Annotated in this window: 55 protein-coding genes, 1 tRNA gene and 2 pseudogenes (2 of these 58 running past the window's edge); 30 read left to right on the top strand and 28 right to left on the bottom strand. The window is 45.1% G+C overall.

Annotated features, from left to right (window positions below; all coding sequences use genetic code 11):
• A protein-coding gene (locus tag IAQ59_RS05500) for an amidohydrolase family protein (RefSeq protein WP_209329773.1) crosses the window boundary here: on the top strand, nt 1-879 show its 3' portion. Its footprint begins 555 nt before the window's first position; 879 of the gene's 1,434 nt are visible here — the last part of the coding sequence; its start codon lies off the left edge, out of view; it ends in the stop codon at nt 877-879.
• On the top strand, nt 879-1,922 hold the full coding sequence (locus tag IAQ59_RS05495) for a serine hydrolase domain-containing protein (RefSeq protein ID WP_209329772.1): 1,044 nt from the start codon (nt 879-881) through the stop codon (nt 1,920-1,922). The genes IAQ59_RS05500 and IAQ59_RS05495 overlap by 1 nt, the downstream gene beginning before the upstream one ends.
• A gap of 328 nt (nt 1,923-2,250) precedes the next feature.
• On the opposite strand, the gene IAQ59_RS05490 is transcribed toward IAQ59_RS05495, so the two are convergent.
• The 7 genes from IAQ59_RS05490 to IAQ59_RS05460 all read right to left on the bottom strand — a co-directional run bounded on the left by IAQ59_RS05490 (nt 2,251) and on the right by IAQ59_RS05460 (nt 8,369).
• Nucleotides 2,251-3,120 (bottom strand): SDR family oxidoreductase, encoded by an 870-nt coding sequence (locus tag IAQ59_RS05490; protein ID WP_209329771.1) that lies wholly within the window; start codon nt 3,118-3,120, stop codon nt 2,251-2,253.
• Entirely contained in the window at nt 3,105-3,395 is a 291-nt protein-coding gene (locus tag IAQ59_RS05485; protein WP_209329770.1) for a hypothetical protein, read from the bottom strand. The genes IAQ59_RS05490 and IAQ59_RS05485 overlap by 16 nt, the downstream gene beginning before the upstream one ends.
• A 103-nt stretch (nt 3,396-3,498) precedes the next feature.
• Nucleotides 3,499-4,059 carry a hypothetical protein gene (locus IAQ59_RS05480; protein WP_209329769.1) on the bottom strand — a complete coding sequence of 187 codons (561 nt, stop codon included), beginning with the start codon at nt 4,057-4,059 and terminating at the stop codon, nt 3,499-3,501.
• Between the two features lie 141 nt (nt 4,060-4,200).
• Nucleotides 4,201-4,416, bottom strand: a complete 216-nt coding sequence (locus IAQ59_RS05475) for a hypothetical protein (protein ID WP_209329768.1) — start codon at nt 4,414-4,416, stop codon at nt 4,201-4,203.
• A gap of 214 nt (nt 4,417-4,630) precedes the next feature.
• Complete coding sequence (locus IAQ59_RS05470) at nt 4,631-5,257, bottom strand: CatB-related O-acetyltransferase (protein WP_209329767.1); 627 nt, start codon at nt 5,255-5,257, stop codon at nt 4,631-4,633.
• Nucleotides 5,258-5,354: 97 nt separating this feature from the next.
• A complete protein-coding gene (locus IAQ59_RS05465; RefSeq protein WP_209329766.1) occupies nt 5,355-6,581 on the bottom strand; it encodes an MFS transporter in 1,227 nt (408 codons plus the stop codon).
• Nucleotides 6,582-6,587: 6 nt separating this feature from the next.
• A complete protein-coding gene (locus IAQ59_RS05460; RefSeq protein WP_209329765.1) occupies nt 6,588-8,369 on the bottom strand; it encodes a tetratricopeptide repeat protein in 1,782 nt (593 codons plus the stop codon).
• A gap of 315 nt (nt 8,370-8,684) precedes the next feature.
• Between IAQ59_RS05460 and IAQ59_RS05455 the strand changes: the two genes are divergently transcribed.
• Entirely contained in the window at nt 8,685-9,335 is a 651-nt protein-coding gene (locus IAQ59_RS05455; RefSeq protein ID WP_209329764.1) for a hypothetical protein, read from the top strand.
• Between the two features lie 227 nt (nt 9,336-9,562).
• Here the strand turns inward: IAQ59_RS05455 and IAQ59_RS05450 are convergent, their stop codons facing one another.
• The gene (locus IAQ59_RS05450) at nt 9,563-9,856 is read right to left on the bottom strand and encodes a Bor family protein (protein ID WP_209329763.1); all 294 of its coding nucleotides are present in this window, start codon (nt 9,854-9,856) and stop codon (nt 9,563-9,565) included.
• A 30-nt stretch (nt 9,857-9,886) separates the two neighbouring features.
• Nucleotides 9,887-10,579 carry a DUF4386 domain-containing protein gene (locus IAQ59_RS05445; RefSeq protein ID WP_209329762.1) on the bottom strand — a complete coding sequence of 231 codons (693 nt, stop codon included), beginning with the start codon at nt 10,577-10,579 and terminating at the stop codon, nt 9,887-9,889.
• A 164-nt stretch (nt 10,580-10,743) separates the two neighbouring features.
• Between IAQ59_RS05445 and IAQ59_RS05440 the strand changes: the two genes are divergently transcribed.
• On the top strand, nt 10,744-11,703 hold the full coding sequence (locus IAQ59_RS05440; RefSeq protein WP_209329761.1) for an NAD(P)-dependent alcohol dehydrogenase: 960 nt from the start codon (nt 10,744-10,746) through the stop codon (nt 11,701-11,703).
• 1 nt (nt 11,704) lies between these two features.
• Here the strand turns inward: IAQ59_RS05440 and IAQ59_RS05435 are convergent, their stop codons facing one another.
• Both IAQ59_RS05435 and IAQ59_RS05430 read right to left on the bottom strand, forming a co-directional pair.
• A complete protein-coding gene (locus tag IAQ59_RS05435) occupies nt 11,705-12,277 on the bottom strand; it encodes a Crp/Fnr family transcriptional regulator (protein ID WP_209329760.1) in 573 nt (190 codons plus the stop codon).
• A 64-nt stretch (nt 12,278-12,341) separates the two neighbouring features.
• Nucleotides 12,342-12,920, bottom strand: a complete 579-nt coding sequence (locus IAQ59_RS05430) for a Crp/Fnr family transcriptional regulator (protein ID WP_209329759.1) — start codon at nt 12,918-12,920, stop codon at nt 12,342-12,344.
• Nucleotides 12,921-13,203: 283 nt separating this feature from the next.
• Between IAQ59_RS05430 and IAQ59_RS05425 the strand changes: the two are divergent.
• The 6 genes and pseudogenes from IAQ59_RS05425 to IAQ59_RS05400 form a co-directional block, all read left to right on the top strand.
• Nucleotides 13,204-13,329: pseudogene (locus IAQ59_RS05425) on the top strand (DMT family transporter); the annotation flags it as partial.
• 7 nt (nt 13,330-13,336) lie between these two features.
• Nucleotides 13,337-14,047, top strand: a complete 711-nt coding sequence (locus IAQ59_RS05420; RefSeq protein ID WP_209329758.1) for a GNAT family N-acetyltransferase — start codon at nt 13,337-13,339, stop codon at nt 14,045-14,047.
• Nucleotides 14,048-14,060: 13 nt separating this feature from the next.
• On the top strand, nt 14,061-14,693 hold the full coding sequence (locus IAQ59_RS05415; RefSeq protein WP_209329757.1) for an NAD(P)H-dependent oxidoreductase: 633 nt from the start codon (nt 14,061-14,063) through the stop codon (nt 14,691-14,693).
• 392 nt (nt 14,694-15,085) lie between these two features.
• The gene (locus IAQ59_RS05410) at nt 15,086-15,703 is read left to right on the top strand and encodes a hypothetical protein (RefSeq protein WP_209329756.1); all 618 of its coding nucleotides are present in this window, start codon (nt 15,086-15,088) and stop codon (nt 15,701-15,703) included.
• 274 nt (nt 15,704-15,977) lie between these two features.
• On the top strand, nt 15,978-16,409 hold the full coding sequence (locus tag IAQ59_RS05405; protein ID WP_209329755.1) for an SRPBCC domain-containing protein: 432 nt from the start codon (nt 15,978-15,980) through the stop codon (nt 16,407-16,409).
• 68 nt (nt 16,410-16,477) lie between these two features.
• On the top strand, nt 16,478-16,999 hold the full coding sequence (locus IAQ59_RS05400) for a GNAT family N-acetyltransferase (RefSeq protein WP_209329754.1): 522 nt from the start codon (nt 16,478-16,480) through the stop codon (nt 16,997-16,999).
• 9 nt (nt 17,000-17,008) lie between these two features.
• Here the strand turns inward: IAQ59_RS05400 and IAQ59_RS05395 are convergent, their stop codons facing one another.
• From IAQ59_RS05395 to IAQ59_RS05375, 5 genes are all read right to left on the bottom strand, one after another.
• A complete protein-coding gene (locus tag IAQ59_RS05395; RefSeq protein ID WP_209329753.1) occupies nt 17,009-17,449 on the bottom strand; it encodes a GNAT family N-acetyltransferase in 441 nt (146 codons plus the stop codon).
• 88 nt (nt 17,450-17,537) lie between these two features.
• Nucleotides 17,538-19,226 carry a serine hydrolase domain-containing protein gene (locus IAQ59_RS05390; protein WP_209329752.1) on the bottom strand — a complete coding sequence of 563 codons (1,689 nt, stop codon included), beginning with the start codon at nt 19,224-19,226 and terminating at the stop codon, nt 17,538-17,540.
• A gap of 12 nt (nt 19,227-19,238) precedes the next feature.
• Nucleotides 19,239-19,970: a CPBP family intramembrane glutamic endopeptidase gene (locus tag IAQ59_RS05385; RefSeq protein ID WP_209329751.1), complete on the bottom strand. Its 732-nt coding sequence runs from the start codon at nt 19,968-19,970 to the stop codon at nt 19,239-19,241.
• A 111-nt stretch (nt 19,971-20,081) separates the two neighbouring features.
• Nucleotides 20,082-22,418 (bottom strand): histidine kinase, encoded by a 2,337-nt coding sequence (locus IAQ59_RS05380; protein ID WP_209329750.1) that lies wholly within the window; start codon nt 22,416-22,418, stop codon nt 20,082-20,084.
• A 104-nt stretch (nt 22,419-22,522) separates the two neighbouring features.
• On the bottom strand, nt 22,523-23,365 hold the full coding sequence (locus IAQ59_RS05375; protein WP_209329749.1) for an alpha/beta fold hydrolase: 843 nt from the start codon (nt 23,363-23,365) through the stop codon (nt 22,523-22,525).
• Nucleotides 23,366-23,540: 175 nt separating this feature from the next.
• Here IAQ59_RS05375 and IAQ59_RS05370 point away from each other — a divergent pair, with 175 nt between their 5' ends.
• From IAQ59_RS05370 to IAQ59_RS05360, 3 genes are all read left to right on the top strand, one after another.
• Nucleotides 23,541-24,305, top strand: coding sequence for a LytR/AlgR family response regulator transcription factor (locus IAQ59_RS05370; RefSeq protein ID WP_209329748.1), 765 nt, complete (start codon nt 23,541-23,543; stop codon nt 24,303-24,305).
• 8 nt (nt 24,306-24,313) lie between these two features.
• Nucleotides 24,314-25,483 (top strand): helix-turn-helix domain-containing protein, encoded by a 1,170-nt coding sequence (locus IAQ59_RS05365; protein ID WP_209329747.1) that lies wholly within the window; start codon nt 24,314-24,316, stop codon nt 25,481-25,483.
• Nucleotides 25,484-25,586: 103 nt separating this feature from the next.
• Nucleotides 25,587-26,795, top strand: a complete 1,209-nt coding sequence (locus tag IAQ59_RS05360) for an acyltransferase family protein (RefSeq protein WP_209329746.1) — start codon at nt 25,587-25,589, stop codon at nt 26,793-26,795.
• A 532-nt stretch (nt 26,796-27,327) separates the two neighbouring features.
• Here IAQ59_RS05360 and IAQ59_RS22295 read toward each other — a convergent pair.
• From IAQ59_RS22295 to IAQ59_RS05345, 4 genes and pseudogenes are all read right to left on the bottom strand, one after another.
• Nucleotides 27,328-27,621, bottom strand: a pseudogene (locus tag IAQ59_RS22295) (HepT-like ribonuclease domain-containing protein); the annotation flags it as partial.
• Nucleotides 27,622-27,742: 121 nt separating this feature from the next.
• On the bottom strand, nt 27,743-28,018 hold the full coding sequence (locus IAQ59_RS05350; protein ID WP_342450683.1) for a nucleotidyltransferase family protein: 276 nt from the start codon (nt 28,016-28,018) through the stop codon (nt 27,743-27,745).
• 158 nt (nt 28,019-28,176) lie between these two features.
• Nucleotides 28,177-28,383, bottom strand: a complete 207-nt coding sequence (locus IAQ59_RS22730) for a DUF6577 family protein (RefSeq protein WP_425342600.1) — start codon at nt 28,381-28,383, stop codon at nt 28,177-28,179.
• Between the two features lie 406 nt (nt 28,384-28,789).
• Nucleotides 28,790-28,862, bottom strand: a tRNA-Met gene (locus IAQ59_RS05345).
• Nucleotides 28,863-29,180: 318 nt separating this feature from the next.
• Here IAQ59_RS05345 and era point away from each other — a divergent pair.
• Together era and der are read left to right on the top strand one after the other, a co-directional pair.
• Nucleotides 29,181-30,071, top strand: coding sequence for a GTPase Era (gene era, locus IAQ59_RS05340; protein ID WP_209329745.1), 891 nt, complete (start codon nt 29,181-29,183; stop codon nt 30,069-30,071).
• 13 nt (nt 30,072-30,084) lie between these two features.
• Complete coding sequence (gene der, locus IAQ59_RS05335; RefSeq protein WP_209329744.1) at nt 30,085-31,398, top strand: ribosome biogenesis GTPase Der; 1,314 nt, start codon at nt 30,085-30,087, stop codon at nt 31,396-31,398.
• 58 nt (nt 31,399-31,456) lie between these two features.
• Here der and IAQ59_RS05330 read toward each other — a convergent pair whose 3' ends face one another.
• From IAQ59_RS05330 to IAQ59_RS05315, 4 genes are read right to left on the bottom strand one after another with little or no spacing between them, the layout of a single operon-like run.
• The gene (locus tag IAQ59_RS05330) at nt 31,457-32,617 is read right to left on the bottom strand and encodes a DUF4221 family protein (RefSeq protein WP_209329743.1); all 1,161 of its coding nucleotides are present in this window, start codon (nt 32,615-32,617) and stop codon (nt 31,457-31,459) included.
• Between the two features lie 47 nt (nt 32,618-32,664).
• Entirely contained in the window at nt 32,665-33,306 is a 642-nt protein-coding gene (gene rsmG, locus IAQ59_RS05325; protein ID WP_209329742.1) for a 16S rRNA (guanine(527)-N(7))-methyltransferase RsmG, read from the bottom strand.
• 19 nt (nt 33,307-33,325) lie between these two features.
• Complete coding sequence (locus IAQ59_RS05320) at nt 33,326-33,937, bottom strand: RNA polymerase sigma factor (protein ID WP_209329741.1); 612 nt, start codon at nt 33,935-33,937, stop codon at nt 33,326-33,328.
• Complete coding sequence (locus IAQ59_RS05315) at nt 33,928-35,055, bottom strand: glycosyltransferase (RefSeq protein WP_209329740.1); 1,128 nt, start codon at nt 35,053-35,055, stop codon at nt 33,928-33,930. The genes IAQ59_RS05320 and IAQ59_RS05315 overlap by 10 nt, the downstream gene beginning before the upstream one ends.
• Nucleotides 35,056-35,178: 123 nt before the next feature.
• Here IAQ59_RS05315 and tgt point away from each other — a divergent pair, with 123 nt between their 5' ends.
• From tgt to IAQ59_RS05300, 3 genes are all read left to right on the top strand, one after another.
• Entirely contained in the window at nt 35,179-36,309 is a 1,131-nt protein-coding gene (gene tgt, locus IAQ59_RS05310) for a tRNA guanosine(34) transglycosylase Tgt (protein WP_209329739.1), read from the top strand.
• A 72-nt stretch (nt 36,310-36,381) separates the two neighbouring features.
• A complete protein-coding gene (locus tag IAQ59_RS05305) occupies nt 36,382-37,455 on the top strand; it encodes an LptF/LptG family permease (protein ID WP_209329738.1) in 1,074 nt (357 codons plus the stop codon).
• A gap of 1 nt (nt 37,456) precedes the next feature.
• Complete coding sequence (locus tag IAQ59_RS05300) at nt 37,457-38,377, top strand: DMT family transporter (RefSeq protein WP_209329737.1); 921 nt, start codon at nt 37,457-37,459, stop codon at nt 38,375-38,377.
• 8 nt (nt 38,378-38,385) lie between these two features.
• Here the strand turns inward: IAQ59_RS05300 and ispE are convergent, their stop codons facing one another.
• A complete protein-coding gene (ispE, locus tag IAQ59_RS05295; RefSeq protein ID WP_209329806.1) occupies nt 38,386-39,192 on the bottom strand; it encodes a 4-(cytidine 5'-diphospho)-2-C-methyl-D-erythritol kinase in 807 nt (268 codons plus the stop codon).
• A gap of 561 nt (nt 39,193-39,753) precedes the next feature.
• Here ispE and ilvD point away from each other — a divergent pair.
• The 12 genes from ilvD to IAQ59_RS05235 all read left to right on the top strand — a co-directional run bounded on the left by ilvD (nt 39,754) and on the right by IAQ59_RS05235 (nt 53,961).
• Nucleotides 39,754-41,436, top strand: coding sequence for a dihydroxy-acid dehydratase (ilvD, locus tag IAQ59_RS05290; protein WP_209329736.1), 1,683 nt, complete (start codon nt 39,754-39,756; stop codon nt 41,434-41,436).
• A gap of 5 nt (nt 41,437-41,441) precedes the next feature.
• Nucleotides 41,442-43,136 carry a biosynthetic-type acetolactate synthase large subunit gene (ilvB, locus tag IAQ59_RS05285; RefSeq protein WP_209329735.1) on the top strand — a complete coding sequence of 565 codons (1,695 nt, stop codon included), beginning with the start codon at nt 41,442-41,444 and terminating at the stop codon, nt 43,134-43,136.
• Between the two features lie 14 nt (nt 43,137-43,150).
• Nucleotides 43,151-43,648 (top strand): acetolactate synthase small subunit, encoded by a 498-nt coding sequence (ilvN, locus tag IAQ59_RS05280; RefSeq protein WP_209329734.1) that lies wholly within the window; start codon nt 43,151-43,153, stop codon nt 43,646-43,648.
• 27 nt (nt 43,649-43,675) lie between these two features.
• A complete protein-coding gene (ilvC, locus tag IAQ59_RS05275; protein WP_209329733.1) occupies nt 43,676-44,719 on the top strand; it encodes a ketol-acid reductoisomerase in 1,044 nt (347 codons plus the stop codon).
• Nucleotides 44,720-44,725: 6 nt separating this feature from the next.
• Nucleotides 44,726-46,231, top strand: coding sequence for a 2-isopropylmalate synthase (locus IAQ59_RS05270; protein WP_209329732.1), 1,506 nt, complete (start codon nt 44,726-44,728; stop codon nt 46,229-46,231).
• Between the two features lie 19 nt (nt 46,232-46,250).
• Complete coding sequence (leuC, locus tag IAQ59_RS05265) at nt 46,251-47,657, top strand: 3-isopropylmalate dehydratase large subunit (protein WP_209329731.1); 1,407 nt, start codon at nt 46,251-46,253, stop codon at nt 47,655-47,657.
• 15 nt (nt 47,658-47,672) lie between these two features.
• Nucleotides 47,673-48,266 (top strand): 3-isopropylmalate dehydratase small subunit, encoded by a 594-nt coding sequence (gene leuD / locus IAQ59_RS05260; protein ID WP_209329730.1) that lies wholly within the window; start codon nt 47,673-47,675, stop codon nt 48,264-48,266.
• 69 nt (nt 48,267-48,335) lie between these two features.
• A complete protein-coding gene (locus IAQ59_RS05255; RefSeq protein ID WP_209329729.1) occupies nt 48,336-49,919 on the top strand; it encodes an alpha-isopropylmalate synthase regulatory domain-containing protein in 1,584 nt (527 codons plus the stop codon).
• Nucleotides 49,888-50,955: a 3-isopropylmalate dehydrogenase gene (gene leuB / locus IAQ59_RS05250; protein ID WP_209329728.1), complete on the top strand. Its 1,068-nt coding sequence runs from the start codon at nt 49,888-49,890 to the stop codon at nt 50,953-50,955. Before IAQ59_RS05255 ends, leuB begins: the two co-directional genes overlap by 32 nt.
• A 105-nt stretch (nt 50,956-51,060) precedes the next feature.
• On the top strand, nt 51,061-52,002 hold the full coding sequence (locus tag IAQ59_RS05245; RefSeq protein WP_209329727.1) for an alpha/beta hydrolase: 942 nt from the start codon (nt 51,061-51,063) through the stop codon (nt 52,000-52,002).
• Between the two features lie 192 nt (nt 52,003-52,194).
• Entirely contained in the window at nt 52,195-53,454 is a 1,260-nt protein-coding gene (locus IAQ59_RS05240) for a hypothetical protein (protein WP_209329726.1), read from the top strand.
• Between the two features lie 156 nt (nt 53,455-53,610).
• Entirely contained in the window at nt 53,611-53,961 is a 351-nt protein-coding gene (locus IAQ59_RS05235) for a winged helix-turn-helix domain-containing protein (protein ID WP_209329725.1), read from the top strand.
• A gap of 24 nt (nt 53,962-53,985) precedes the next feature.
• Here IAQ59_RS05235 and IAQ59_RS05230 read toward each other — a convergent pair whose 3' ends face one another.
• The 3 genes in view from IAQ59_RS05230 to IAQ59_RS05220 are tightly spaced (each overlapping or abutting the next) and all read right to left on the bottom strand, a layout consistent with a single transcriptional unit that may run on beyond the window.
• A complete protein-coding gene (locus IAQ59_RS05230; protein ID WP_245189444.1) occupies nt 53,986-54,507 on the bottom strand; it encodes a molybdopterin-dependent oxidoreductase in 522 nt (173 codons plus the stop codon).
• Nucleotides 54,504-55,601, bottom strand: coding sequence for a cytochrome-c peroxidase (locus IAQ59_RS05225; RefSeq protein ID WP_209329724.1), 1,098 nt, complete (start codon nt 55,599-55,601; stop codon nt 54,504-54,506). Before IAQ59_RS05225 ends, IAQ59_RS05230 begins: the two co-directional genes overlap by 4 nt.
• Nucleotides 55,598-57,365, bottom strand: partial view of a TonB-dependent receptor plug domain-containing protein gene (locus IAQ59_RS05220; RefSeq protein WP_209329723.1) — the 3' portion only. Its footprint extends 230 nt past the window's final position; only the last 1,768 of its 1,998 coding nucleotides appear in the window; its start codon lies off the right edge, out of view — the gene reads right to left on this strand; the stop codon is at nt 55,598-55,600. The genes IAQ59_RS05225 and IAQ59_RS05220 overlap by 4 nt, the downstream gene beginning before the upstream one ends.

Below are 57,365 nucleotides of genomic sequence, written 5' to 3'. Positions count from 1 at the left end.
TATCAGGAAAGAGGTTATGATTTTATAAAAACCTACAATGGGCTGACCGAAGATTTGTTTGATGCGGTTTTGGAAAAGGCCAGCGAACTGGACTTCGACGTAGTAGCTCATCCAAGTGCAGAAGTAGCCTATTCCTATCATTTCCGATCGGAAATCATCACGATTGAGCATGCAGAGGACATCGTGCAGCAACCATTGAATTATCAATTGGATACCGCCAAATTGAATGAAGTGGTGAATTTGTACGCCTCCCATCACGCAAGTGCACTTTGTCCGACGCTGACTGTTTATCACAATATTTATCAGCTGATGACCGATGTGAATATTATGAATTCGGAGGACTTGGACTACATGAATCCGCTGATCCGGATGGTAGACTCTCAGGCTCAATATGATCGATGGACCATTGCTCAGGCGAGTGATTCGACCTGGTCCGACAGGATCAAAGCCCAACATGAATTTCATCTTTTGACTATAAAAAAGTTACACGAAAATGGGGCTCTAATAGTAGCCGGAACCGACGCAGGAATCGGTGTGACCCCTGCAGGCTCGTCTATGCATGAGGAATTGGCCTTTTATCAGGAAGCGGGGATGAGTACTTTTGAAGCTTTGGCTACCGCTACGATCAATCCCTCTAAAACACATGATTTTCTCAAAGATCAGGGAAGTATTTCGCCAGGGAAATTGGCCAATTTTATTTTGGCCAAAGAAAATCCGCTGGATGCCATAAGTGCCTTGAAAGATCCTTTAAAGGTATTTATACGAGGTCGAAAAATTGAAAGAGAAACCCTGCTTGAATTCAAAGAAAAAGCCAAGAATCGTCCAAACACGCTGGTTTCTGGACTCCGCTATGCCGAAAATCTACTCATTGAAAAATAATGAAAGCTAAATCCATTTTCCGAATCCTTATGCCTCTTTTTGCTGTGGCTTGTACCATTTATTTCGTTCCCTGGCTGATCCTGCGGGCTTGGCTGGCACCGATTCCTGATACCATTCAGGAGCAAGTCGATATGGCGATGAAATACAAACTCGATGGGATCATCGTCTATGTGGACCAGGGCGAGAAAGAACCCCAATTCTATACTGCCGGTTGGAAAGATCGGGATAAAAAAATCCCAGCAGACCATAACTCACTTTTCAAAATAGCCAGTATCAGCAAACTCTACATCGCAGCTGCAGCCAGCAAAATCGTGGCAAGAGGAGCCCTTGCACTGGATGATACTTTGGCGGAATTGCTTCCTGAGGTCGCCAAACACATCAAAAACTCTGATCAAATAACGCTACGCCTGCTGATCCAGCATCGCTCCGGGATTCCCAACTATTCTGATCAGCCGGATTATCCCTGGGATAAGCCATTTACAGAAAACCGGCAAGCTTTGGAATTGATCTTTGACTTGCCAGCGGACTTTGTTCCCAATGAGAAATACGCCTATTCCAACACGAATTATGTGCTGATCGGTGAAATTTTGGACAAAACCTTGGGCTATTCTCACCATGACTACATCCGACGAGAGATTTTAGAACCTTTGGGTTTGAAGCGAACCTATAGTTTGCTTTCGGAAGTGGATCAAGAAGAAATGATGAGCGGGTATTTTGTCGGCTATCCATTGGATATCAAGGGGAATGACTTTATCCACCCTGGAGGTTCGATGATTTCGACTGTAGAGGAAGTCGGAATTTTTTTTAGGGCGTTGAACGATGGAACCTTGCTGACGGAAAAGGAGCAGGAAATTTACTCTTCCGTATATGTCTACGAGCATACCGGATTGGTTCCTGGCTATCAAAGCATTGCCAAATACCATCCCGATATCGATGCCGTCGTGGTCCAGTTTGTCAATACCAATGGCGGCTACGCATGGAACCTGCACGAGATCATTTATAATCGGGTGCTGAAGATTTTGATAAGGAATCAGGGGAATTAATCAATTCTCAGCTTCTTATTGCTTTCCTCCCAAACGCATTCGAAGTCCTAGATTGCCTCTCAGAAGAATTTCTTCAACAAGAAAAAAAGGAGTAGCTCCTTAGGAAACCTAAAAATGCAAGGGATTTCTGATCGGCTTCTCAATAGTTGGGATAATAAATATAAAGTTTTGATTTACTGATATTTTGTTTGAAAAAGAACGAAAATTAAAAAAAATATTCATTTGATAACTAATCGAAGAACTTGCTGCTTCATAAGCCATTTTTATCCATCAGGACAAATTGAAAATATTTGGCAAAATAAAAACCTATCCTTTTTAAACTGGTCAATTAAATCGTCTCTTGGGTTCGATCACTCTCTTCCCGAAAGAAGGCTTTCAAGCGATTCACTCCATGACGGGGAGCGATATTATCATGAGCCATCATACTCAGAAAAAACTCAATTGGTCCATAAGTCTGTGAACTTGTAAATGTACGCAAGAAGCTCAAAGCAGTCCGGCGCATCCAATCAGGAAGATGGACAATTTTCATACCTTTCCCCAGGGCCTCAAGGGCCAGTTGGCCGATTTCGTTTTGGGTGAAAATATCCGGCCCTCCGACTTCAACTTCGGTTTGAGGGGCAGCAATACTGTCAATAACCACCCGGGCTAAGTCGATTCCGTGAATGGGATTGAGCTTGCATTCTCCATCACCAAACAAATACACCCTGCCTGACTTTGCCATGGCTAAGATGTCCTTCATATCTGAGAAAAAGCCGCTAGGTCTGATGATGGTATACTCCAAGCCAGAGTCTTTCAGGGCATCGACAAAGCACTCTTTGGCGGCGGTGACTTTTAGGTGCCGCATTTGCTCACCGTTCAAAACCGAAACGTAGACGAACTTCCTTGCCTGATAGCGTATGGCAAATTCTAACAGATTCAAATTGGCGCCATAATCCACATCCATGTAGGTCAAACCATCCTTTTGGTGAGTGATTCCGACGGTGGAAATAACCGTGTCTATCGGCTCTTCGATTTTTGGAAAAGTGGTCAACTTTGTGACATCGACCACTTGAAATTTCTTATCAGCCAAGCCCATTTTTTTAAGCTTTTCTTCATTTCGCCCAAAAGCTAAAAAGTTATAGCCTTGGAAATTAAGTTCTTGGGCAATAAACCCTCCCAAATAACCGGTGGCTCCTGCCAGAATTATTTTCCCTTGCATTCTGATTGAGCTTGATTAGTTGACAATTGGATTTTACATGCCTCTGATTGATTTTGGATATCATTGATATTCCTAAATCCCTCGACTTTCCAAGTTTTTTGCAAGCCAAAAACCTTTACTTCTACAGAAATTATATTCTCATCCATTGCTTCTATTCTTTCAGTTTTCTTCCATACATCTTCCAGTTCATGTTTTATTAATGGAATAGCTCCAGAAGTTAGCAAGTGAAAGAAAAACAGGATCAAAATGACGAGGTATCCTATTTGCGTTTTCATTTTTAATTGGATTGAATCGGAGGAGAAATCCAGCAGGGTAAGCCTATGAATTCATCATGGCTTTTCCCTACTGAATTCTTTTAGATTTGATTTTTTTTTTAGACTAGAAGAGGGTGATCCCTACTCCGATAGAGAAATTGGTTGCGTCCAGATTTCCACCTTCATTTCTGGTAACCCGAGCCATGTATAGTCGGCTTTGGATATCCAGCGCCCACTTTTCACGCTGTAGTACTTCGTAACCTGTGGAGATCAAAACTCCCTTTCCCCACTCACTTTTTTTGGAGTCAGCTTCAGATTCGTAAAGTGCTCGCATATCCAAGGATGCACCATAGCCACCACTTATCCACCATTTGTCAGTGGCCCAATATTGAATGGAAGGGATAATTCCTTCAAAGCTTCGGTCTACTCCCTCGGACTCATAGATTTGTCCGACGGTATTGACATAGATGGCGGTTCGGGGAGATACAAACCATCCCATTTTTAGGTTGGGAAGGGATATTCCTCCATGGGTTGCTTTCTCACTCATGCCGTCGGTGAAGTGCAAGACACCTGCACCTATGGAAGCTCCGGCAGTGAAGCCTTTGCGGATGGGTTTATCAGTTTGGGCCTGAATATTCAGAGTGGTGATCAGGCCAACGAAGAAGATAAAGATTAGCTTTTTCATTTTTTTGTGTTGTTTAAGTTTTACTTGTGTTTGTTTTAAATTGATATGACAAATTTGGGCTAAAAGGAAAGGCCAGTCGTCTTGGATTATCATTTGGGACGTTTTGGTGAAATCCCGGACTTTTGCCCTAATGACGTTGGTTTATTCTTCTTTGGAGGATTTGAGCATGAAGTTGACCAGGCTGATTCCTCCGCCTACCGCCATTCCGGTACTGATCCAGAAGGTGATTTGATTGTCAAAGTCCACTCCCAATAATCCGAGTGCGATGATTCCGATGGCAGTGCCGATGGCTACTCCGAGTAGCGTTCCGATAGCGACACCGATTCCTGTTCCGAGGATAATAGCTTTGTTTTTCATAGCGAGTTTATTTATGTTTTTGATGAATGATAGGACAAAGTTGGACAGCAGACGGCCGCCAGTCGTCTTGAATTATGATTCGGGACCTTTTGGTGAAATCCCGGACTTTGGATCGGAGCGATAAAAAAACATTGCTCATCGGGAGTTAAAAAAAGAAAAGCCAAAAGGTGATTTGATTTCCTTTTGGCTTTTGATATTGTGGGTAGCTGCTTCTTTAGGTCCAGAGTAGATCCTCTAATTGTTCTCCGCTGAGCTGCTGCACGTTTTGAGTGATTCGCTTTAGAGGCCAGTCCCACCATTTCAAAGCAAAGAGTTGATCGATTTTTTCTGGAGAAAAGCGCTTGTTGATTTCTTGGGCTGGGTTGCCGCCCACGATGGTGTAGGGGGGCACATTTTTGGTAACCACTGATTTGCTGCCTATGATAGCTCCATCCCCGATTTGGACACCAGGCATGATGGTCGCACCGTATCCAATCCAAACGTCATTCCCGATGACGGTATCTCCTTTTTGAGGGTAGCTTTTTCCTTCCATCGCCTTTTCCCAACCATTTCCAAAAATGGCAAAAGGATAGGAGGAGAGGGATTTTGAAAGGTGATTGGCTCCGTTCATGATGAAGGTCACACCTGAGGCGATCATACAAAACTTCCCAATGATCAATCGGTCCCCGACGAAGTCAAAGAGGTATTTGACATTTTTTTCAAAATTGTGAACATCTTCAAAATCATCGTAATAGGTGTAATCACCCACTTGGATTTGGGGGTTTTTGATCAAATTCTTCAGAAAGCAAAGTCGATCATAGCTGGCTAAAGGAAAGGCTTGGTTTTTATCTGGTCCTATCATGATTTGATTTTTTTGGTTGATTCAAAGGTGGAGGAAAAAGTATAGCCAATCGTCCGGCTTTATGATTTAGGACTTATTCCTGTCTAACTTTTCCAGATTAATTTGATTCTGATTCGGGATTGGCTTTCACCTGATTGCTGACCAAAAAGACCAAACCTGCCGATAATAGCATCAAGATAGCCATCAGCCAGCCGATCTGAGGATAGTTTAGCAAAATGCCGTCCAACCCCTGAAAAATAACCCATCCGGTAATCGCCGCAGCTATGCCTCCCGCCAACTGCTGAATAGAAGTATCAATGGCTAAAAAGGCACCTCGATCAGACTTTTTCGGAACTGCGGTAGCCAAGGCTGTTGCAGAAACCATTCGTGCATTTACCCCAAAAAACAAGCCCACATGTACAAAAATAATCCATTCGAAGCGCTGAATCGCTCCAGCCGTGTACACCACTACGGTAGCTATGGAAAGCAGGGTCCCAATAGCGAATACAGTCCATTTACCGAACCGATCGGCCAACTTTCCAAAAATAGGAGCAGCTACAAGGCTAGTGACTCCAACAGCCCCGTACACAAAGGGGAGTTGGCTGTCCGTTAGCCCTAGATTATTGGTGAGAAAGGCGGCGTTGAAAGTCATGAAAATCACATCCCCACTCACGATCAGGATATTGGCACCATAAACTGTCCAATAAGATGATCTTTTCAAGTTGGAAATAATATGATCCCAAGGAGCGGAAAATTGGGAAGCAGGATTTTCCAATGGTCGAATAAGAAAAACCACAAGTAAAAGCGCTAAAACTCCAAAACTGAAAATCATCCCATAAGCCATTTTCCAAGAAAAAGAACTGGCAATATAAAGGGATAAAGGAAGACCCATTACCAGGCTAGGGGCAAAAGCCATTTGAATCCATCCCATCACTCGGCCCCTTTGTGACAGCGAAAATACATCCGCCACCATAGCGAAGCAAATCGAAGCAATCACTCCTCCGAAAGCTCCTGTGATAATTCGGGATGTTAAGAGCATGGGGAATGACGGAGAAAACGCACAAAGTAAAATTCCTATCAAAAAACCAGTGTAAAATACCAGTAGGAAGGATTTTCTTTCAAACCGATCCGCATAGCCTGAAGCCAGCAGCGCGGAAATTCCAGCACTCAGTGCATAAGCAGAGGCAATCAGTCCAAATTCATCAGTGCTAAGCTGGAGTTGTTCCAATAGTGTACCACTCAAAGCAGGAAGCAGCATGTAATCCAATACGACAGTAAAAAGAAGACCCGCAAGTCCGAGAATGACCATTTTTTGGTAAGAAGTGAATCCTTCCTTTTCAGTCATGAAAAATCAGTTTCGATGGGCTTTGACCCAAGCTTTTGGGGTGAGGCCAGTTGATTTTTTAAAAAAATCATTAAATACCGATTTGGATGTAAACCCACTATCGTATGCCATCCCCAATAAGGTGATGTGTGCATTGGCCTTGTCAATCACTTTTCGTTGGAAAATCGCCAAGCGATGGGAATTGACATAGTCGTTGAAATTTTGACCCAACTTCATATTGATAAGCCAGGAAAGCTTATTTGGGTGTATCTCGATCTGTTCGGCCAAAGATCGTAAAGTCAGATTGGTGTCGGTCACTACTTCTTCTAAGGCCATTTTTGTGCGTAGGCTTTGAAGAAAATGTTCGCATTCCTCCTTGGACATCTGACTGTTTTGGGCGATTACCAATTGCTGATTGGAGGGATGTTGGCGATGGGCTTTATGGTCTTGAAAATTCATCTGACGATAGATTTCCTGAAATCTATCGTCTTCCCGGATATTATCCCAAACCCACCAATATTTTAAGCTGACCATCATGCTTGATTTTTCTTCCAAACCTTTCTGAAGAAAGTATACAGCCTCATCGGGTCGATTCATCAAGCTATATAAAGCCGCAGGGTCGCAGGGATCGATATAGTGACTGTTTTTAAGTTCCTCGAGTACCCCTTCAGTCTCCCCACTGAGTACTTTGGCGGTCATTAGGTCTAGCTTGACCAATCCCTCCCCATTTGTCAGCTCGATGGCTCTGTCAAGTGTCTGAAAAGCTTCATCAAATCTTCCTAAATAACCCAAAACCAATCCTTTCCACCGTAAAGCCTCACTAAAGTTGGGGTCAATCCGTAAGCTTTCTTCAAAAGCGGGAAGTGCCTGCTCAAATCTCCCGGAGAGGTAATAGCACAGCCCCAGCCACCAGTAGCTGATGATGTGCAGCGGGTCCCGGGATTGATTTTCCTTGGCAATGGCAATCGCCAGGTCGTAATCCTTTTGAATGAAAATATAGTAGTTGGTGATAAAGTCGATCTCATTGTTCAGTCCTGCAGCAACAGCCTGATTGTAGGACTCAATAGCCGCTTCCCAATTCCAATCGTGAAACAGCTGCACGTAGGCCATGACCTTGTGCGCGCGCATGTCTTTTGGATTGATCGCCAAAGCTTTTTGAGCATATTCTCTGGATTTCTGAAACCCCTCTTTGGCCGAAATCAGATTGAAGCCTGCATGGTGGAGATAAGTTTCCCCGATAAAGGCATAAGCCTCGGTAAAATCAGGGTCCAGTTCAGTGGCTTTGGTAAACAACACCAGAGCTTCTTTGACATCTGCCAGGTCTTTTCGCTTGAAGTGATGACTGGCTTTCAGAAAAAGGTCGTATGCTTCCGGGTTACTTGTTTTGGAAGAGACGAGGCTATCCTCGATATCCATATGCCCAAAATTCTCCCGGATTCGGTCAGCGACCAAGAGACTGATTTCATCCTGCAAATCGAAGATATCCTCCAAAGTTCGGTCAAAGGTTTCAGACCAAATATGGAATCCATTGTCTGTACGGATGAGTTGTACAGCGATCCGAACGCGGCTGCCGGCTTTTCGGATGCTGCCTTCAATGACTGAGGAGACGCCCAGTTTATTCCCTATGATACGGACGTCGATTTTTTGGCCTTTAAAGGCAAAGGAGGAAGTTCGCGCAATAACTTTTAGGCTTTGGATTTTGCTGAGCGCGTTGATGATTTCCTCCGCCATTCCGTCTGAAAAATACTGGTTTTCCGGGTCTGAACTGAGATTATCAAAAGGAAGTACAGCGATGGACCGTTGATTCATCCAAAGGAAATAAAGCCCAAGAAAAGGTCTTGGAAATGGGAAATAGGTTTTGAATAGCTCTCAAGATAAAACTTCGTGAAGTTTTTGGCAAAAAAAAAGTTGTAAAAGCAGAGAATATACAAATTTCATAGTTTTTTCTAGGTAGGCTCACCATTTCTAAACGCTAATTTTTCGCTTTTGCTTACACTTTTAAAAAAGTCCCGAATCTCACTAAAAGGTCCGCAATTACAATTTGGGACGACTGAATTTCGCTAATAACCCAAATTTGTCCTATCAATTTGAAACAAATACAATCCCTATTTAAACAAGAAAAAAATGAAAAACTTATTAACCTTCATTCTGACAATTGTGACTGTAAGTGCTATTGCTCAAGAAAGCCTGCTGCTAGGCAAAGAAAAAAGTGTAGACTATAAATACAGAGTTAGTCTGCCCGGTATCACTGTCCCTCAGTTTTTTACCAAATCTTGGGATGATTCAACGAATACCCAGCATATCGAAATCCATGTGAAGCGTGATCTTGATAATAAAAATATAATTGGGTTTAAGTTTGCCACTTGGCGTTTATTTCAGCCAATGGGTATTCTTTGGTGGGATGGACTCTTGGATAAAGTAGAGTCCGGAACGGAATTCTATCCCGGGCATGTGAGAGAAACTGGAATTGGAATAAGCTATCAACGTATGCTGTGGAAAGGATTATTTGCCACAGTTGAAGTTTTACCACAGTATAAAACCTATTTAGATGAAGATAACAATAAAATAGGAAATGGCTTTAAACTCTATAATTCCTTTCATATTGGCTATCATTTGGCCTTTGGAAAGAAAAAGCGCTTTTTCGTCGAGCCACAGGTTCATTCGCAGTTTTGGGTTTTTGACACCAATACTCCTGAAGCATTCAAACAAATGGATGATAAATGGAAGAACTACTTCCTTTTTGAACCCAATATTTATCTTGGGGTGAAGTTTTGAATGATAAAAGAACAAGGGTAAGCCTTCTTTTTTTATAATATTTGGGAGTCTATTCAACTATTTGTTCCCAAGATATTTCCACAAATCTGAGTAGACAAATGGCTCCAAATCAGGAAAAGAAGCAATTCAATCATGGAAAAGAAATTTGTTCATGAGTTTACAAGTTTGATAATTAGTAGGTATCCGCAACAAATCTGCGGATACCTTTTTTTTAGATCAAGAGTTTATTACTTCCTCACAATGGTAGTGGTGGGTGCATAGATCCCGAAAGTCAAAACATGGACCAATCCATCCACAAAGGTGTGCTTGGTGGTGACCTCGTAATCTTTGGCACCCCGAGCCATTTTCTCAGGATCGGAAATTTTTAAGGGTGCCAGGCCTTCAATCAGGTAATGGTTTTTCTCTCGGTATTCAATGCCGGTTTGGGAGCCCTGTCCTACTGTGACCGTATAGGAATGGCAGGAACTCAAGAAAAGGGTAGCGGCAAGAACCACTGCAAACGATGAAATGATTTTTTTCATTTTGTTTTTGTTTAATTGTAAATAATTGGTTTAGTTATTTCTGAATCCTTTAATTATTAAGTAAATGCATAAGGTTAATTCTGTGATCACGGCAGTGGCCAATACGAGTATTTCACTTTGTGGCGCGTATTGCGGCAAGAGGATATTGGTAAAAGAATCAATCAGATAGGCAAACCCGGCGATGAATACGATGGCTCCAAGAATTTTGGAAAACCAACCGGATTGATACATCATATAGCCCAATAGGATACAGCTCATTCCAAATGGAATCCCACTAAGTAGATAGCCCATTCGATGTGATTCGATTAGGTAACCTATTTGTTGAGCTACCCATGGTGCATCACTGGTCACGTGAAAAAACTGGAAAAGAGTAGGAATCTGTAAGAGATGGATCAGATTTATTCCGATAATTCCTGCTTGAACCAAGCGGAAAAAGGCCGCCAGATAAGATAGCCTTGGAAAGTTCTGTTGAAATAAAATCAAGAAGAACCAAGCCAAGCCTACATCAGCTAGGACCATTAGCATGTCTGAAGCTACTCCCAGTCTAAGTAGGCTTTGGTTTCCTTGGATGTTTTCCATCGTCTGGATGAGGTCTTCAGGGAGGAATAATACACTTCTTACTCCCATTTCACTGAAGAGTCCGCAAACAATTACCAGCAAGTAAAGTACGCCTGTCAGTCCTAAATGGAGATTTCTGTCGCTTGGATGAAGTTCCTTTTTCATTTTCTAAATTTTCTACAAACCTAGGGCGCTGAAAAAGGCGGCACATTGATCTGGGTTAAGATTTCATGGAGGGTAAAAAAATTCTATTTCAGTTCTTAACCCAGATCAATTTTTAGCAAAGAGGCGGGTTTTACTTTTGAAGCGTAAATCAAAACTAAATGAACATGAAAGCATTTACCTTCAAAAAATATGGTGCTACGGATGTGTTGAATCCTGAAATCCTAGAGAAGCCAAACCCAAAGTCCAATCAGGTTTTGGTGAAAATTCACGCAACTTCCGTGACAGCGGGAGACTGGAGAGTCCGCAGTGCAACTCCTTTTCCTATTCGGTTTCATGCTGGGTTACTGAAGCCAAAGAATACCTTGCTTGGCCATGAGTTTGCCGGAGTAGTTGAAATGGTCGGAGAAGAAGTAGCCGAATTTCGGGTCGGAGACCGAGTGTTTGGAAGCATGGGGATGAAGTCAGGGACCTATGCCGAATACGTAGCAGTCGATGTTGAGTCGGCTTTGGCAAAAATACCCGAAGGATTGGGCTTTGAGGAAGCTGCAGTGGTTCCCATTGGCTTTCTTTCAGCGTATCATTTTCTTCAAAAAGTTAATCTGCAGCCAAAAATGAAGGTACTGATACATGGAGTTTCTGGATCGGTTGGATCTGCCATGCTTCAATTGGCAAAAGCAAAGGATGCTTATGTAGTAGGGGTTTGCAGCTCCAAAAACGCGAGTTGGGTGAGAAAATGGGGAGCTGACCAGGTGATTAGCTATGAGAGAGAGGATTTTGCGCAGCTTCCTGAAAAATTTGATTTGATTATCAATGCAGTCGGAAAAACTTCTTTTCGGGAAATTAAACATTTACTCAAGTCCGAAGGGAGATACTTATCTAATGACGCTGCTTTGGCCGATTATTTGGATTTGCTGACACAAACTCTACGTGGTAAAAAGGAGCAAATTATCGTGGGTATAGCCGAGCAGAAAAAGGAGGATTTGGCGGTAATCCAGTCACTGCTAGAAGCAAAAAAGGTAAAGCCTTATTTGGATCGAGTTTATCGATTTGAAGAAATTCCTGCTGCGCATGCTTATGTTGAAAAGGGGAGAAAGGCAGGGAATGTGGCTATTCAGGTCGCATAGATCAAGCTTTGGCAGCCAACCTTTTTCGGATGCGGCTTAGAGATTCGGGCTTCACTCCCAGATAGGAGGCGAGGATATACTGAGGAACCCGGTTGAGGAGTTCAGGCTGATTTTCCTGCAATTCCAAGTAGCGTTTCTCCGGTGATTTGATCATGTAGTCGGCGAGCATCTGCTGGTTTTTCCCAAACTCTTGCTCAATGGAAATGCGACAAAGTGATTCAAAAGCAGGTACCCGCTTGATTAATTCCTGCTCATTGTCATAGCTGAGAATAGTCAATGTTGTGTCCTCTACACATTCGAAATAGTGATTGGCCGGAGTTTTATTCAGGTAACTGGAAAGGGAAGCAATGGGTTGGCCTTCTTCAAAAAAATGAATGGTCTTTTCTTCTCCATCTATCAGGTAATAGAGGCGAACAAGACCTTTCAGATTGAAATAGGATTCTTTGGCAACCTGACCTTCTTCCAAGAGGATAGTGCCCTTCTTGAAAGTCTTAATAGGGATTAAGGTGTCAATTATCTGGGCTTCTTCCTTTGTCAGAGGAATTTCAAATAGGGTTGAGCTTCTAGTAATCATCTTCCAAGATAGGAATTTTCTAAAAATTTGAACGGATAAATCTAGGATTAAAAACTAAAGGATTTCACCAATCCATTTTCTTTTTCATCCGGCTAAAAAATTCGGGTGTGACGCCTAAATAAGAAGCAATGAGCTTTTGGGGAATTCGGGTTTCGTATTTCTTGAACTTTTCATGAAATGCGCGATATCGATCTTCGGCGGATTGGCTAATTGTTTCTAAAATACGCTCCTGAAAAGCCACAAAAGCACGCTGAGTTACAATTCTGAAAAACCGCTCCAGTTGAGGGATTTGAATATAAAGCTCTTCCAGATCCTCATAGGAAAGCTCCAAAACGGTACTTTCTTCCAACGCCTGAACATTGAAAATGGCTTCCCCTTGGGTAATGAAACTCTTCAAATCGCTGATCCACCAGCCCTCAAAGGCAAATTGGATGATATGATCCAGCCCTTTGGAATTAGTAAAATAGGCCATAACTGATCCTTCAACGACGAAATTGGTCACTTTGCTTTTTCCACCTGCAAAAACCAAGAATTGACCTTTCTTGAATTTGCGAGCGCTGAGTTTGGAAAGGATTAGTGCTTTCTCAGTCTCTGAGAGTGTGATGTATTTCTTTAGACTTTGCCAAAGAAGTTCAGAATTCATCTTGATCTAGGTTAATTGAAAGACTTAATCCAGATCATTCGACAGGGGAAATAATCTGTAGACCTTTGAAAAGTCATTATAAACAAAAAAACTAAAATTATGAAAAAATTAATGTTAATTTCTTATTTCCTGGCTTGTAAGGCAGGATTAAGCCTTGCTCAGGTAATGTCATCTGAGCCGGTCGGGATAAACCCTTGGGAGCCTGATAATGAAATTGGTACCCTTAACTTGATGACCGATCAAAGTCGTCAAAAGGGGTTAAGTCGGATTCGGTCTTAGCGGTCAACTGATTTTTGCAGGATTGGCCAGTCATTTTGGATGGTTTGGATTACCTGTTGAGCCCATTACCCTAAGAAAGATAATGGGAATTGCTCTGATGATATTTTCGGTTTCGCTTATCAAATCTTAGTCAAAGGATGAAAAGTCAAAATATTTTCAATCTCACCGAGCTATGGAAATTGGGCGGGATGAATTCAGGAGAATTGATCTCAAAAAAGGGAGTTTTTGCAAGTAAGGCAAACCGCGGGGATTGGCCTAACAAACTTTGGGTAGATGGGGAGTTGACTTCAGAAAAGTTGGAGATCATTAGCTCAATTGGAAAAGACAAACCTCTTGGACTAGCGGTTTGGGAGGATAGATTTTCGGATGAACTTTTAGCTAAAATTGGCTTTCATCCCACCATAGAATTGATTGGGATGTCGGGTGATATAGCCAATTTCTCTTATTCAGATCAACTGGATATCATTCTGAAAAAGGTCAATACAACTGAAGAAGCCATAGTTTGGTCTAGGGTTTTCTTTGATGCTTTTAGGTATGGGATTCTTGCTCCTACTATTCTAGCCTTGAAAGAAAAAGTTGATTTCTATACCGCTTGGTTAGAAGAAAAACCAATCGGAACTAGTATGATTTTCAAAGATTCAGCAGGAATAGCCGGGATTTATTCCATAGGGATTGCTCCCGCTTTTCGAGGAAAGGGTTTAGCTAATCAATTATTTGAAGCTACACTCTCGGAAGTCAAAAAAATAGGATCTAATAAGGCTATCCTTCAAGCTTCCGCAATGGGCTTGGGCTTATATAGGAAATATGGCTTTCACTCTGATTTTAAGATCAGATTTTATAAACACTAAAAAGGAAAAAAAGATGAAATTGATAGAAACATTGAACTGGCGATATGCCACCAAGAAATTTGACTCACAAAAAAAGATCGATTCTGGCAGCTTGGAACTGCTCAAGGAAGCAGTAAGACTTTCAGTGTCCTCATATGGTCTCCAACTTTATAAGGTATTGATTGTAGAAGACCAGAAAGTTAAGAAACTACTTCGGGAAGCTTCTTGGAATCAGTCCCAAATCACGGATGCATCACATTTATTCGTTTTCTGTAGTTACAACCAACACTTTTCCGAAGGCGTTGACTCGTATATCAATTTATTGCAGGAGGGAGTGGATGAATCTAAGAAACCAGGCATTCAAGCTTATGGACAAAGTATTAAAGAAAGTGTTGACTCGATGAAAGAGTCAGAGAGACAAGCCTGGTCCGAAAAGCAGGCATATTTGGCCATGAATAATCTACTGATTGCAGCGGCAGAACTCAGGTTGGATGCCTGTCCTATGGAAGGTTTTGAACCGGATAAGTATGACCAGATTTTGGGCTTAGGTGATCAGGGACTACATGCTGTATTGGTTGCTCCGGTAGGTTATCGATCGGTAGATGATTCTGCACAGTTTCGGAAGAAAGTTAGGAGAAGTAAAGAGGAGCTATTTGAGATAATTTGAAAGATGTGAAGGACTATGTGAAAATATTGAAACTGATTTCGTATGCCACTCCCCATCTGCCGAGCCGAATTTTTTTGTCGGGCCTTCGGGTAAAGTAGTACACCTAGAAAAGACGTTGGAACAAGTAAATTGCCAAGAGGGTATTCGTCTTTTATTTGAATTCTTGACTTGGAAAAATTGGAATTCAATCTGTTTTTGCCCTCCAGTTGCAATCAGAAATTAGCAAGTCTATCATTTTTGAAATTCATCCATCTTCCAAAATTCAGGTTTCAGTAGGGTTTTTCAGGGGCTGGTCCAGACTTTTTACCCCAGGTGTGTGGGCTGATCTACTTTTGGATCATCATTAACGCACAAAACAAAAACAAACCAATTACACACAAACTACACACACAATGAAAAAGTCAATGTTAACCTTGGTGGCTCTCATGAGCCTTGGACTGATGACCGCTTTTGGGCAGGAATCAATGAAGCAATCGGTAAAGCCTGTGGGCTTTTATGGATCGGTAATCAATGAGTTTATTTTTACAAAAAGCTCTTCCCCGGTAAGAAGCCATTACAGCATCGGTACGGAATTGGGCTTAAGATTTCAGGACAAAGTTTTCTTCGGCCTGTATTATACCAACTCCATCGTCCCGGTGGACCTCTGGAAAGAAACACCTAATAATGCGCTGGATATGAAGCAAGTACACTATGGTCTTTCCGGAAGCTACGTGCAGGATTTTGGTGGTCTTTTCTATGGGAAAGTCGGCTTGAGAGCTGCTTATGCAGACATCAAGCAGGACTATGAAGTCACCAAAGAAAACGGCAACGTGGTAAATAAGGCAGAAAGCCGTACGCATTCGATCGCACTTTCTCCTGACTTAAGAGTTGGAGCCCACCTCAACCGCTGGTTGGATATCGAAGCTGGGGCTACCTACAGAGCCAATGTTCGAAACCAAGAAAAGTGGGGCATCTCTACCGAAGGCTTCAATGGCTGGGGCGGCACACTCTCTGTAAAAGCTAGATTCTAAGTCCATTCACCACCAACCTAGCCGGCTCGTTTGAGCCGGCATTTTTCATCTGTTTATAATTTGTTTTTTAGCGGTCAGATGGAATCTCGCATGGATTATAATCATCCCACTGTGTGACGGGTACGTCATGCTCGATTTCATGTGTCTACAATTGTTTTTCAGTTGCCACATGGAATCTCGCATGGTTGCCCCGATAGCTATCGGGGCATCCCAGTGTGTGACGGGTAAGTCATGCTCGATTTCGTCCAAAATTTTAACCAACCACAATACCGAAATGAAACATATTGAAACCATGATCCGAATCTATGCTCCGGCTGGGAAAGTTTGGCAGATTCTAACCGACTTCGACTCTTATCCATCTTGGAACCCCTTTATCAGATCTGTTAGCGGAGAGCTAAAGGAAGGCCAGCAACTTCAGGTGAAAATCTTACCCCCCAATGATAAAGAAATGAGCTTTTCTCCCATCCTTCTCCGGAATCTACCCGGAAGAGAAATCCGATGGTCAGGTAAATTTCTGATTAAAGGAATATTCGACGGTGAACATTACTTCGGCATTGAAGAAATCGATGAAAATACGACCCTCTTTGTCCATGGGGAATACTTCTCCGGCTTGCTCGTAGGTCTGATGACTACGATGCTAGAGCAGACCAAACTCGGCTTTGACTCCATGAACAAAGCGCTTAAAAAGATCTGTGAATCTGAATGATTCACCCTATCAAAAATTCAACCTCTGCCCCTTTTTGGGGCTTTTTTAGCTTTTTAAAAAAGACCAAAATGAAGATAATGCTAGATAAAGAATTGCATCTGACACCTCTCCATCCCGATCATTCCAAATCCCTTTTTGAGATTTTGACTGCTCATAGAAGCCATTTTTCTCCTTGGTTGCCCTTTGTAAATGAGCTGAAGTATATCGAGCAAACCCAAAAATTTATCCTTGAATCCCAAGCATTAGTTGTTGCAAAAAAAGACTTCTCTTTTGCCATCATCGTGAAGAATCAGGCGAAGGGAATTATTTCAGCTAAAGAGCTGAATTGGGTTTCAAAAAGCACCGAACTGGGCTATTGGCTGGATCCGGAAATTCAAAATCAGGGAATCATGAAAAAGTCCTTGATTCGAATGGTCGAATGGCTGAGTGAGACCTTTGGGTTCCAAACTTTTTGGATCAAATGCGCTCAAGGCAACATTTCCAGTCAGCGAGTAGCCATCAAGGCTGGATTTGAACTGGTTGATCAGGAGAAAAGAACTAATGAAAAAGTGGAGCAGGTTTATTTGATTTTTCGACTTCAAAAATCTTAGGGTTTGATTTTACCAAGGCCTTAACCGGACCATCCGGATGAGCGTTTCTTCTGTTTCTTCATGAATTTTTTCCTCAAAAAAGGAGAACCCCATTTTTTCATAAAATAGGATTCCTGATTGATTTTTGGAAAAAACCTCAACGAACAGCTCCTGAAAACTTTGGCTTGCATGCTTTACCAACTCTTTTCCGATTCCCCTATATTGAAACTCCGGCAAGACAAATAATCCTCCGATTTCATTTTCCAAAAGAGATATAAAAGCCAAACAAGATCCACACTCATTTTTCCAGACCCAGGTTTGGCACAGAGGCAAATAAATTTGGGCGATTTGATTCTCCTCCTTTTGGATAAACTCCGCTGAAAGAAAAGGGTAAGCGGAAGTCGCGCTTTTTCTCCAGATCATTCGGATTTCAGGAAGGTTCTTGGGATGATAAGGTTGGATGGGAGTCATAATTGGACTAGGCGATCATTGGAACAGAAAGTAAAAAATTCCCTCTTGAGCCAAGAGGGAATTAGTCGTTGTTTGAACCAACTTAACATTATGAATTCTTGGTGAAATAGAGGTTCCAGAGTCTTCCCACATCTTTGATGAGGAATCCTTTTACTTTTCCTTTGGCATCGACTTGCCATTCTATCACCCCCAATTCTCGGGTCCGATAGGTATTTCCCTCTATAGGAATCAATTCAATCTCCTGAAATCCAGCATATTGAAGAAGTATCTCAGGAAGAATAAGCATCAGTTTTTCCTCCTTTTCCCTTACTTCGTAGGCTACATCCAAACCTTTATTTTTATACATCCCTATAAGCTGACTAGCAGGTGGGCTCGCTGCTTTCTGTCGGTTGGGATCCAGTTTTTCAGCCGCATCTAACTTTTTCCCCTGAATAAATTGGAGCGTTTGAATTCCATTTTTAAAGGAGAAAGCAACTTGCCCGTCAAATTCACGAATAAAAAACTCCGTCTCTGATCTGGTGATTAACTGAAAAGGAGGTACATCAGGCAAATGGATGAACAACCCAGCTTCTTCCTGCTTGATTTCAAACTGGACTCCATCCCAAAAGCGGTACTCACCGGCATACTTTTGGGTTTCCTCAGCTCGCAATTCAATTTCCTGATGAGCAGGTTGTGACACAGCACTAGCATAACCGGCAGTGAGGTATCTGGCGATAGCATGAGCGATAGCGCCTGGACTTTTTGGGAGCTTATCCGAATTGGAAAGCACACTGATTCCCAGATCAAGTTCAGGAATATAAATGACGTAGGAAGCATAGCCCGGCACTCCTCCTCCGTGAGTCATAGCTTGGAGAGAATTGATTTCTCGTTTTTCCAGGCCAAAACGATACTCCACCAACTTTCCTGTAGATAAGTTATAGTTGCCATCAAACATAGCTTGAACAAAATGGGATTCATTATGATTGGAAAGCATCAAGTACTGCATCCAACGCATCATAGATGGGAGGTTGAGGTAGATATTGGATTCCCCTGTGATGTATGTATTCTCAGGAAATTTCCTTTCAAATCCGGCTTGTCCAGGATGGTAAGGTATGGCCCGATTTGGAATAAGTTTCTTGGGTTTATCCATGACCGTTCCCTGAATACCCAAGGAAGGGAAAAGAGACTTTTCGAAGAAGTCTGCATAGGAAAGGCCGCTTTGGGTTTTAATGACCTGTCCCAAAAAGAAATAACCAGAATTGGAATACAGGAAATCAGTTCCTGGGCTGAAGTTGAGCTTTCTGTAATTGGCATGCAGTCTGAGTTCTTCTTTTTTACCCCAAGGTGATTCCAGAGATTGCCCGGCAAAGACTCTCAGATTATCCGAAGAGGGGATGCCCGAAGTATGGTGTAGCAAATGCATGACCGTGATTTTATCCGAATAGGGAAAATTGTTCAGGTATTGAATCACCGAGGTCTGCAAGTTTACTTTTCCTCTGTTTTCCAAAAACAAGAGGCCGTAAGCAGTAAAATGTTTGGATACCGAAGCTAGATTGAATTGAGTGCTGTCAGTGATAGGGATTTTATTTTCCAAATCGGATAGACCGTAGTAGTGTTCGATTAGGATTTCATTGCCAAAGCTGATTCCTACTGCAAATCCGGGCTCGTCCGAGCTTGGTATTTTTCCTATCAAGGAATCAAGAATAGGGACGCTGATAGGCGGAAGGCTGGAAGAATCTTGGGCCTGAATCAGTTGAACTGTGCTCAGACAAAAGAGAATAAAGAGAAGTTTTTTCATTTTGGGGTTGGTTTAGATAAGGAAGTAAGTGATGAGGTGAAAACCCATGTGTGTCAGGATTGCGAGGACCAATCCATACCGCCAAAAGGCATAGCCAAAGCAGATTCCCGCCCAGAAATTTCCGCCGAGAATGTAAGTGAGTGTCCAAAGGCTGGGAGAATGCACCTCATTAAAGAGGGCAGGCAAATGACCTGTCGCAAAAAGGATGGCTGTAAGAATATTCGCTATCCAAAACTGAATAGTTGAGTTAGGGCGATTGATCTCTTTGAGTATCCAAAGGAGCAAAGTCATCAATCCATAGCGCATCAGGATCTCTTCGGTGATTCCACCATAGAGTAACCGGGTCAAAAATGGTAACCCCGACCCCTCGATAACCTCCTTGTAACCAGAATCAAATCCCCAACTCGTGCCTAAATAGATAATCATTACTCCCAAAGAAGTCACTGCTGTAAGGACCAAAAGTGGGTAAATCAAACCCTGAAGAGTCAGACCCAAGCTTTCACCTTTTTTTCTTTCCAAAATTGGAAGATTGACGCCTGCGGCATCTTTTAGAAGAGTACCAATGATGATACTGACCAACAAAAGAATCATTGGGTTGATCAGCGTGATCCACCTAAGGGTAGAAGGATCTAATTCTATACTCGGAGGTAAAGCCGGAGGAGCAACCAGCAAAAGGGAAGCTATTCCTAATGAACCGAAGCCAAAAAGGCTAAATGCAATTCGAAGGTTGGATGAAGTTCGCATGAGGTAGTAATTCTCAGCGAAACTAGTTGGAGCGAAATCCTTCAGGAATTTTACTTGGATGAGTGCCTGTGTTTTCCGACCGAACCGTTAAAAAATGGCGATGAATCCAGACTAGTTTTCCTCGATCAAAGGAATTCTGGCAACATAAAAATCTCCCTCAGGGCCAAACTGGGGAACAACATCGGAAAGAATGAGGTATCTGTTTTGGATATTTTTCAGACCAAGTCCCGTGGACGGAGTAGGGTTGATTCTGACCTGAAGAGAATTTTTGACAACGAGGTGATCCTCTTCAATTCCGATGAAAATTTTCAACGGTTCATCTTTGGAAATCCGGTTGTGTTTGACGGCATTTTCGATCAAGAGCTGCATGGTTAGCGGAGCGATTAGCATAGCGTGGAACCGATGAGGAATATCAATTTGGACTTGGATTTTGTCCTCGAATCGGATTTGGAGGAGAAAAACAAAAGAATCCACAAAGTCAAGCTCCACCTTCAAAGGCAAGAGAGTATTGTCTTTTTGCTCCAAAAGGTAGCGGTAGGATTTGGCCAGCTGATCGATAAACTTCTCGGACAAGTCAGCGTCCACGTGAACGAGGGAACTCAATACGTTGAGGCTGTTGAATAAAAAATGGGGATTTACTTGATTTTTTAGGGATTCAAACTGAGCCAAGGCCATCCCTTTTTCCATCTCTTCCTTTTGCGAAAGCACCCGGTCTGTAATATCCCGATTGCTCCAGATTCGTCCCGCCAGCTTCTCATCCTGAATCTGAGGTGCAGAGTAGATTTCCAGTACCCTTCCGGTACTCAGATTTAAGGTCATGGTAAAAACAGCTTGGCTATTTTCTTTGAGTGTCTCAAATCCTCGTTCTATTTCTTCTTTATTCTCAACTTTTGGCTCGACTAGTCTACTGACTTCTTCTACACTGAGACCGACAGGATTTTGCTCCAGTTCCCAGAGAGACAAGAAGATGTCATTGGCATAAACTACCTTGTTTTGGAGATTGGCTAAAAGGAAGCCTTCTGCGGAGGAATCAATAATCGCTTGGTTGAAGGATAGCGAAGCCCGGGTAGAGGCTTCCGCCTCCGAGCGGGCTAGAGAAGATGTAAGTATCTCACTGCAAAGCTTGAGGAATCGGATGTCGTCTTCTGACCAGTTTTTGGGTTCAAAAAGCGCATCATACCCAATCATTCCGACCAACTCCTCATTAATTCGAAGAGGAAGTAGAAGAATTCCCACGGTACCATCAGCTTCAAATGCTTTTCTACATTGTTCCGCCTCTGGGGGCATTTCATCGAGCGTTTTAAAGTTCAGAATTTTATCAGCCCGCAATTGATCAAAGGTCCACTGCATGGCCTCAATTGGAATTCCTTTTTGATAGTAAATTGAGGGAATGAGATCCCCTTTTTGGCTACGCCATTCGTGAAGGCAGTGCCAATAATTTTTCTCGGGGCTCAGTTGGTACACGTAGACTCGGTCCACCGAGGAGAATCTCCCCATTTTCTCCAGCATTTCCACGAGGGCTGATTGAAAATCCATCTTGAGAAAAGATCCTGAGATGGAGCTGGTCAATTCGTAAAGTTCTTTTTGTCTTCTGATCAGCTGTTCAGTCTCGTAGCGCTGGGAAATATCCCTACAGGTCACAATCAGCCCTTCGATCATGGGGATTTTTCGCCCGTCGGTAATCTTTACTTCCAGCATTTTTACAGCACCGGCTTTGGTTTTTACCTGAAACTGATCAAAAAACACCTCCCCATCGCCTTTTTTCAAATACACTTCAAATCTGCTTTTTACTTTGAGTTTGTCCTCCTCAACTAGCCAATAAAATGGAGGAAATTCGATCAATTCCGCGATTGTGAAACCCAGCTGCTGCTCTGCTGAGGGACTGGAGTACTTGATTCTCCCTTCCTCATCCCAGACTTGGACAATATCCTCTACGTTTTCGATGAGTTGTTCAAAGTAATTTCCCAGTCTGGCAACGGTTTCTTTTACCTGTTTTTCCCGAAGGGTTTCCAAAAAGTGAATGATATTAAATCCGGTGAATAGCACTGAAAACAGCAAAAATGAAATGAGGGTATTGATGAAAATCTCGTTGTTCCCGGGAAAATCAGATTGATAGAGTAATTGAAAAAAATAGGCTGAAATCAATACCACTAAAAAACTGCAGACCAATCCCAATACTGTCGAGAGAAGTACCCGTTTTAGTGGTCTTTCCAACCAATTGAAAAACTGTTCTCCTACCTGAGTGACCCAGACTGCCGACTTCCATATCAAAAGGACGATAAATACATTGGCGAGAAAATTTTGCAAAAGTTCAAGCGCGTTGAACTCTGCAAAAAGGAATTGGTTAGTCAGAATCACCCCGCCAAATCCGAGGGCAACTACCATCTGAAATTTCCAAGAGTACATGGTCATCTTGGATTGGCTATTGGGAAGATGGAAAATTGACATAGGCTAAGTTTTAAAGTAGAGAGGAAATATAAGGAATTTGATTCTGCCAGAAAACCCATCCCTTCGGCAGGGATGGGTGTTGGTTTGTGGTAGTGGAGGGAGGTTTAGTTGTTCAAAATCCGGGCTTTTATTTCGCCGATGATCAGCTCAGGCTGATCTATATGCAAATAGTGGGAGCTTTGCACCTGAATATGCTTCGAACCTGGAATTAACAACGCGTATTGACCATGAAGTAGGCTTTTCAATTGGATATCCTCCCAAGTTTCTTCTGGGTTTTGCTTTAGTGCTGTGATTACCGTAACTGGTGCTGAGGGAAGCGGTGCAGCTTTGACCTGCTCGGCAGTTTTCAGTGAAGCGATAAACTCCCGCTTACTCCCTTCTTTGAGCCCCATATCCTGAGCGATCTGAGTCAACAGTTGCTCCGGTGTCAATCCACCCAAGTCTACTTCTTTCAGAGCGAGAATTTTATCCTCCAACGTGTAGTCTAGAAGAATCATTCCAGATACCAAGTGTGGGTATTTACCTGCAAAAATCCGTGCATAAAGCCCTCCAATCGAATGGCCAACGAGAAGATAAGGAGGCTTCAACTCACTCTTTTCGAGAAGCTTTCTCAGTTCGATCGCCATATCCAATCCCGTAGAAGGATGTCCTGCTTGAGTGGATTGTCCTACTCCAGCCCGGTCATAAGACAAGGTTTGAAAATCTCCAGCCAGTTCCTTTTGGATTATGTTCCAAGTGCCCAACTCGTCTCCAAGTCCAGAAAGGAAAACAATGGAATGACCATATCTTCCATGGGTTTTGGCATAGAGCTTATATCCATCCATTTCAACCCATTCTAACTTGGACTTGGGAATTCCGGGTTCAGCATCGATTCTGAACGTGCAGGATAGAAGCCCCATGAGCAGGAGCATTGCGGATGGTAGGAAAGAGATTTGTCGGTAGTTCATTGTGGTTTTGTTTGTTTTTGTTGGGTCAAAATTGATCATTGTCCTACAGCCGGGAAACAAAAGGACGATGAATGCCGGATTTTTTCGGCCGAGACCTAAAAAGTGAAGCTCCAAGCCTGGAGAGGTCTAGGATAAATTTTGGGAAATTTCTAATTTACGGATGAATTGTTTGCTTATGAAAGTCGTAATTATTGAAGATGAGCGCCTTGCAGTAGATCGGGTAAAGGGATTTTTGGAAAAATATAACGCTCAGATAGAATTACTTGCAGACCTTCCCTCGGTCAAAAAAGCGGTGGAATGGTTTACATCCAATCCTTTTCCAGATTTGATCCTCTTGGATATCCATCTGGAAGACGGGCAGAGTTTTGGGATCTTTGAGCAGGTAGCGATTGAGTGCCCGGTTATTTTCATTACCGCCTATGACGAATACCTGATCAAGGCATTTAAGCTTAATAGTGTGGATTATTTACTCAAGCCTGTCAATTTTCAGGAGTTGAGCCAGGCTTTGGACAAGTTTAAGAAATACCACACTCCCAAAAAATCCTTCTCTCTGGCAGATATCCAGCAGATTCTTCATCCTTTGGTGGAGCAGAAAACGAATTACAAGGAGCGGTTTCTGGTCAGTTCAGGAAGTAAAATCCAAACCATCCCTGTGGAAGAGGTTGCTTACTTTTTCTCACAGGAGAAAATCACTTTTCTAGTCAATCGACTCGGACAGAAATTTCCGCTTGATCTTTCTCTGGATAAGCTTCAGGAAGTATTGGATCCATCCAAGTTTTTCCGGATTAACCGAAAATTCATCGCCAGCCTGGAAAGTATATCTCAAATCCATAAGTATTCACCTACCCGGTTGAAATTGGCACTTGTGCCCGACCCCAAGCAGGAAGTGTTTGTCAGCATTGAGCGCTATTCCCAATTTAAAGACTGGTTGGATCGGTAAATGAACTCATGATGGAACAGATCACTTTGCCACCGCTCCGCATCGATCTCTTCAGTGTTTTCATTTTCATGGGATTGATGCAGGCTATGTATTTGGGCTTGGTCTATCTCGTTTTCCCTGCGAAGCGGACCCAAACCTCGGTGTTGCAAGGATTGCTGCTCTGGAGTATGGGGGGTTTTCTCTTGGAGATTTTTATGATGTATTCGGGTCGGATTTCCCATGCCTGGTTTTTGGTGGATTTCTCGGAGCCCTTGGGCTTTTTGATAGGTCCGCTGTTTTATGGGGTCATTCTTTGCCTGACTAGGGGAAAACTGCTGGCAAAGTTTTGGACTCATTTCGTTCCTTTTTTCGCCTACACGCTGTACATGATTCCCTTTTGGGCGCTACCAAATGAGGCTAAATACAATTCCTGGATTTCTGCTTACCACCCGGGATTGCCCCGAATTGATTTCACGCATCCTTATCCCTCCGATCCTTTATTGATTCGAGAGTTTGTCACTCCGATTACGCTTTTGTCGGTGGCTGTTTACGGATTGCTTTGTCTTCGTGAGGTTTCGGGATTTTTCTCCAGTCAACAAGCATCCATCTGGAAACCCATCACTGAAGCCCAAAAGCGACTTCGGATTGTACCTTTCATTCTGGTGACTGTTTTGATTTTTGTGACAGGGGTGAAAATCTTCAATCTAGAGGATACCGGGGATCATTGGTATGCAGCTTACATGGCTTTCACGGTGTATTTGACGAGTTTCCTGCACATCCGCAACTCCCATCTGGAGCATGCAGATCTCAAAACACCCGAGAAATACCAAAGTTCTAAGTTGGATGAGGAGACAAAAAAGGAACTCATCGAGAAGGTCAAACAGATTTTGGAAAAGGATCTGCCCTACCTGAATCCTGATTTTTCCCTTCCAAGTCTTGCCAAGGAAGCCAAAACCAGCGTGCATGCGCTGTCCCAAGCAATCAATGAGGGTTTTGGAAAAACATTTTTTGAGCTTACTGCGGAATACCGGGTCAAAGAGGCCTGCCGAATTCTGCAAACTGAGGAAGGAGCATACCTCAAAATGGAGGAAATCGCCGAACGAGTGGGCTACAGTTCCAAATCTTCCTTCAACACGGTATTTAAAAAACAAATGGGCATGACGCCCTCAGAATTCAGGAAAACAGTTCAAACGGGCTGAAATACGCGTTCGACTTTATCAAATCGTACGCTGACTTGATAAAATCAGTCGTCAGACGGAAAGAGATTTTGGAGGTTTGACCCATCAAAACCAAAAAGATCTCATGGAAATACAAGCAACTATCAGACGACACGATTTGGACTGGCTCCGGTTTTTTGCCATCATTCTCCTTCTTTTCTACCACACCGGTATGTGGTTTAGCACTTGGGGATGGCATGTCAAAAATGAAGAAACCAGCCTCGTCTTTAATTATTGGATGATCTGGTCTCATGACTGGAGAATGCCTTTGCTGCTGTTTATCTCCGGGGCAGGCACCTACATGGCTTTAGGTAAGCGCACCAAAACCCAGTTTGTCAAAGAGCGATTCAAGCGGTTGTTTGTTCCTTTGGCATTCGGGATGTTTGTGATTGTACCTCCACAGATCTATTTCGAGCGAATTCAGGAGTATTCAAGCTTTTGGGAATTTTACCCGACCACTTTTGATTTTGAACCTTACCCCAAAGGCAATTTCAGCTGGCATCATTTGTGGTTTATCGCCTATTTGTTGGTCTTTTCGATCTTGATTTTGCCCTTATTGGTATTTCTGCGAAAGCCAGCCTCTCAGGCATTCAAAAACTTTCTTGAACGGATTTTCACCACCCCTGCTGGAGCTCTGTTAATTCCTTCGGGCTTGATTTTGATCAGCCAATTATTGCTGAGGCCATATTTTCCGGAGGAAACCCACGACTTTCAGGATTGGGCCTACTTCGTCTTTTATTTTCTTTTCTTCGCTTTTGGGTTGATTTTCTACAGCAATCCGAACCTCTGGGATAGTTTGGGCAAAAACCGGAAAGTATTCCTAAGTGCTGCCCTTTTGATTTTGATTCCATTTTATGGTTCATATCTCCATTTCAGGGGAATTTGGCAACTGCCCATGACTTCAGAAGATTTGGCCACCTTCTTTGATATCACCTCGATTTTCTTGAGTTGGTTTACGGTCTCGGCAATTATTGCATATGGTCAATTTTACCTGAATCGATCCCATCCCCTCCTGAAGTATGTGAACGAAGGAGTGTATCCTTTCTACATACTCCATCAAACCGTGATTATTGTGGTTGGCTATTATGTGTGTAAGTGGGATTTATCGATTTGGTCAAAGTATTGGGTCATCTCTTTTGCCACTTTGGAAATCTGTTTGGGCATCTACATTGGGCTGATCAGACCCTTTAATGGAATGAGATTTTTATTTGGGATGAAGCCGTTTAAATCTGGAATAAGTGAACGGGAAACACTGAATATCAAAGAATCCGCCCTATCCAGTTTCCTAAAGTAAATGCTTTCAAGGCTTGTTGATCATAATTACTAATCCTTTAGGTAGATATATAATATTTACATTTGAAACATATAATTTGGGCGAATTGGTATTTGGAGGTCACTATGGATTGAATTTGTCGCCAACGCATTTTGAATAAGGAATAAACCGAATGGATAATATGTGGATACACTTGGTCAAATGTACTTTCCTTGCTGCTAAATCTTGCCAAACGGAAGTCCGATGCATGTCAATAGAAAAACGAGCCTTAGCGAGAAGATGAAAGAAACATAACGTTGATCTGTGTCCGCCAAGTTGGATAAGCGTTGGACAAGCTTCCAACTGCTTTGATTAGGGCAAAAAAGGAAACATCTAGAAAGACCGACGCTATGCCAATATTTGCAAACTGTGGGAAGAAGTCAAACCATGTAAAGACCAAAGCAGAAAAAGGCTTGCAGAGCAGTAAAAGTCATCCCAAGTTCTGTTTCCATCGCCGAAAAATTCACTTAAGCGATCTGCAGATCAGGGGTACGTGCCTTTTTTTATTTGAATTTCATCTGTTTATAATTTGCTCTTTAGCGGTCAGATGGAATCCCTGCCTATCGGCAGGCAGGTCGCACGAATTACAGTCGTCCCTCCGTGTGTCGCTTGCGTCATGCTCGATTTCATCAGCTAAAACAGGAATGTTCTTTTGAATTATTCCCCACAACATCTCAGGTTCAACCGAGTCATAGGCGTGGGAAATGATATTTCTTAATCCGATGATGTTTTTAGAAGCCGTGATTTGATGGATTGGGCTGATCGCCATCATTTGCCGTACCGCTTCTCCGATAATCTCTAAATCCCGCTCGACTGCCCGCTACAAAATGATATCATCAAAAAAATTTTGGAAGTCGTTATGAGTTTTTTGCTTAATAGACTCTATCTCCTCAATGATGCTTTCAATAGCTAAAATTTATTGGAGTAGTTTAGGCTGCATACAAATCCACCTTTGACTGGTAAACCTCTTTTTTTAAAATGGGGTTCTTAAGTGATTTGCTAGACACAAGATCTACCTTTCTATTCAAAATTTCTTGGAGCTGATCTAGCAACGAAAAGTAGTTGTCGGCATATTCCAGGACATCAATATCATTAGAAAACTCAACGAGTAGATCTATGTCGCTGTCTTCATTCATGGTACTCTTTGCAGCTGAACCAAATAGAGAAAGAGCCCCGACGTGATGTTGCTGACAGGCTGCTTTTATCTAATCCAGTTTATTTTGAACCAATTCGGTCATAGCTCAAAGATACGTGAAATTTCAAATATTTGAGTTGTAAACATCAGATTTATACCCCATGGGCGGAACTATCCAGTTCAGGTTTCTTTCTCCTTCTACTGGCACCAATCTATTTTTTTCAAATTCTATGAACTGGTAAATCTACCAGGTTGATGAAGCATAAACTCGTTTATTACCGAAGTGCTCCAGATACAGATTGAAACGAAAGGGAATTCTGAGGCCAGTTTTTTGAAGATGAAAAAAGGACCCTGTTTCCAGTATCCTTTAAAGTAGCGGGAACAGGACTCGAACCTGTGTCCGCCTAGGCGGATATGATCCCTTCGAGCTGGCAACTGTTGCTCCGGTCGGTTCAAAAAAAAAGGACACCGTTTCCAGTGTCCTTTGTAGTAGCGGGAACAGGACTCGAACCTGTGTCCGCCTAGGCGGATATGATCCCGTCGAGCTGGCAACTGTTGCTCCGGTCGGTTCAAAAAAAAAGGACCCTGTTTCCAGTGTCCTTTATAGTAGCGGGAACAGGACTCGAACCTGTGTCCGCCTAGGCGGATATGATCCCTTCGAGCTAGCAAGGGCCACTCCGGTCGGTTCAAAAAAAAAGGACCCTGTTTTCAGTGTCCTTTGTAGTAGCGGGAACAGGACTCGAACCTGTGTCCGCCTAGGCGGATATGATCCCGTCGAGCTAGCAAGGGCTGGTCCGGTCGGTTCAAAAAAAAAGGACCCTGTTTTCAGTGTCCTTTGTAGTAGCGGGAACAGGACTCGAACCTGTGACCTTCGGGTTATGAGCCCGACGAGCTACCAACTGCTCCATCCCGCGATATATCTTTAGTTGAAAATGTCTCGCTATTTAATTTGTTATCAGCATCGTTTTGCTGAAATCGTGGTACAAAAGTAGGTGTATTTTTGGTGAAATGCAAGGGATTGTTGGAATTTAATTTGGAGCCAGGGGTGTCTTTACATGGCTTCGTGCTGACTTTGAGGGATTTGGGCAAGGTGTTTTCTTCGGGCATTTTTTTGGTGTTTTTTTCGGTAACCTAAAAAAACGCTGTTTCACAGCCAAACTTTCTTTGGTTTATTCCCGGTTCTTTGGTGCCACACGGAAAAAAACAAGTACCTTTGCAGAAAAATTATTGTCATGACCGAAAACACACACAAGGCGGGCTTTGTCAACATCATAGGGAAGCCAAATGTAGGCAAATCCACGCTGATGAATGTGCTCATAGGTGAAAGACTTTCGATTATCTCCTCCAAGGCGCAGACCACCCGGCACCGTATCATGGGCATCATCAACGACGACCATTATCAGATCGTCTTTTCCGATACCCCGGGTATGTTGAAGCCCAAGTACGAACTGCACAAAAACATGATGAGCTTTGTGCACATGTCCCTGGAGGATGCCGACGTGATTCTTTTCGTAACCGATCTATTTGAAACCGACGAGGAAATAGAAGACGTACTGGAAAAGATCAACGAATCCGGCGTATCGGTGTTGCTAGTGATCAACAAAATTGACCTGAACAAAGAAAACAGGTTGGAGGAAGTGACCGCCTACTGGACTCAGCGATTGAAGACAGACACCGTTATACCGATATCAGCTACCGAATCTTTCAATACCGAGCGGATTCTTCAGGAAATACTCGACCGTTTGCCGGTTCACGAGCCCTTTTACGACAAGGATGAACTTACCACACGTCCGGAGCGCTTTTTCGCCTCTGAAATCATCCGGGAGAAAATCTTCCTAAACTACAAAAAGGAAATCCCCTACAGCACGGAGGTGGCCATCGAGGATTTTGTGGAAGACAAAAAAATCATCCGAATCCGTGCCGTGATCTATGTGGAGCGCAGCAGCCAAAAGGGCATAGTGATAGGCGAAGGTGGCAAGGCACTCAAGCGTGTAGGTATACAGGCCAGGGAGGAGATGGAAAAATTTTTCGACAAACAGGTATTTCTCCAAACCTTTGTGAAGGTGGAAGAGGACTGGCGAAAGAACAAAAACAAATTGAAGCGATTTGGTTACGACCAATAATACGATATAAAAAATGGCAAATATAGTGGCAATAGTGGGTAGACCCAATGTGGGAAAATCTACCTTTTTCAATAGACTGGTAGAGGAGCGTAAAGCTATCGAAGATAACCTAAGCGGTGTCACCCGGGACCGGCATTATGGCCATGCACAGTGGGGGGGGAAGTTTTTCTCTGTAGTCGATACCGGAGGATACGTTACCGGATCGGACGACGTCTTTGAAAAGGAAATACGCAAGCAGGTCAAATTGGCCATCGAGGAAGCCTCCGTGATCCTGTTCGTGGTGGACTGCATCGACGGGCTGACCGATTTGGACAAGGAGTTTGCCGACGAGCTCAGAAGTTCGAAGAAGCCCATTTATCTGGTGGCGAATAAGGCAGACGATCTCGACAAGATGCTTATGGCAAATGAATTCTATGCTTTGGGTGTGGGGCACGAGCAGATTTTTCCCATTGCTGCCGTAAATGGGAGTGGTATAGGTGACCTTCTTGACGAGGTCATCAAGAACTTTCAGGATACCGGAGACGAAGATCCGGATTTTGGCGTTCCAAAGATCGCCGTACTGGGTCGCCCGAATGTAGGTAAATCCTCCTTTCTCAATGCGCTGCTGGGTACGGAACGCTCCATCGTGACAGACGAGGCAGGAACCACCCGCGATGCGATCCATACAAGGTACAAGCTTTACGGGAAGGATTTTATCATCACCGACACGGCGGGTATTCGGAAGAAAGCCAAAGTTAAAGAAGATATCGAGTTTTACTCTGTGATGCGTTCCATGCGTACACTGGAAGACTCGGACGTGGTGGTCATCATGGTGGATGCCACAAGGGGACTGGAGGCACAGGATGTGAACTTGATTTCCCTTGCCATCAAAAACAACAAGGGGATCATGATCATGGTAAACAAGTGGGACCTCATCGAAAAGGACCATAAGACCATGCAGACCTTCAAGGACGAGATGATGGAGAAGCTTGGGGAAAATAAGTGGATACCCATCATTTTCATTTCAGCACTCACCAAGCAGCGGATTTTTCAGGCGATCGAGTTGGCAAACGAAGTGTATGACAACAAAACCCGGAAGGTAACCACTTCCAAGCTCAATGAGTTGATACTGCCGGAGATCGAAAAGTACCCTCCTCCGGCAATCAAAGGAAAATATATCAAGATCAAGTACATCACGCAGCTACCTACCAAAAACCCGGTATTTGCGTTTTTCTGTAACCTGCCCCAGTACATCAAGTCGCCTTATACGCGCTATCTGGAGAACAGGATCCGTGAAAACTTCGATTTTAAAGGGGTCCCGATTAAGATCGTGTATAAGAAAAAGTAGCCACTCCTTGGGTGAAATTAGTCCAATTTGCCGTAAAGTCACCTCCCAAAAGATGTTTTTACGGCAAATCTTTATGCAATACCAACCTTAGAAAGGCGATTTCATCGTTTAGGTTTAGGAACGTCCAGATTTTTCCATCCTTGCTAAAACTAAATACAGGTGCTTCGTTTAGGGGTTCCAGCGGATATTCCTTGGAAAGTGTGAAATTGGTATCAATAACCGAAAGGTATACTTGCTGCTCGATCCGTTTGGGGTAGAGACCGTCTTTGGACCTCTCGAAGGTAGTCGTATGGCTGAAGCGGTAGTAGACTTGATTGTCATTGTCCCAAAAAGGAGGATGGAATGATATATCACCGTATAATTTGCGAAAGGTCGCTTGGAATTGAGCTGGGTCCGAAGTTTGGATCGATCCGGTTGTTGTTTTATGCTTCGGTGATAGGCTGTGGGGAAATTCCTTGAAAATGAGTTTTTCGGTTCTAGGTTCGTAAAGGTATAGATCGGAGCTGACATCTGTGCTGAGACAGATGTATTGCCCAAGGAGTGTCACGTAGACCCTCGGTGCCCAAAGGTCAAACTGAGTTCCGTCATCAAAAACCAACGAGTAGTCAGAGAAATTGTCCCAGGCAGACAGCGGAGTGGTCGATTTGATGGAATTGTCCATGAGATCTAGCACCGTAAACTCAAAGTTCTTTCCCGGATACTCATTTGTGATGCCAAATACCAAGTTAGGAAAGTCGGGATACATGATTTCATACATAAAATCACGACCGGCTGGGGTCACCGAAGACTTGATCAAGGTAAGGTTCTCCAACAGACCGGTTCTGCGTCCTTGCAAGTCCATTACATAGGGAGCAGGCCATCCCTTGAAAAACAGCAGTTGATCTGAAAGTGCCAAAATCCCCCCTTTGCCCCGCTGACCAATTCCGTTCGGACCTTCCCGCTCTAAAGGGACTTTATGGGACAGGATATACTTGTCGAGATCTACGACTTCCAAAGACGGTTCGTCGACGTTGAAATTGTACAAGGTACTCAGGTCGGAAGAAACGGTGGCAGTACTAAGGCTCCAGTTTAAAAAAAGCAGTTCACCCTTTGAATCGATCGATACGGTGTCGTAGATTGAAACTTGGTTATAGGAGGTATTATTTGACGTTGGTTTGGTGCATCCCAATAGGGCCATTCCTCCAAGGATGCAAATACCGGTTAGAATGCTTTTTCCCATACTATTTCCGATTGACACTTGGAAAGTTAGGACAAAAAAATGAAATTTTACCGTTTGCCCTCGTAGGGTATATAGACGACTTTCTTTGTCTCGAAAAACTTCTCTTTGAAGTAATCTTCCAGGTGGTAGCTGATGTAGCTTACATTCATTTCTTCCAGCTCTTCGTCCACATCCCCTCCCTTCAGGTAGAAGATGCCGTTTTGGAATTCTGGATCTATGTCTTCTTTTCGGAACTTGCCTTTCACCCAAGGGAAAAAATTGGCCATTTGGGTGACGGCACGGCTTACGACAAAATGGTATTTGCGGTTAAGTTCCTCCGCACGGGTTTGCTGAGGCTCCACATTTTGTAACTTCAGCGTCTTCACTACGTCCTTAACCACCGTGATTTTCTTTCCTATGGAATCCACTAGATGAAACGATGCTTCAGGGAAGAGGATAGCCAAGGGTATGCCGGGGAATCCACCACCTGTGCCAATGTCCAAAATTTTGGTCTCCGGCCGAAACTGCACCACCTTCGCAATTCCCAAGGAATGCAGCACATGGTGCAGGTAGAAGTGATCCATGTCTTTTCGGCTGATCACATTGATCTTGCTGTTCCAATCGGCATAAAGCTCGCCGAGTTTGGTGAATTGCTCCTGTTGGGTCTCCGTAAGCCCCGGGAAATAAGAAAAAATCAGTTGAACGTCCATTGACGGCTAAGGTGATGGGTTAGATGTGTTTGCTTTTGCCCTGGGCAATTTCGTAGAGTAATTCACGTGATCGGTGAAGCTGTGCTTTGACAGTCCCTAATGGCTTGCCTAGCTCCTCGGCGATTTCATCATAGGACAGTTCGTCGAAATAGCGGAGCTTTACAAGCTTTCGGTATTTTGCCGGCAGCTTGTCCACAAAAATACGCACCATTTCAATTCGCTGGGTCTTAATAAATTCGTCCTGTGGGTTATTGTCATCGTCTTCCACGTCGATATTTACCGAATTGCCGCCATCATCGGTCAGCGTGTTATTTAGGCTCATCGTCTTGAGCTTTTTCTTTCGGATGAAGTCAATGGCGTTATTTGTGGCTATGCGAAAGAGCCACGTGCTGAAGGTGTAGTCTTTCTTAAACTTGTGAAGGTTTCGGAAGGATTTCGCAAAGGCTTCCATCGTGAGGTCTTCGGCATCATCGGTGTCCCGTATCATTTTCAGGATCATGAAGTAAACCGCCTTTTTGTAACGCTTCATCAGCGTGGCATAGGCCTGCTGATCCTTGTCCCTGACGGCCCGATCGATCAGGTCAAAATCCTCTAACGCCTTGTCTGAAAACTCTCTTTCGTTTATTTCCATCTAACTGTTTTTGACAGATACCCTTTGGTTCCGATAATCCAAAAATAGATCAAATACATAAAATCAAAAAACATGGTCCAAAGCACTTTGCCCACACCTTCTAATTTCTTTCTTGTATTTCGGAGTATCGCATATTGCAATGCAGCTCTCAGCAAAACCAACCCGGAAACCAACGCAATTGGTTCCCATGAGCGCTGCATTGTGAGCAGGATGATGCCGCTGCCCCAAAACACCAAGTGTGTAAACGTATAAATACCCAGTTTTAGTTTATCTTTTAACCGATAATATTTTCCGGCCTGAAAATGCCTCCTTTTTTGGGTGAAAAATTCACTGAAAGTGGTTTTGGGCTGGGACATGGTAACGCTTTCCGGGTGGATTACCACGGAGGTGTTCGTTTTATCTGCATGTTTGTTTACAAAAAGGTCATCGTCTCCCCCGACAACATGCCAAAGGCCGTGAAATGCTTTCTTTTCCATAAAGAAACTTTTCCGGTAGCAGAGATTCCTTCCTACTCCCATAAAAGGCGCCCGCCAAAGCCCAAAGGAAAAATAATACAGCGCGGTGAGCAAAGTTTCAAATTGGATCAGTTTGTTTAGTAATCCGGGTACCTCCAAGTAGGCGCCATGGCCCAAGGCGAAGGTTTTGTTTTGGGTTCGTACGGGGGCCGTCATCCGCTTAATCCATTGGTCGGAAACAGGGATACAATCTGCATCGGTGAGCAAGATCACATCATGGGATGCCACTTTGATGCCCAAGGTGAGTGCGTATTTTTTTGCCGTAACATGGTCGGGGACATACCGTATATGTACGGAACGTACGTTCGGGTAGCGGGATTCCTGCTCCCTCAGCCAGTCTTCCGTATCGTCTTTAGAACGGTCATTGACATACAGGATTTCGAAAGAAGGATAATCCTGTGCCATCAGGATCGGGAGTTGTTTTTGCAGGTTTTCTAATTCGTTTCTTGCTGCTATCAATATGGTCACCCCTTCCAACGAATCTACTGAGGGGATTTTTTGAGGTCTATTGGGGAAGAAAGCCAGTCTACCAAAAATGAAGAGCATGTACATTAACTGGACAGCTACCGCGAAAAAAAAGACCATCCACACTACTTCTTCCATACTTGGGTTTTTATTCAAGTGGCAAAGATAAAATCAAAATCGACAACTCTTTTGGCGAAATGCCTCTATTTTTGCGGAGATAAAAATAGTCAGGCATAACTTGCAGAATCAAACGGTTAACGAATGAATTTTACCCTCCATCACAAAGATGCCAACAGTAAGGCCCGTGCAGGCCACTTGGAGACTGCACACGGCGTAATCGAAACGCCCATTTTTATGCCTGTAGGTACTGCAGGTACGGTGAAGGCGGTGCATCAGCGTGAGTTGCGAGAAGATATAAAGGCTCAGATAATTTTGGGCAATACCTACCACCTTTACCTAAGGCCCGGGCTGGAAATCATGGAAGCTGCAGGGGGCTTGCATAAATTTATCGGTTGGGATAGGCCCATTTTGACCGATAGCGGGGGATACCAAGTGTTCTCACTAGCCGATAACCGTAAAATAACAGAAGAGGGGGTGTTGTTTAAATCGCATATAGACGGGTCAAAACATCGTTTTACACCGGAGAATGTCATGGACATTCAACGGGCGATCGGCGCAGACATCGTCATGGCCTTTGACGAATGCACGCCCTATCCCTGCGAACGGGGGTATGCAAAGAAATCCATGGATCTCACCCACCGTTGGTTATCACGATGTATACAGCGCTTTGACGAAACAGAAGGGAAATATGGTTATGCGCAGACCTTGTTTCCCATCGTACAGGGCAGCGTATTCAAAGACCTGAGAACCGAATCTGCCACTTTTGTGGCAGCGCAGGGAAGGGAGGGCAACGCCATCGGAGGACTTTCCGTGGGGGAACCTGCCGAATTGATGTACGAGATGACAGAGTGGGTTACGGCCATTTTGCCCGAGGACAAGCCTAGGTACCTGATGGGGGTGGGTACACCGGCGAATATCTTGGAATGCATTGCTCTGGGGGTGGACATGTTTGACTGTGTGATGCCAACGCGAAACGCCCGCAATGGGATGCTTTTTACCACGGAGGGAATCGTCAATATCCGAAATGAAAAATGGAAAGATGATTTCTCTCCCATAGACTTGGGGTTTGAAAGTGCCGTAAGCAATGGGTACACAAAGGCCTATTTACGGCACCTGACCATTTCGAAAGAAATGTTGGCAGCTCAGATTGCAAGCATTCACAACCTTTCCTTTTATTTGTGGTTGGTGGGGCAGGCCCGGGAGAAAATTAAGGCCGGTGAGTTTGCCTCTTGGAAGGCCGGGATGGTGGAGCGGGTGAGTCGCCGCCTGTAAATCATTGGCCAACCGAAGGTTTTACCTTTACGTAAGGAACAAAAGCAGCATTAGAAAGAAAGGTATACCAGTATGAAACTATTGGACAAACTGATCATTAAAGATTTCCTCAAAACCTATTTTTTTGTGGTTTTGATGCTGATCATGATTGTTCTTGTACTGGACTTTACGGAAAAAAACGATGCCTATATCCGGAATGATGTGCCGGCGTCGGAAATCCTGAAGTACATGATGAATTACGGGCTATACCTAAACAACCTGCTCACACCCATTACGGTGTTTATTTCCGTGATTTTCATTACTTCCAAAATGGCCGGCAGAACCGAGATTGTGGCGATTCTGAGCAGTGGGGTAAGTTTTATGCGTATGCTTGTCCCTTTTCTGTTTTCCGCCATCCTGATAGCCATCGTTGGGTTTCTGCTAAATGGGTGGGTGCTTCCGGTAGCTACCTTGGGGGTGTCTGATTTTAGGGTAAGGTATTTGGATGATAAGCGCAATTTTGACCAACAGAATATCCATATCAAAATAGCTCCGGACACCTATGCCTATATTTCGCGCTATTACACCTCAGGTAATCAAGGTTATAATTTCACCATGGAACAAATTAGGGATGGCGAGCTGATTGCAAAACTGTCTGCCGACCGGATAGTGTGGGATACCACCACCAATGCGTGGAGTGTACGAAACTGGAAGCTCCGCGAATTTAAAGAAATGCATGAGGAATGGACTACCGGTGAGCGGATGGATACGGTATTGTCGATCAAGCCGGAGGACTTTGACCTGCCCAAAAACCACCACGAGACCCTTACGCTACCCAAGCTGGAGGAACAGATAGAGATATTGTTGGATAGGGGGGCAGACAATATAAACTACTACCGGATAGAAAAATATGTGCGCTTTATGTCTCCCTTTGCGGCGATTATCTTGACCTTTATTGGGGTAATCGTCTCCTCCAAAAAGACGAGGGGTGGCTCTGGGTTTAAAATTGCGCTGGGCTTTTTGCTGGCGTTTGTCTACATTATTTTATTTTTGCTCTCCCGTACCTTTGCGGAAGCAGGCACCGCTTATCCGATTTTAGCGGTTTGGATACCGAACATGATTTTCGCACTGACAGGGTTGGTACTTTACAAGACAGTTCCCCGATAATATGATACAGGTAAGTTCACTGACGAAGGATTATCTCACCCTTCACCTGGTTATTCTTGTGTGGAGTTTTACTGGAATCCTTGGATTGTTGATCAGTGTCTCTGCGGTGGAGATCGTGTTTCACCGAACGTGGATCGCAGTGCTGACTTTGGGGCTGATTTTTTTCATACGGGGTCGTTCCGTGCGGCTAGGGCATAGGGAGATCCTTAAAATTATTCTGACAGGATTTTTGATCAGTGCACATTGGATTCTCTTTTTTTGGTCCACGAGGGTATCTACCGTTTCTGTCTGTTTGGCGGGTATAGCAACCTGTTCCCTGTGGACTTCGCTGCTGGAGCCATTGGCCAACCGAGCCAAGATTAAATGGATCGAAGTATTTTTGGGCTTGGTGGTGATTTTGGGACTGTACGTGATCTTCAGTTTTGAGTTTGGGTATTGGCTTGGCTTAAGCATGGCCGTGCTCTCCGCATTCATCTGTGCTTGTTTTATGGTGATCAATGGAAAATTAGCCAAGAGGCACAGCCATTATACCATCACATTTTACGAAATGATCGGGGCGTTTCTGTTTGCAGCGCTATTCATGCCCTTTTATTCCGCTTATTTCACCGAATCCGGAGTAGTCTTTTGGCCGCAAGGGATGGACTGGTTTTGGCTGCTCATCCTATCAACCGTATGTACCGTCTTTGCATTTACGGTATCGGTTGAGTTGATGAAGCGACTCACTGCATTTGCGGTGAATCTAACCGTTAATTTGGAGCCGGTGTATGGGATTCTGTTGGCTTTGCTGATTTTTGGGGAGTCTGAAAAGATGTCCTCAGCCTTTTATTGGGGCACCTTGATCATCCTTTCGGCGGTATGTTTATACCCGCTTATTAATTTCTATGAAAAACGAAAAGCTTCTAAGCGCCTGATGCGTGCATGAGAAGGGGGCTATAATTGAGTCCGAAAGCTAAAATTGGATACTTCGATCGCCGTTTGCGGTGGTTCTTTTTCAAACAGTCCAAATACCGACGAGCCAGAGCCTGACATGGCGGCGAAAAACGCACCCGAGTGATACAGTTCGTTTTTCAGGATATTGATTTTCGGGTGGTTGGGGAAAATGCTTTCTTCAAAATCGTTTTTCAGGCAGGATTTCCACTGCGAGGGCTTTTGCAGGCACTCTTCGAGTTTTGTGTCAATCGGTCTGGGCCTTACTCCGGCGTAGGCTTCTTTGGTGCCTATGTGAATGGAAGGATAGATCAGCAAAATCCATTTACCGCTTAGGTTCAGGCTGCTATCCTGCATTATTTCGCCCCTGCCACTCACCAGCCTAGGCCGATTGGTGATGAAGAAGGGGCAATCGCTGCCTATCTGAGCGGCATAATCCTCCAGTATCCAATCTTCTAAGTAGAGTTCAAACAGGGTATTCATGCTTTTTAAAGCAAACGCGGCATCGGAGGAACCTCCACCAAGTCCTGCCCCCATAGGGATATGCTTATGCAAATGAACCGAAATGGGCGGAAGGTCTGGAAAATCTTTCTTCAACAATCGATAAGCCTTGAGGATTAGGTTGTCATCCGGGTTGCCGGGGATGGGAATGCCGGAGGATTCAAACCGGTTTTTTTTGGCGATTTGGATCTCCAAAGCATCACATAGCGGTACCGGGTACATGCAGCTTTGGATTTCATGGTATCCGTCGGGTCGCTTAGCGGTGATGTAAAGCCCTAGGTTGATTTTGGCATTCGGAAAAACAATCATGCGAGGTACTAGTGTCTGTTCTGCTGCAAAGGTAGTGAATCGGAGATAGCAGGCCACAGCAGGCAAACTCAAATTGCCGGATAAAAAGAAAAAATTTTGAACGTAAAATAATATCCTTATCTTTAGGCTAAACTTTAGCCTGAAGAAAAACGGGTTTCCCTCTAAAATCCAACAGCAGAATATAATTTTGTATTTTTAACTAATTTGAATTATTTAGAAATAATATTTTCTGTTTTTTTAAAATATAAATTTAAATTTCCATTTTGTTCTAGAATCCTTTCGGTATGTTTTTTGGGGATATGAAAAAAAGAAATAAAATATTGTAAGTGTGAGATAAGGGTTTTAATATTGCATAATCAAACGCAACATAGGCCACGAAAGACCCCAAATCAGATATTAGGTATGTTCAGCATCGTCAGCATTATTAGCCTTGTCGTCATTCTCATCCAAAAAAGGTGAAGCGCTGAACTATTGTATAGAAATTAGAACAAAACAGTAAAGTGCTTCATCCAGGTGAAGCACTTTTTTTTATAAGCAATTAACAAACTATTCAGGAATCAGATGAGCAACTCGAAAAAATACAGCTGGGAAGTAAGTGATAATCAGGAGAACCCTGCTGCAATGGCCATGCTTTATGCTACCGGCCTCACGGACCAAAAGATGAAGCAGCCCTTTGTGGGCGTAGCAAGCTGTGGGTACGAGAGCAACCCCTGTAACATGCACCTGAACGATTTTGCCAGGGAGATCAAAGACGCCACCGTCAAGGCAAAACTTACTGGATTGGTGTTCAACACCATCGGTATCAGTGACGGTATCTCCATGGGTACGGCAGGCATGCGGTACAGCCTTCCATCCCGGGAGATCATCGCGGATTCTATCGAGTCATTTATATTAGGGCATTCTTTTGATGGTATCGTAGCGGTGGCAGGCTGTGATAAGAACATGCCAGGTGCGGTCATGGGTATGCTGCGGGTAAATCGCCCCGCCATCATGGTGTATGGTGGTACGATTCGTTCCGGAAAGTACAAAAACGAAAAGTTGAATATCGTGTCGGCCTTTGAAGCATACGGTAAAAAGATCAAAAACGAGATAAGTGACGAGGATTACATGGGCGTGATAAAAAACGCCTGTCCCGGTGCCGGTGCCTGCGGAGGCATGTATACCGCCAACACGATGTCTTCAGCCATTGAAGCGATGGGACTTTCGCTTCCTTACAGTTCTACCAATCCGGCGACTTCGCCCGAAAAGCGAAAAGAATGTCAAGATGCAGGTGAGTACATAAAGCTGTTGTTAGAAAAGGATATTAAGCCCAAGGATATAGTCACTCAAAAAAGCCTTGAAAATGCCGTTAGGGTAGTGGTTGCATTAGGTGGCAGCACCAATGCGGTATTGCACTTACTGGCGATTGCAAGGACTGCCGGTTTGGACTTTACGCTGGAGGATTTCAAGCGAATCAATGCGGAGACTCCGGTGCTGGGCGATTTCAAACCCAGTGGTAAATTTATGATGGAAGATTTGCACGAGATTGGAGGTCTACCGGCATTTATGAAATACTTTTTGGACAAAGGACTTCTCCATGGCGACTGCATGACCGTGACGGGCAAGACCTTGGCAGAGAATTTGAAGGATGTGCCGGCATTGGTGCCCTCCAAAGAGTCTGTTATCCACCCGATAGAACAGCCATTGAAGGAAACGGGACACTTGTGTGTCCTTACTGGAAACCTCGCTCCAGAAGGTTCTGTGGCTAAGATCTCCGGGAAGGAAGGCAAATCTTTTACCGGTAAAGCCAAGGTGTACGACAGCGAACACGAAGCCAATGAAGCCATGAAAGCCAAGCAGGTCGAAAAGGGTGATGTGGTGGTCATACGTTACGTGGGTCCGAAAGGAGGCCCTGGTATGCCCGAAATGTTAAAGCCAACATCGATCATCATTGGCGGTGGTTTGGGTGCAGATGTGGCGTTGATCACCGATGGACGGTTTTCCGGAGGAACACACGGATTTGTAGTAGGACACGTGACTCCCGAAGCCTATATGGGAGGTCCAATAGGATTGATCCAAAATGGGGATGAGATCACTATTGATGCAGATACACTGACCATCAGCTGCAACGTGACCGAAGAAGAGTTCGAAAAGCGCAGAAAAAATTGGAAAAATAAAGACTTGAGCCACCTAAGTGGAACGTTAAAAAAATATTCTCAGTTAGTATCTACAGCATCGGAAGGATGTATTACTGATAATGGATAATAATTATGAAAGATTCTAGAATAAGAGGGGCTGACATCGTTATTCGATCCCTGATCGCCGAGAATGCAAAATTCATCTTTGGCTATCCCGGTGGTGCAATTATGCCCGTATACGATGCGCTGTATGATTATGAAGACCAGATTCAGCATATCCTGACCCGTCACGAGCAAGGAGCAATCCACGCTGCGCAGGGGTATGCGAGAGTTTCCGGTAAAGTGGGCGTCTGCATGGCAACTTCTGGTCCCGGCGCTACCAATCTGATTACAGGTTTGGCAGATGCCTTGATCGACAGCACGCCCTTGGTCTGCATTACCGGACAAGTCTTTGCCCATCTGCTAGGAACTGACGCATTTCAGGAAACCGACGTGGTCGGCATGTCCATGCCTGGTACTAAGTGGAACATACAGGTACAGCGGGTGGAGGACATCGCTCCGGCCATTGCCAAAGGCTTTCACATAGCCCGTTCCGGACGTCCCGGACCGGTGCTCATTGATATTACGAAAAACGCCCAGAATGATTTGGGAGACTTTAATTACGTGCCCTGTCTGAATATTCGCTCCTACAAACCATATCCCAAAGTGGATGATGGGCAGGTGACGAAGGCAGCAGCATTGATCAACGAAGCTAAGCGTCCCTACTTGTTGTATGGACAAGGTGTATTGATCGGAAGGGCAGAGCAAGAATTGAAAGATTTCTTGGATAAGACGGGTATTCCGGCAGCCTGCACGTTGTTAGGAACAGGAGCCCTTTCAGAGGAGCATCCTAACTACGTGGGGAAATTGGGTATGCATGGGAATTATGGTCCCAATTTGCTGACCAATCAATGCGACGTCTTGATCGCTGTGGGGATGCGTTTTGATGACCGGGTAACGGGGGATTTGAGCCGTTATGCGAAGCAGGCAAAGGTCGTTCACCTCGAATTGGATCCTGCTGAAATTGATAAGAATGTAACCTGTACAGCGCCTGTATTGGGTAACTGCAAGGAGACCCTTGCCAAGCTTACGGAGATGGTCAGTGAGCGCAAGCATGAAGACTGGATCGCCAAATTCCGGGAGCTCGAAGCGGAGGAAAAACGTGTCGTTATTGGTAATGACCTTTTACCTACCAAGGAAGGCCTCACCATGGGGGAGGTGATCCGTCATGTCAATGAGTTTAAGGCAGACGATGCCATCTTGGTAACAGATGTGGGGCAACATCAAATGATCGCCTGGCGTTATTTTGAGTATAAAACCTCCCGGACACAAGTAACCTCCGGTGGATTAGGGACCATGGGTTTTGCGCTTCCCGCCGCCTTGGGGGCACAGCTGCACGATTACAATCGCCAAGTGGTTTGCGTGGTTGGGGACGGTGGCATACAGATGACCATTCAGGAGTTGGGCACCATTATGCAGACCAAAGCACCGGTAAAGGTAGTCTTGCTAAATAACAACTTCCTGGGAATGGTGCGGCAGTGGCAGCAGTTGTTTTTTGAAAAGCGTTATTCATTTACCGAGTTGGAAAACCCCGACTTCCCAAAGATAGCCGAAGCTTACCGCTTCAAGGTTCGGAAGGTGGAAAAAAGGGAAGACCTGAGAAACGCCGTGGCAGAGATGTTTATTCACGAAGGCCCTTACTTCCTGGAAGTGGTGGTCGAGAAGGAAGATAACGTGTTTCCCATGATAGCCGCGGGCAGCTCAGTAGAAGAAGTACGACTCAGTTAAGACATTACCCAATTATGAAGCGATATACGATTTCTGTTTTTACAGAGAACTTCATCGGTATTCTCAGCCGAATCACGATGATCTTTACCCGGAGGGGAATTAATATAGATGGATTCACCGCCTCGGAGAGCCGTGAGGAAGGGATCTACCGGATCACCATAGAAGTGACCACTACCGAAGCGCAGATTATTCAGCTTTCCAAGCAGATAGACAAGATTATTGATGTAATCAAAGCCTTTTATTACGTGGACGATCAGATGGTTTTTCAGGAGATTGCCCTCTACAAGATACCTACCCACAGTTTGGAGCCCGGTTTGGAAAAAGTAATCCGACAATACAATGCCCGTATAATTTCCGCCGAAAAGGATTTCGTAGTGGTGGAGCTTACCGGTCATAAGGAAGACACACAAGAACTCCTTGAAGTCCTAAAGGACTTCAATGTATTGGAATTTGTACGCTCGGGTCGCGTGGCAGTGGCCAAACCCATGGAGACAATCGATAAATATTTATAAACACCAAACAAATTTTACTATACAATTATGAAACTGAAATTCGGTACAGTTGAAGAAAATGTGGTTACCCGGGAGGAATTTCCTCTTGACAAAGCAAAGGAAATTTTGAAAGATGAGGTCATTGCCGTGTTGGGTTATGGCGTGCAGGGTCCTGGTCAAGCCTTAAACTTGAAAGACAATGGCTTTAACGTGATCGTTGGTCAGCGTAAAGACTCTAAAACATGGGACAAAGCAGTTGCAGATGGCTGGGTGCCCGGCGAGACACTTTTTGACTTGGAAGAAGCTTGTGAAAAAGGTACTATTCTTCAGTTTTTGTTGTCCGATGCAGGACAGATTTCCCTTTGGCCTACGGTGAAAAAACACCTTACTCCTGGTAAGGCGCTTTATTTTTCTCATGGGTTTGGTATCACCTACAAAGATCAGACGGGCATCGTGCCTCCTGCGGATGTGGATGTGATTTTGGTGGCTCCTAAGGGATCCGGTACTTCCCTGAGAAGGATGTTTGTAGAGGGGCGTGGCCTGAACTCTTCCTATGCGATCTACCAAGATGCTACGGGACGTGCAAAGGATCGCGTAGTCGCCTTGGGTATCGGCGTAGGTTCCGGTTACCTGTTTGAAACCGACTTCTACAGAGAAGTGACTTCCGATCTTACCGGTGAAAGAGGTACGTTAATGGGAGCAATCCAGGGAATCTTTGCAGCGCAATACGAAGTGTTGCGGGCAAATGGCCACACGCCTTCAGAGGCTTTTAATGAAACTGTAGAGGAGTTGACCCAAAGTTTGATGCCTCTTGTAGCTGAAAACGGTATGGATTGGATGTATGCCAACTGTTCGACCACAGCGCAGCGTGGAGCATTGGACTGGTGGAAGCCTTTTAGAGACGCTACCAAGCCCGTGTTTGAGCAGCTCTATAATAGCGTCAAGACCGGTCAAGAAGCAGCCAAATCCATCGAGTCCAATAGCAAGTCGGATTACAGGGTGAAATTGGAAGAGGAGTTGAAGGAATTGAGGGAATCAGAAATGTGGCAGGCAGGAGCCGTTGTCCGCAAGTTGAGACCGGAGAATAACTAACTAACTATGGCAGATAAGCTTTGGATATTTGATACGACCCTAAGGGATGGGGAGCAGGTTCCCGGTTGCCAGTTAAACACCGCGGAGAAAATCACTGTAGCCCAAGCCTTGGAAGCGCTGGGGGTGGATGTATTGGAAGCAGGTTTTCCGATATCCAGTCCTGGAGATTTCAATTCGGTCATGGAAATATCAAAGGCAGTATCTAATCCTATTATTTGCGCTCTTTCAAGAGCGGTTGAAAAGGATATACAGGTAGCCGCAGATTCCTTAAAATATGCCAAGCGTGGAAGAATTCACACGGGGATAGGGGTCTCCGGCTACCATATTCAACACAAACTCCGCAGCACGCCGGAGGCCGTGATGGAGCGTGCTGTGAAGGCCGTGAAGTTTGCTCGGAATCTGGTAGAGGAAGTGGAGTTTTACGCAGAGGACGCCGGAAGGGCAGATCCAGACTACCTGGTTCGGATGGTTGAAGCGGTGATTGCTGCTGGCGCCCGGGTAGTAAACATACCAGATACAACCGGCTACTGCCTGCCGGAACAGTATGGAGCGATCATAAGGCTGTTAAAAGAGCAGGTTTCCAATATAGATCAAGCGATCATTGCAACTCATTGCCACAACGACCTAGGGCTCGCGACAGCCAACACGCTGGCAGGGGTTATGAACGGTGCGCGTCAGGTGGAAGTGACCATGAATGGAATCGGCGAAAGGGCCGGCAACACCTCCCTGGAGGAAGTCGTAATGGCTATCAAGAGCCACAAGGAGATACCAGTGACTACCGGTATTGTCACCCAACGAATATACGAAACCAGCCGGATTATTTCCAAGCTGATGAACATGCCCATACAGCCCAACAAGGCGATTGTGGGGAGAAATGCCTTTGCCCATTCCTCCGGAATACACCAAGATGGGGTATTGAAAAACCGGGAGAACTATGAAATCATCGACCCCAAAGAGGTGGGGGTGGAGGATTCCTCCATTGTACTTACTGCGCGCAGTGGCAGGGCGGCCCTCAAGCACCACTTGGGTTTACTTGGATTTCCCATGGAAGGCAGTGAACTGGATGAGGTGTACGAACGTTTTTTGGTATTAGCGGATAGTAAACGCGATATTGGCAGAAAGGAATTGCTGTCCCTAATGGGTGAGCACATGGATCATTCGGCCCTGATTACCCTAGAAGAGGTGGCCTATCAGGGTGCGGAAGGCAAGGAGGCAAGTGCTTCCATCACCCTTTCCTTGGGTGGATCCCGACGCCATGGAGCGGCATCAGGAAACGGACCGGTGGATGCCGTGATAAAATCCATCAAGCAGGTGATCCCGCACCAAGTGATCTTGGACGAATTTTTGATTCAAGCCATGACCAAGGGAAGTGATGACACCTGTAAAGTACACATGAGACTAATGAGTGAAGGAAAGCCCTATCACGGCTTTGCCTCCGAAACCGATATCGTACTGGCCTCGGCCAAGGCATTTGTAGATGCCTTAAACAAGCTGCCGGTAAAGCAAAAATGAGTAAACAGTAGTAAGCAGAATGGAAAAGAAAACCTTATTTGATAAGATTTGGGATGCCCACGTGGTGAAATCAATCCCAAATGGTCCCGATGTCTTTTTTATAGACAAGCACTTTATTCACGAAGTGACCAGCCCCGTGGCTTTCCTTAACCTGGAGCAACGTGGCGTGCCGGTATTGTATCCCGAGAGGACCATTGCGACTCCCGACCACAACGTTCCTACGGTAGATCAGGACAAGACCATCAAGGATAAGCTCTCCCGTATGCAGGTGGATAAGCTGCGCGAGAACTGCAAGAAATATGGCATAGAACTGCATGATTTGGGTACAGATCATCACGGTATTGTACACGTAATCGGTCCCGAGCTTGGCGTGACTCAGCCCGGAATGACCATTGTCTGTGGAGACAGCCATACTTCTACCCACGGTGCCTTTGGTACCATCGCATTCGGGATCGGTACATCAGAGGTGGAAATGGTCCTTGCGACGCAGTGTATCATGCAGGCCAAGCCAAAAAAGATGCGCATCACGGTAGACGGTGAACTTGGCAAGGGTGTTACCTCCAAGGATATCATCTTGTACATCATCTCTAAAATCTCTGCGAGTGGAGGAACTGGCTACTTTATCGAATATGCCGGAAGTGCCATCCGAAACCTGAGTATGGAAGCCAGGATGACCATCTGTAACATGAGCATCGAAATGGGTGCCAGAGGAGGTCTCATAGCACCGGATGATACCACGTTTAACTACCTGGAGGGCAAACAATATGTTCCAAAGGGCGAAGACTGGGACAAAGCGGTTGCCAACTGGAAGACCCTTAAAACCGACGAGGGTGCAGTATTTGACTTGGAGTATCACTACGACGCTGCCGATATCGAGCCTATGATCACCTACGGTACCAATCCAGGCATGGGAATTAAGGTAAAGGACATTATTCCAACCACAGAAGGAATGGATGGCAGTACTAAGAAGACCTATTTGAAGTCCTTGGACTATATGGGATTCAACCCCGGTGACCCAATCAAAGGGAAAAAGGTGGACTATGTCTTTGTAGGGAGTTGTACCAACGGCCGAATCGAAGACATCCGGTCGGTAGCCCAATTTGTAAAAGGAAAGAAGAAGGCAGATAATATCACCGCTTGGATTGTACCGGGTTCGCGGGAAGTAGAGAAGAAGGCCATCGAAGAAGGTTTGGTTGCCATCTTGGAAGAGGCTGGATTCAAATTGAGGCAGCCGGGTTGTTCTGCCTGTCTGGCGATGAACGACGACAAGATTCCTTCTGGAAAATATGCCGTTTCTACTTCGAACCGCAATTTCGAAGGACGTCAAGGTCCTGGTGCACGTACTTTACTGGCCAGCCCGTTGACTGTGGCTGCCGTGGCGATTGCTGGGGAAATTGCTGACCCACGTGAAATATTTGATAACTGATAACGACTTTGCATCATGGCTTACGATAAATTTAATGTGCTTACCAGCCGAGTAGTGCCCCTGCCTACCGAAAATGTGGACACGGATCAAATCATTCCCGCTAGGTTTCTAAAAGCAACCGAGAGAAAGGGATTCGGAGACAATCTCTTCAGGGATTGGCGCTACGACAGCGACGGGAATCCCAAAAAGGATTTTGTCCTGAATGATCCCACGTATGAGGGGAAAATTCTGGTTGCAGGTAAAAACTTTGGATCTGGTTCCAGCAGGGAACACGCCGTATGGGCTATTTATGATTACGGGTTTCGCTGTGTGGTTTCTTCATTTTTTGCCGATATCTTTAAGAATAATTGCCTGAACATCGGTGTACTCCCTGTTACGGTGTCACCGGAATTTGCGGAGGAAATGTTTGCAGAGGTGGAAAAGGATCCTCAAACACAAGTTCGTGTAGATATCGACGCGCAAACGATCACGATAGTGAGTAGCGGAAGATCAGAGTCATTCGATATCAATGACTACAAGAAGGAAAACATGAAAAACGGATTCGACGACATTGATTACTTGTTGAACTTGAAGCAAGAGGTCGCCGAGTTTGCAGCAAGTCGTCCCTAGTACGGAGAGGCCTCCCGGTCGTTCCGTTCGGGTAAATCACTTAGTTTCTTTACTTACTAAATACTGTTGATGAGTGGTCAGAAGAAAATAGAAATCATGGATACTACCCTGAGGGATGGAGAACAAACCTCAGGGGTTTCCTTTTTACCTTCAGAGAAACTTCAGATAGCCAAGTTGCTATTGGAAGAACTTAAGGTGGACAGGATAGAAGTAGCATCTGCCAGGGTTTCGGAGGGGGAGTTGGAGGGAGTAAAGAAAATCACTCGTTGGGCCAAGGAGAAGAAGTTTTTGGGTAGGGTGGAAGTATTGGGATTTGTGGATACGCCCAAGTCGGTTGACTGGATTGTAGAAGCAGGCGCCAAAGTGCTGAACCTGTTGACAAAAGGGTCACTGAATCACCTGACCCACCAATTGAAAAAGACTCCCGAGGAGCACTTTCAAGAAATTGAAAAGTGCATATCCTACGCCGCCAGTCATGGGCTAGAAGTGAACGTCTACCTGGAGGACTGGAGCAATGGCATGCGGAATTCGGAGACCTACACCCTGGATCTGATCCATTTTCTTTCCACCCTACCGGTCCGCCGCATCATGCTTCCGGATACCTTGGGACTGCTGCAGCCAGAGGAAGTGAAAACGTTCTTGGACCTTATTACAGGCAAGTTCCCGAAAGTGCATTTTGATTTCCATGCGCATAACGACTACGACCTTTCCGTGGCCAATGTGCTACAGGCGGTGAAAAGTGGCGCCAAAGGCATCCACACCACGGTCAACGGTTTGGGCGAACGAACCGGCAATGCTCCTTTGGAGTCGGTAGTGGCCGTAATCAAGGATTTTACTGACTTAACGCTTTCGGTAAAGGAGAATAAGATATATCGGATCAGTAAGCTGGTAGAACAGTTTTCCGGCCTGCATATCCCGGCAAACAAGCCGGTAGTGGGCGAAAACGTATTTACACAGACTGCAGGAATCCACGCAGACGGAGATAACAAGAAGAACCTGTATTTTAGTGACTTGCTGCCCGAGCGTTTTGGCAGAACCCGAAAGTACGCACTCGGCAAGACATCCGGAAAAGCCAATATCCTGAAAAATTTACAGGAATTGGGTATTTCCCTGGAGCCGGACGAGTTGGCAAGGGTGACTCAACGAATCATCGAATTGGGGGATAAGAAGGAGCGGGTCACCACGGAAGACTTGCCTTATATCATCGCAGATGTGTTACAAAATAACAGCATCAAAAATGATATCAGTATCGATGGGTACCACATGGTGCATTCCAAGGGTCTGAAGCCATCTGTGCAGCTTCGGATGAAGGTTTACGACGAATTTTACGAACAGAATGCGTCCGGAGACGGTCAGTACGATTCGTTTATGAAAGCGCTAAAAAAGATTTACAAGGCGCTGAAAAAGGAGCTTCCGAAGTTGACAGACTTTCATATCTCCATTCCGCCCGGTGGAAAGACAGATGCCTTTGTGGAGTGTGTAATTACCTGGGATTACGGAAAAATCTTCAAAACCAAAGGGTTGGATAGCGATCAGACCATTGCAGCTATGAAGGCCACCGAGAAAATGCTCAACATCATTGAACAATTAAACAAAACCAAATCAGTAAAAAAGAATACCTATGGAAATGAATATAGCCCTATTACCTGGTGACGGTATAGGACCTGAGGTTGTAGACCAAGCGGTAAAGGTGGTCAACGCCGTAGCGAAGAAGTTCGGACATCAGATTACCTTTGAAAAAGCGCTTACCGGTGCAGCGGCCATTGATGCAGTGGGTTTGCCCTACCCGGACGAAACCCATGAGGTGTGCCTTCGCTCAGATGCCGTGCTTTTTGGTGCCATCGGTGATCCCAAATACGATAACGACCCTTCGGCCAAAGTGCGTCCTGAGCAAGGATTGCTTCTTATGCGAAAGAAGCTGGGGCTGTTTGCCAACGTACGTCCTACCTTTACATTTCCATCTTTAATAGACAAATCGCCCCTTAAGCGTGACCGCATAGAAGGCACAGACCTTGTCTTCCTTCGGGAGCTGACGGGAGGTATTTACTTCGGTGAGCCTCGTGGCCGTAACGAGCAGGGCGATAGGGCATTCGACACCTGCGTATACAATGTATTCGAAATAGAACGTTTGGCGCGAATGGGCTTCGAGTTTGCCCGTAAACGTCGTAAGCTGCTTACTTGTGTAGACAAAGCAAACGTGTTGGCGACTTCGCGATTGTGGAGGGAGACCGTACAGCGACTTGCACCGGAGTACCCAGACGTGAAGGTGGAGTATGAGTTTGTGGATGCCGTAGCCATGAGGCTTATCCAATGGCCAAAGTCGTATGACGTGCTGATCACCGAAAACCTGTTTGGCGACATCCTTACCGACGAAGCTTCGGTCATCAGCGGTTCCATGGGCTTGATGCCTTCTGCCTCTCTTGGTTCTGATATCAAGCTTTTTGAGCCGATACATGGATCCTATCCGCAGGCGGCTGGTAAGAACATAGCCAATCCATTGGCGACGGTGCTATCGGCGTCGATGATGTTTGAGTATGCATTTGACCTACAGGAAGAAGCAAATCTGATCTCAGAAGTGGTAAACCGATCCATTGAGGAAGGCATTGTAACCGAGGACCTGGCTGGAGACGGCAAGGCCTATAAGACTTCCGAGGTGGGTGACTGGCTCGCCGATCAGATCGCAAAATAAATGACCCTAAAAGGCCGGTAGAGATACCGGCTTTTTTTCTTAATAGACATTATCTTTTCGGGTTAAATACGTATTTTTAACACGTAACCTATTAAACCCCTTATCATGACCAACACATCCTTACTAAAGGCCTCGGTTTATGTTTTGGCCTTGTTTGTTTTTTCTGTCGGCACACTGCATGCGCAAGACGGCACCATTTATCCACTTGATAATCCGGAGGAGCCCAACGCCATTCCGTTAGGTACAGGCGGGGTAGAAAACCAACCCGCCCAGGAAACCTGGTTTCGCCAATGGGGAGATCCCATGGCCCGTAACATCACCAAGGCTACCTTAACTCCTTTTTTGCCGGATCCAGCGAAAGCAACCGGAGCAGCAGTAATCGTAGCACCGGGGGGTGGCTTTCGTTGGTTGTCCATGGGCAACGAAGGCTGGGAGGTGGCAGAGGCATTGAGGGAGCAGGGTATTGCGGCTTTTGTACTGAAATACCGGTTGTTTCCCACCCCGGAGTCATTTGATGAGTTTTCCGATTGGATGAACAGACCACGTACCCCCGCACCACCCGCCGAAGGAGCATCATCCAGTAATTCAGCACCAAGGCCTCCTCAGATGGATCTTTCCAATCAGCTTTCCGATGCCGAAGCTGCGTATAAAATGATCATTGACCGTGCAGAAGAATGGGGTGTGGATACTGATCGTATTGGAATGATCGGATTCTCCGCAGGTGCAGGCTTGACGATGCACTCGACGCTGCACTCTAAAACCATGAAGCTCGCTTTTATTGGTCCCATATATGGCGGCATGGGGCCGGTGGAAGTGCCCGAAAATGCCCCTCCCATGTTTAATGTCATCGCTACGGACGATTTTTTGTTCAGAGGACAATTCGGAGTGGTCGAATCTTGGTACAAGGCGGGCATACCGGTGGAATTCCATCTCTATCAAAATGGGGGGCATGGATTTGGTTTAGGCAATCCCAATCGCACGAGCAATCGCTGGTTTGCCGCTTTTATACACTGGGTGCAGGTGAATGGGTTTTTAGCGTCGAGGTAGCGTGAAGCATAGCCATATCTTTTCAACGCATAGGCAGGTTTGTGTGGATTGATTCACCCTGTAATTAATCTTTCGGAAATAGGCAGGGGATCACCTTCTTAAACGGGCTGGATAAATAGTCACTATTTTTTTTGCAACAAAGATGCAAATGCAATAATATTGCATAAAAATAGTAAAACAATTTATCCTTTTATGAAGAAAATTAATCTACTACTACTCGCCTGCCTAGGTTTCGTTGGGACTTCCTGCCAAGATACCGTAGACCCAGTTATACACGATGAAGAAGGTTATGCTGAATTGGAAAGCGAATGGATTAGACTGACCGCTTGGGAAACAAACGGCAGTATCCGTATGATCAATCCGGTGAAGAATGAAGTCTCGAGCCCGTCCGTATCACCATTTACAGAGGGCGCGGCGAATTACCTGTCTTCCTCCGGCCGTTATGTAATCTCTATTGAAAGACAGCAGGGCAATGTTAGGTTTTTTGATACGGGTATAGAAAACCATGGCGATCATGGTCACGAGTATTCGCCTAAATGGCTCGATGCGGTCGTGCAAGCGCCACTCCCAACGCATTTTTCGGCAACAAACGGTCAGGTTATCATATTTAATGATGGAGATGGCAGTGTGGTCGTTGCCAGGGAATCCACGATGGAGACCCCTACGTTTCAGCCGCTGCACATTTCTGATTTGGGTAATGGAGTCCATCATGGTGCCGCTACTTGGTTGATAGGCAACAAATACGCCGTCACCTACAAGGATGAAGCGGTGCCGGGAGCGCTGCCACAGTCCATCAAGCTTGTTAACGCGCAGGGAGAGGTAGTAGCCGAGAACGAGGAAGCGGTCGTAACGGGCATCCATGGAGATGCCTCCAATGGAAGGTTTGCTGCGTTTGGTTCTACCGATGGTATTTTGGTGGCCAGTCAAAACAATGAAATCAAGTTGATCCCGAATCCTTCGACTCTTTCCCCTACCTCTGGCAATTGGATCGGAACCATTAAAACCCATGATGCGATTGATGTTTTTTATGGTTATGCAAGGAATCATGGTGTTTTTGAGGTTAATCCTTCTACCAATTCGGTTCGGAAAATAGTGGATGCTCCTAGCTTAAAATCATATTTCCTTAGTTCTGGAGGAGGATATTTGATAGTGCACACCGCAGAGGACGAAGTAAAGGTTTTTGATACGGCTACCAGCTCGGAAATGAGGAGCCAAAGCATTGCTGCCGCAGGGGATATTGAAGGAACAGTGCTGAGAAAAGAGATGCCTACGCTGGAGTTGTATCGGCTTATGAACGAGCCTAGCCCTGTGTTAGCTGCATCGGAGGGGTTCCTATATATACTCAAGCCGGATAGGACAACTATTCAGATTTTGGATATTCAAACACTGAATGAGGTTTCTAAATTAGAGCTAGATTCACCCATTCATACTATGATGCGAGCCGGATTCTAGCGTTGAGGATTTTTTACTTTCCAACTTTTTGCGGGAGCTCTAATATCTATCGGTGCTCCCGCAGTATTTTTTGTTTTTAAATCCCAATTCCCATCCTATTAGAATTTTTTTGCTTAGGAAACCGAGGCTTTTACCTAGTTTATCTTACTTTTAAGTATGGAGGAAAAAAGGTTGAAATGCCGCTTATGGCTTGAGATTGACGGTAAGCGGTTTTTTGGTCCCGGAAGAGATCAGTTGCTAAAGGGGATAGAGGAGCTGGGATCGTTATCAAGCGCCGCCAAACAGATGGGTATGTCCTATAAGAAGGCCTGGGACATGATCCAAGACCTCAATTCCCGAGGCCCCCAACCGTTTGTTACCTTTCATAAGGGCGGAGCAAAAGGGGGAAGCGCAGAGCTAACCGAGTTCGGGAGACGGTTTTTGAGCCGTTATGAAGTGATCGTCTCAGAAATGTCCGCTTATAAAGCCACCTGGGAAAATAAACTTATCAGCATGTGGTCCGAGTAATCCGTAAATTAAACGTTTATTGGCCTAGTTTGCAGGAGCAAACCTAACCTCCAAACTCACCAATTCCCTGATCCAACGAGCTGACCGTTTATCTTGGGGTACCACCAGTCGAAAGGGCCCGGTACCCGCAGGCAGAGGTTGGCCATTTAACTCGTACACCAATAATATCCGTTCATTGGTAAATTCGGGATCGATTTCGGGTAGGGAAAAGAGAACCTCGTAACCGTCGCGGGCTTTGGCGATCAGGTATTTGACCAAATTTTCGCCCCGAAGATCGCCCCCCAAACTCACCCCCGCCCGATAGAGCACATCAACGAGGGCTACTCCGGTGTAGATAGCCTCTGTGCCGTTACGTTCGGTAGTGGTGTGGGTGAATTTTTCAAATGTGGAAAGATCTTCTATGCGCAGACTTAAGGGGGTCTGCACCTCTCCACCCACGATTACGACGGCACCGCTTTGTTGGACGAAGGCTGCTTTCGATGGAATCAACATCAGCATAGAAATGGGCAATAGCCACCATGCGGAGGCTTTTAGCTGTTTGTTCATGGTGTGTGGGGATTTGAAAATGAAGGATTGGTAATAAACAACGAATCGGTCAGCAGATGAAGAAAGGCGATGATGTCCTTTTTTTCCTGGTCGTGGAGCTTTAGTCCCAATCGCCCGGGGTCATTGCCAACCTCCCGTATAAAGGGACTCACCTGATCGTTTGGTTGGATGCTTTCGCTATAGTGGTCAAGTACCTCGTCTAATGTGGCAAAGCGTCCATCGTGCATGTAGGGAGCCGTAAGGGCGATATTACGCAGGGTAGGAACCCGAAATCGGCCTTTATCCAGGGCGTCACCGGTGACCGAAATCCTGCCCGGATCATCCGGTGTTGGGGCGAGACCGTTGTCGTGAAACAGTTCCTTGAACATTTTGGGAGTACCGTGGCAATGTGCACAGTTGGCTCCACGTATGGCCCTGTCAGGTTGGGGCATGGTCATAAAGAGTTCCATGCCGCGTTGTTCCTGAGGGCTAAGCCGATAGTTTCCGTTTAGGTAGGCATCGTAGGGCGAGCCTGCAGAAATCAACGTTCGCTGAAATTGAGCCAAAGCCTTCAAGATTCCGTCCGGACTGATTTCCCTACTTCCAAAGGCCCGTTCGAACGCAATAGGGTACGTGGGGACAGTGCTGAGTTTGCGAACCGACATTTCCAAAGACTGTCCCATTTCATCCGGGTGAGTTAGTGGAAAAAGCGCTTGTTTCTCCAATCCGTTGACACGCCCGTCCCAAAAAAGGTTGTTGACCCATAGGAGATTGGCCAGCGACATGGCATTTCTTTGGGTAGTTTTTCCATTGGTGCCCACGCTTTTTGGCGAGGGGTCTGCGAAGGCATTCGCCTGTTGGTGGCAGGACGCACAGGATCGGTTGTTATTTGACGATAGCAGGGGTTCATAAAATAACATCCTACCAAGTTCCACGCCTTCCACCGTAGTGGGGTTGTCTGCGGGTATCGTATATCGGCTTCCAAAATAGGATGGATGATCCAATCGGAGAGGGGTGGCGGTATAGGTGGTACGGAATGCGGGAAGCAGGATGAAACTCCCCGCCCCTGCCACTATGAGTGCAAGCCGGATGATGTTCCTTGAGAAAGGGCTCATTCTTTGTTCATTGTAAATGCCAGATTCAAAAAGAAATTACGGCCCGGTTCGGGAAATCCCTCCACCAAGGCATAGTGGCTATCCAATAGGTTATTGACTCCTCCTTCTATGGAGATAGCCCCGGATAGCTGATAAGCCATGCGGGTGTTTACCAAGGCAAAAGCGTCTGCAGTGGCTCCATAAGATGTGCTGTACCTTCGGCTGTTGTATTCCATATTTGTGAGGAGGTTCCACTTTCGTTGGAAGGTTATATCGCCAAACAGCAAAATCTTGTTAGTTGGAACGTCGGTAAATCGAATTTCGGGCGAGGTAATGTTTCTCCGAGAAAGATAGGTGTAGTTTGCCCCAATTTGAATCTGCTGGGTGAGTTTTTGTGTCAGGTTTGCTTCTAGGCCCATAAACCGGGCCTTGCCGGCATTTTGAAGCTGGAACAAGCCGGGCTCCACATCATCCACGCGCTGAATGATATCGGCGATATCGCTTCGGAAAAGGCTGGTAGAAAAGCTGAATGAGGAGGCAATGGAGCCGGAGTAGGTTAGGTCATAGTTCACCGCATGCTCGGCATGGAGGGATGGATTGGGAATAGCTGATCCAAGGCGGAATGAGTAGCGGTCTTTGATGGTAGCGAAGCGGGTTCGCCGGGAAATACTGGCATCAAGGGAGTGTCCATTGGCTAGCTGGGCGAAGAATCCGATCTGTGCATTCAGTGCTTGATTGGATTTGTTTGGAAAAAACATAAAGGAATCATTCTGCCGGTCGAAGTTTTTCGCTTCGGTACTTGCACGGGAATTAAAGGCTAACCCCGGAACGATCGAAAGGGCCGGGGTAATCGCATAGGGAGTCTCCAGGGCGATGGAGTAGGTGTTGTCTGAGAACACGCTTTGGGGTTCGCCCAGATTGTTTTCCCGATGCACATCCCGTTTCAAATGCCCGCCTAGATTCATGGTTAATTTTTCGGATAGGCTGGTCACAGTTTCCAGGTTAGCTCCGACGGTGTAGTCATCGTAATAGCTTTGAAACGCAAAGGGCCTATTTTGGGTCGTATAGGTGGCATCATCGAAGCTAAAGAGGGAGTTATCAAAGGTGTCGTAATAAATCCTGGACTTTAGCTGAGTGGAGGAGGTAATGGCTGTTTTTGAGATAAGGTATAGGCTTTCTTTATCCCAGTTGGGCCACCGCCAGTAGCGGGTCATGATACGGCTATCCGCACCTACATAGGGAGGTGTGCCTTTTTCTCCCCGCAGGAGTGCATAGCCGATGGCGTATTCATCCGTTTGATTCGGAGTAAATCCGATTTTGGCGCTTGCGCGGAAGTCATTTCGGTAGGAATTATCCCTTCGCCCCTCCACGGTTTGTTCTTTCAATGCATAGTTTCCGGAAAGAGGAAAGTGTTCCTGTGTGATTTGGGAAATGCCCAATTGCAGGTAATAGCGCTCCGAGGCGGTGCCGACATTGAGGTTCCACTGGCGGCCATTACCGCTAAAAACCCCAACCCGGGCGTCCAGGTCAAGCCGATTCGTTGGGCGCCTGGAGATTAGGTTAATTGCTCCGCCCATGTTATTGGCTCCATAGAGGAGGGAGCTAAATCCCTTCGAAACCTGGATTTGGGCGAGATCAAACGTAGTGAATCGGCCCATGTCGACATAGCCGTCGTAAGGAACATAGACGGGTACCCCGTCCAAAAAAACAGGGACTTGCCGAAGGTCAAACCCACGTACAAACACCACCGATTCATTTCTAGGGCCGATATTCGCCAATGTCACG

This window comes from Lunatimonas salinarum, from assembly GCF_017811155.1.
GTDB classification, from domain to species: domain Bacteria; phylum Bacteroidota; class Bacteroidia; order Cytophagales; family Cyclobacteriaceae; genus Lunatimonas; species Lunatimonas salinarum.
The sequence above is the reverse complement of the archived record's forward strand: the minus strand, read 5'-3'. Positions and strand labels throughout refer to the sequence as shown.

Coding starts and splice junctions, on each gene's coding strand:
- IAQ59_RS05495 (WP_209329772.1), top strand. CDS start 879: ATGAAAGCTAAATCCATTTTCCGAATCCTTATGCCTCTTTTTGCTGTG.
- IAQ59_RS05490 (WP_209329771.1), bottom strand. CDS start 3,120: ATGCAAGGGAAAATAATTCTGGCAGGAGCCACCGGTTATTTGGGAGGG.
- IAQ59_RS05485 (WP_209329770.1), bottom strand. CDS start 3,395: ATGAAAACGCAAATAGGATACCTCGTCATTTTGATCCTGTTTTTCTTT.
- IAQ59_RS05480 (WP_209329769.1), bottom strand. CDS start 4,059: ATGAAAAAGCTAATCTTTATCTTCTTCGTTGGCCTGATCACCACTCTG.
- IAQ59_RS05475 (WP_209329768.1), bottom strand. CDS start 4,416: ATGAAAAACAAAGCTATTATCCTCGGAACAGGAATCGGTGTCGCTATC.
- IAQ59_RS05470 (WP_209329767.1), bottom strand. CDS start 5,257: ATGATAGGACCAGATAAAAACCAAGCCTTTCCTTTAGCCAGCTATGAT.
- IAQ59_RS05465 (WP_209329766.1), bottom strand. CDS start 6,581: ATGACTGAAAAGGAAGGATTCACTTCTTACCAAAAAATGGTCATTCTC.
- IAQ59_RS05460 (WP_209329765.1), bottom strand. CDS start 8,369: ATGAATCAACGGTCCATCGCTGTACTTCCTTTTGATAATCTCAGTTCA.
- IAQ59_RS05455 (WP_209329764.1), top strand. CDS start 8,685: ATGAAAAACTTATTAACCTTCATTCTGACAATTGTGACTGTAAGTGCT.
- IAQ59_RS05450 (WP_209329763.1), bottom strand. CDS start 9,856: ATGAAAAAAATCATTTCATCGTTTGCAGTGGTTCTTGCCGCTACCCTT.
- IAQ59_RS05445 (WP_209329762.1), bottom strand. CDS start 10,579: ATGAAAAAGGAACTTCATCCAAGCGACAGAAATCTCCATTTAGGACTG.
- IAQ59_RS05440 (WP_209329761.1), top strand. CDS start 10,744: ATGAAAGCATTTACCTTCAAAAAATATGGTGCTACGGATGTGTTGAAT.
- IAQ59_RS05435 (WP_209329760.1), bottom strand. CDS start 12,277: ATGATTACTAGAAGCTCAACCCTATTTGAAATTCCTCTGACAAAGGAA.
- IAQ59_RS05430 (WP_209329759.1), bottom strand. CDS start 12,920: ATGAATTCTGAACTTCTTTGGCAAAGTCTAAAGAAATACATCACACTC.
- IAQ59_RS05420 (WP_209329758.1), top strand. CDS start 13,337: ATGAAAAGTCAAAATATTTTCAATCTCACCGAGCTATGGAAATTGGGC.
- IAQ59_RS05415 (WP_209329757.1), top strand. CDS start 14,061: ATGAAATTGATAGAAACATTGAACTGGCGATATGCCACCAAGAAATTT.
- IAQ59_RS05410 (WP_209329756.1), top strand. CDS start 15,086: ATGAAAAAGTCAATGTTAACCTTGGTGGCTCTCATGAGCCTTGGACTG.
- IAQ59_RS05405 (WP_209329755.1), top strand. CDS start 15,978: ATGAAACATATTGAAACCATGATCCGAATCTATGCTCCGGCTGGGAAA.
- IAQ59_RS05400 (WP_209329754.1), top strand. CDS start 16,478: ATGAAGATAATGCTAGATAAAGAATTGCATCTGACACCTCTCCATCCC.
- IAQ59_RS05395 (WP_209329753.1), bottom strand. CDS start 17,449: ATGACTCCCATCCAACCTTATCATCCCAAGAACCTTCCTGAAATCCGA.
- IAQ59_RS05390 (WP_209329752.1), bottom strand. CDS start 19,226: ATGAAAAAACTTCTCTTTATTCTCTTTTGTCTGAGCACAGTTCAACTG.
- IAQ59_RS05385 (WP_209329751.1), bottom strand. CDS start 19,970: ATGCGAACTTCATCCAACCTTCGAATTGCATTTAGCCTTTTTGGCTTC.
- IAQ59_RS05380 (WP_209329750.1), bottom strand. CDS start 22,418: ATGTCAATTTTCCATCTTCCCAATAGCCAATCCAAGATGACCATGTAC.
- IAQ59_RS05375 (WP_209329749.1), bottom strand. CDS start 23,365: ATGAACTACCGACAAATCTCTTTCCTACCATCCGCAATGCTCCTGCTC.
- IAQ59_RS05370 (WP_209329748.1), top strand. CDS start 23,541: ATGAAAGTCGTAATTATTGAAGATGAGCGCCTTGCAGTAGATCGGGTA.
- IAQ59_RS05365 (WP_209329747.1), top strand. CDS start 24,314: ATGATGGAACAGATCACTTTGCCACCGCTCCGCATCGATCTCTTCAGT.
- IAQ59_RS05360 (WP_209329746.1), top strand. CDS start 25,587: ATGGAAATACAAGCAACTATCAGACGACACGATTTGGACTGGCTCCGG.
- era (WP_209329745.1), top strand. CDS start 29,181: ATGACCGAAAACACACACAAGGCGGGCTTTGTCAACATCATAGGGAAG.
- der (WP_209329744.1), top strand. CDS start 30,085: ATGGCAAATATAGTGGCAATAGTGGGTAGACCCAATGTGGGAAAATCT.
- IAQ59_RS05330 (WP_209329743.1), bottom strand. CDS start 32,617: ATGGGAAAAAGCATTCTAACCGGTATTTGCATCCTTGGAGGAATGGCC.
- rsmG (WP_209329742.1), bottom strand. CDS start 33,306: ATGGACGTTCAACTGATTTTTTCTTATTTCCCGGGGCTTACGGAGACC.
- IAQ59_RS05320 (WP_209329741.1), bottom strand. CDS start 33,937: ATGGAAATAAACGAAAGAGAGTTTTCAGACAAGGCGTTAGAGGATTTT.
- IAQ59_RS05315 (WP_209329740.1), bottom strand. CDS start 35,055: ATGGAAGAAGTAGTGTGGATGGTCTTTTTTTTCGCGGTAGCTGTCCAG.
- tgt (WP_209329739.1), top strand. CDS start 35,179: ATGAATTTTACCCTCCATCACAAAGATGCCAACAGTAAGGCCCGTGCA.
- IAQ59_RS05305 (WP_209329738.1), top strand. CDS start 36,382: ATGAAACTATTGGACAAACTGATCATTAAAGATTTCCTCAAAACCTAT.
- IAQ59_RS05300 (WP_209329737.1), top strand. CDS start 37,457: ATGATACAGGTAAGTTCACTGACGAAGGATTATCTCACCCTTCACCTG.
- ispE (WP_209329806.1), bottom strand. CDS start 39,192: ATGATTGTTTTTCCGAATGCCAAAATCAACCTAGGGCTTTACATCACC.
- ilvD (WP_209329736.1), top strand. CDS start 39,754: ATGAGCAACTCGAAAAAATACAGCTGGGAAGTAAGTGATAATCAGGAG.
- ilvB (WP_209329735.1), top strand. CDS start 41,442: ATGAAAGATTCTAGAATAAGAGGGGCTGACATCGTTATTCGATCCCTG.
- ilvN (WP_209329734.1), top strand. CDS start 43,151: ATGAAGCGATATACGATTTCTGTTTTTACAGAGAACTTCATCGGTATT.
- ilvC (WP_209329733.1), top strand. CDS start 43,676: ATGAAACTGAAATTCGGTACAGTTGAAGAAAATGTGGTTACCCGGGAG.
- IAQ59_RS05270 (WP_209329732.1), top strand. CDS start 44,726: ATGGCAGATAAGCTTTGGATATTTGATACGACCCTAAGGGATGGGGAG.
- leuC (WP_209329731.1), top strand. CDS start 46,251: ATGGAAAAGAAAACCTTATTTGATAAGATTTGGGATGCCCACGTGGTG.
- leuD (WP_209329730.1), top strand. CDS start 47,673: ATGGCTTACGATAAATTTAATGTGCTTACCAGCCGAGTAGTGCCCCTG.
- IAQ59_RS05255 (WP_209329729.1), top strand. CDS start 48,336: ATGAGTGGTCAGAAGAAAATAGAAATCATGGATACTACCCTGAGGGAT.
- leuB (WP_209329728.1), top strand. CDS start 49,888: ATGGAAATGAATATAGCCCTATTACCTGGTGACGGTATAGGACCTGAG.
- IAQ59_RS05245 (WP_209329727.1), top strand. CDS start 51,061: ATGACCAACACATCCTTACTAAAGGCCTCGGTTTATGTTTTGGCCTTG.
- IAQ59_RS05240 (WP_209329726.1), top strand. CDS start 52,195: ATGAAGAAAATTAATCTACTACTACTCGCCTGCCTAGGTTTCGTTGGG.
- IAQ59_RS05235 (WP_209329725.1), top strand. CDS start 53,611: ATGGAGGAAAAAAGGTTGAAATGCCGCTTATGGCTTGAGATTGACGGT.
- IAQ59_RS05230 (WP_245189444.1), bottom strand. CDS start 54,507: ATGAACAAACAGCTAAAAGCCTCCGCATGGTGGCTATTGCCCATTTCT.
- IAQ59_RS05225 (WP_209329724.1), bottom strand. CDS start 55,601: ATGAGCCCTTTCTCAAGGAACATCATCCGGCTTGCACTCATAGTGGCA.